Source organism: Pseudomonas sp. NPDC086251 (assembly GCF_044746405.1).
Taxonomy (GTDB): Bacteria; Pseudomonadota; Gammaproteobacteria; order Pseudomonadales; family Pseudomonadaceae; genus Aquipseudomonas.
The window spans coordinates 610-46,036 of sequence record NZ_JBIVBY010000045.1 but is presented as its reverse complement, the minus strand read 5'-3'; the positions used below and the strand labels follow the sequence as shown (position 1 = coordinate 46,036).

The 45,427-nt window shown below is 60.8% G+C and carries 42 protein-coding genes and 1 pseudogene; 20 read left to right on the top strand and 23 right to left on the bottom strand.

Annotation, left to right across the window (positions count from 1 at the left end; genetic code table 11):
• Positions 1 to 102 precede the first annotated feature (102 nt).
• The 5 genes from ACIPL2_RS32030 to ACIPL2_RS32010 form a co-directional block, all read right to left on the bottom strand.
• A complete protein-coding gene (locus ACIPL2_RS32030; protein ID WP_401363928.1) occupies positions 103 to 546 on the bottom strand; it encodes a hotdog fold thioesterase in 444 nt (147 codons plus the stop codon).
• Between the two features lie 32 nt (positions 547 to 578).
• Positions 579 to 2,246, bottom strand: a complete 1,668-nt coding sequence (locus ACIPL2_RS32025) for an AMP-binding protein (protein ID WP_401363925.1) — start codon at positions 2,244 to 2,246, stop codon at positions 579 to 581.
• A 176-nt stretch (positions 2,247 to 2,422) separates the two neighbouring features.
• The gene (sixA, locus tag ACIPL2_RS32020; RefSeq protein ID WP_401363922.1) at positions 2,423 to 2,875 is read right to left on the bottom strand and encodes a phosphohistidine phosphatase SixA; all 453 of its coding nucleotides are present in this window, start codon (positions 2,873 to 2,875) and stop codon (positions 2,423 to 2,425) included.
• Positions 2,872 to 3,219: a DUF4389 domain-containing protein gene (locus tag ACIPL2_RS32015; protein ID WP_401363920.1), complete on the bottom strand. Its 348-nt coding sequence runs from the start codon at positions 3,217 to 3,219 to the stop codon at positions 2,872 to 2,874. The genes sixA and ACIPL2_RS32015 overlap by 4 nt, the downstream gene beginning before the upstream one ends.
• 43 nt (positions 3,220 to 3,262) lie before the next feature.
• A complete protein-coding gene (locus ACIPL2_RS32010) occupies positions 3,263 to 4,288 on the bottom strand; it encodes an NAD(P)H-dependent glycerol-3-phosphate dehydrogenase (RefSeq protein WP_401363917.1) in 1,026 nt (341 codons plus the stop codon).
• A 197-nt stretch (positions 4,289 to 4,485) separates the two neighbouring features.
• Between ACIPL2_RS32010 and ACIPL2_RS32005 the strand changes: the two genes are divergently transcribed.
• From ACIPL2_RS32005 to ACIPL2_RS31975, 7 genes are all read left to right on the top strand, one after another.
• Positions 4,486 to 6,609 carry a TonB-dependent receptor plug domain-containing protein gene (locus ACIPL2_RS32005; RefSeq protein WP_401363914.1) on the top strand — a complete coding sequence of 708 codons (2,124 nt, stop codon included), beginning with the start codon at positions 4,486 to 4,488 and terminating at the stop codon, positions 6,607 to 6,609.
• Between the two features lies 1 nt (position 6,610).
• The gene (locus ACIPL2_RS32000; RefSeq protein ID WP_401363911.1) at positions 6,611 to 7,543 is read left to right on the top strand and encodes an ABC transporter substrate-binding protein; all 933 of its coding nucleotides are present in this window, start codon (positions 6,611 to 6,613) and stop codon (positions 7,541 to 7,543) included.
• The gene (locus ACIPL2_RS31995) at positions 7,540 to 9,447 is read left to right on the top strand and encodes an ATP-binding protein (protein ID WP_401363908.1); all 1,908 of its coding nucleotides are present in this window, start codon (positions 7,540 to 7,542) and stop codon (positions 9,445 to 9,447) included. The genes ACIPL2_RS32000 and ACIPL2_RS31995 overlap by 4 nt, the downstream gene beginning before the upstream one ends.
• 247 nt (positions 9,448 to 9,694) lie before the next feature.
• Entirely contained in the window at positions 9,695 to 10,210 is a 516-nt protein-coding gene (gene fabA / locus ACIPL2_RS31990) for a 3-hydroxyacyl-[acyl-carrier-protein] dehydratase FabA (RefSeq protein WP_042560484.1), read from the top strand.
• Between the two features lie 11 nt (positions 10,211 to 10,221).
• On the top strand, positions 10,222 to 11,442 hold the full coding sequence (fabB, locus tag ACIPL2_RS31985; protein WP_033056872.1) for a beta-ketoacyl-ACP synthase I: 1,221 nt from the start codon (positions 10,222 to 10,224) through the stop codon (positions 11,440 to 11,442).
• 68 nt (positions 11,443 to 11,510) lie between these two features.
• Positions 11,511 to 11,792, top strand: a complete 282-nt coding sequence (locus tag ACIPL2_RS31980; RefSeq protein ID WP_401363904.1) for a hypothetical protein — start codon at positions 11,511 to 11,513, stop codon at positions 11,790 to 11,792.
• Positions 11,793 to 11,862: 70 nt separating this feature from the next.
• The gene (locus ACIPL2_RS31975; protein WP_059406918.1) at positions 11,863 to 12,051 is read left to right on the top strand and encodes a hypothetical protein; all 189 of its coding nucleotides are present in this window, start codon (positions 11,863 to 11,865) and stop codon (positions 12,049 to 12,051) included.
• A gap of 70 nt (positions 12,052 to 12,121) precedes the next feature.
• Here the strand turns inward: ACIPL2_RS31975 and ACIPL2_RS31970 are convergent, their stop codons facing one another.
• From ACIPL2_RS31970 to ACIPL2_RS31940, 7 genes are all read right to left on the bottom strand, one after another.
• Complete coding sequence (locus tag ACIPL2_RS31970; RefSeq protein WP_282375653.1) at positions 12,122 to 12,664, bottom strand: DUF2058 domain-containing protein; 543 nt, start codon at positions 12,662 to 12,664, stop codon at positions 12,122 to 12,124.
• A gap of 28 nt (positions 12,665 to 12,692) precedes the next feature.
• Entirely contained in the window at positions 12,693 to 13,526 is an 834-nt protein-coding gene (mazG, locus tag ACIPL2_RS31965; RefSeq protein ID WP_059406920.1) for a nucleoside triphosphate pyrophosphohydrolase, read from the bottom strand.
• A gap of 111 nt (positions 13,527 to 13,637) precedes the next feature.
• A complete protein-coding gene (gene relA / locus ACIPL2_RS31960) occupies positions 13,638 to 15,881 on the bottom strand; it encodes a GTP diphosphokinase (protein WP_401363899.1) in 2,244 nt (747 codons plus the stop codon).
• Positions 15,882 to 16,004: 123 nt separating this feature from the next.
• Positions 16,005 to 17,357: a 23S rRNA (uracil(1939)-C(5))-methyltransferase RlmD gene (rlmD, locus tag ACIPL2_RS31955; protein WP_401363897.1), complete on the bottom strand. Its 1,353-nt coding sequence runs from the start codon at positions 17,355 to 17,357 to the stop codon at positions 16,005 to 16,007.
• The gene (cysM, locus tag ACIPL2_RS31950) at positions 17,357 to 18,259 is read right to left on the bottom strand and encodes a cysteine synthase CysM (RefSeq protein ID WP_401363894.1); all 903 of its coding nucleotides are present in this window, start codon (positions 18,257 to 18,259) and stop codon (positions 17,357 to 17,359) included. The genes rlmD and cysM overlap by 1 nt, the downstream gene beginning before the upstream one ends.
• Positions 18,260 to 18,628: 369 nt before the next feature.
• Positions 18,629 to 20,035 carry a histidine kinase sensor domain-containing protein gene (locus ACIPL2_RS31945; RefSeq protein WP_401363891.1) on the bottom strand — a complete coding sequence of 469 codons (1,407 nt, stop codon included), beginning with the start codon at positions 20,033 to 20,035 and terminating at the stop codon, positions 18,629 to 18,631.
• Entirely contained in the window at positions 20,022 to 20,750 is a 729-nt protein-coding gene (locus ACIPL2_RS31940; RefSeq protein WP_401363889.1) for a response regulator transcription factor, read from the bottom strand. Before ACIPL2_RS31940 ends, ACIPL2_RS31945 begins: the two co-directional genes overlap by 14 nt.
• 214 nt (positions 20,751 to 20,964) lie before the next feature.
• Between ACIPL2_RS31940 and ACIPL2_RS31935 the strand changes: the two genes are divergently transcribed.
• Together ACIPL2_RS31935 and ACIPL2_RS31930 are read left to right on the top strand one after the other, a co-directional pair.
• Positions 20,965 to 23,718, top strand: coding sequence for a response regulator (locus tag ACIPL2_RS31935; protein ID WP_401363886.1), 2,754 nt, complete (start codon positions 20,965 to 20,967; stop codon positions 23,716 to 23,718).
• A 211-nt stretch (positions 23,719 to 23,929) separates the two neighbouring features.
• Positions 23,930 to 24,919 (top strand): 2-hydroxyacid dehydrogenase, encoded by a 990-nt coding sequence (locus tag ACIPL2_RS31930; RefSeq protein ID WP_401363884.1) that lies wholly within the window; start codon positions 23,930 to 23,932, stop codon positions 24,917 to 24,919.
• 5 nt (positions 24,920 to 24,924) lie between these two features.
• Here ACIPL2_RS31930 and ACIPL2_RS31925 read toward each other — a convergent pair whose 3' ends face one another.
• Positions 24,925 to 25,326: a hypothetical protein gene (locus tag ACIPL2_RS31925; RefSeq protein WP_401363881.1), complete on the bottom strand. Its 402-nt coding sequence runs from the start codon at positions 25,324 to 25,326 to the stop codon at positions 24,925 to 24,927.
• A 134-nt stretch (positions 25,327 to 25,460) separates the two neighbouring features.
• On the opposite strand from ACIPL2_RS31925, the gene ACIPL2_RS31920 reads away from it, so the two are divergent.
• Entirely contained in the window at positions 25,461 to 25,895 is a 435-nt protein-coding gene (locus ACIPL2_RS31920) for a hypothetical protein (protein ID WP_401363878.1), read from the top strand.
• Entirely contained in the window at positions 25,895 to 26,299 is a 405-nt protein-coding gene (locus tag ACIPL2_RS31915) for an META domain-containing protein (RefSeq protein WP_401363875.1), read from the top strand. Before ACIPL2_RS31920 ends, ACIPL2_RS31915 begins: the two co-directional genes overlap by 1 nt.
• A gap of 111 nt (positions 26,300 to 26,410) precedes the next feature.
• Here the strand turns inward: ACIPL2_RS31915 and ACIPL2_RS31910 are convergent, their stop codons facing one another.
• Entirely contained in the window at positions 26,411 to 26,878 is a 468-nt protein-coding gene (locus ACIPL2_RS31910; protein ID WP_059406930.1) for a TlpA disulfide reductase family protein, read from the bottom strand.
• 114 nt (positions 26,879 to 26,992) lie between these two features.
• On the opposite strand from ACIPL2_RS31910, the gene arsC reads away from it, so the two are divergent.
• From arsC to ACIPL2_RS31895, 3 genes are read left to right on the top strand one after another with little or no spacing between them, the layout of a single operon-like run.
• The gene (gene arsC, locus ACIPL2_RS31905) at positions 26,993 to 27,346 is read left to right on the top strand and encodes an arsenate reductase (glutaredoxin) (RefSeq protein ID WP_401363872.1); all 354 of its coding nucleotides are present in this window, start codon (positions 26,993 to 26,995) and stop codon (positions 27,344 to 27,346) included.
• On the top strand, positions 27,343 to 27,939 hold the full coding sequence (gene wrbA, locus ACIPL2_RS31900) for an NAD(P)H:quinone oxidoreductase (protein WP_401363869.1): 597 nt from the start codon (positions 27,343 to 27,345) through the stop codon (positions 27,937 to 27,939). The genes arsC and wrbA overlap by 4 nt, the downstream gene beginning before the upstream one ends.
• 1 nt (position 27,940) lies before the next feature.
• Positions 27,941 to 28,366: a DUF2069 domain-containing protein gene (locus ACIPL2_RS31895; RefSeq protein ID WP_401363866.1), complete on the top strand. Its 426-nt coding sequence runs from the start codon at positions 27,941 to 27,943 to the stop codon at positions 28,364 to 28,366.
• 107 nt (positions 28,367 to 28,473) lie between these two features.
• Here the strand turns inward: ACIPL2_RS31895 and ACIPL2_RS31890 are convergent, their stop codons facing one another.
• On the bottom strand, positions 28,474 to 29,148 hold the full coding sequence (locus ACIPL2_RS31890) for a DNA-3-methyladenine glycosylase I (protein WP_401363864.1): 675 nt from the start codon (positions 29,146 to 29,148) through the stop codon (positions 28,474 to 28,476).
• A 130-nt stretch (positions 29,149 to 29,278) separates the two neighbouring features.
• The gene (ttcA, locus tag ACIPL2_RS31885; protein WP_401363861.1) at positions 29,279 to 30,103 is read right to left on the bottom strand and encodes a tRNA 2-thiocytidine(32) synthetase TtcA; all 825 of its coding nucleotides are present in this window, start codon (positions 30,101 to 30,103) and stop codon (positions 29,279 to 29,281) included.
• A 279-nt stretch (positions 30,104 to 30,382) separates the two neighbouring features.
• Here ttcA and ACIPL2_RS31880 point away from each other — a divergent pair, with 279 nt between their 5' ends.
• A complete protein-coding gene (locus ACIPL2_RS31880) occupies positions 30,383 to 30,985 on the top strand; it encodes a Yip1 family protein (RefSeq protein ID WP_401363858.1) in 603 nt (200 codons plus the stop codon).
• A gap of 146 nt (positions 30,986 to 31,131) precedes the next feature.
• Positions 31,132 to 31,626, top strand: a complete 495-nt coding sequence (locus ACIPL2_RS31875; RefSeq protein WP_123509976.1) for a SprT family zinc-dependent metalloprotease — start codon at positions 31,132 to 31,134, stop codon at positions 31,624 to 31,626.
• A gap of 120 nt (positions 31,627 to 31,746) precedes the next feature.
• Here ACIPL2_RS31875 and ACIPL2_RS31870 read toward each other — a convergent pair whose 3' ends face one another.
• Positions 31,747 to 32,928, bottom strand: a complete 1,182-nt coding sequence (locus ACIPL2_RS31870; RefSeq protein ID WP_401363854.1) for a CaiB/BaiF CoA transferase family protein — start codon at positions 32,926 to 32,928, stop codon at positions 31,747 to 31,749.
• A 144-nt stretch (positions 32,929 to 33,072) separates the two neighbouring features.
• Positions 33,073 to 34,407: a dicarboxylate/amino acid:cation symporter gene (locus ACIPL2_RS31865; RefSeq protein ID WP_401363851.1), complete on the bottom strand. Its 1,335-nt coding sequence runs from the start codon at positions 34,405 to 34,407 to the stop codon at positions 33,073 to 33,075.
• Positions 34,408 to 34,745: 338 nt separating this feature from the next.
• Here ACIPL2_RS31865 and ACIPL2_RS31860 point away from each other — a divergent pair, with 338 nt between their 5' ends.
• The gene (locus ACIPL2_RS31860) at positions 34,746 to 35,744 is read left to right on the top strand and encodes an AraC family transcriptional regulator (protein WP_401363848.1); all 999 of its coding nucleotides are present in this window, start codon (positions 34,746 to 34,748) and stop codon (positions 35,742 to 35,744) included.
• A 138-nt stretch (positions 35,745 to 35,882) separates the two neighbouring features.
• Here ACIPL2_RS31860 and ACIPL2_RS31855 read toward each other — a convergent pair whose 3' ends face one another.
• The 3 genes from ACIPL2_RS31855 to ACIPL2_RS31845 all read right to left on the bottom strand — a co-directional run bounded on the left by ACIPL2_RS31855 (position 35,883) and on the right by ACIPL2_RS31845 (position 38,674).
• Positions 35,883 to 37,229 carry an ATP-binding protein gene (locus tag ACIPL2_RS31855; protein ID WP_401363845.1) on the bottom strand — a complete coding sequence of 449 codons (1,347 nt, stop codon included), beginning with the start codon at positions 37,227 to 37,229 and terminating at the stop codon, positions 35,883 to 35,885.
• Positions 37,226 to 37,903, bottom strand: coding sequence for a response regulator (locus tag ACIPL2_RS31850; protein WP_401363842.1), 678 nt, complete (start codon positions 37,901 to 37,903; stop codon positions 37,226 to 37,228). The genes ACIPL2_RS31855 and ACIPL2_RS31850 overlap by 4 nt, the downstream gene beginning before the upstream one ends.
• Positions 37,904 to 38,071: 168 nt before the next feature.
• On the bottom strand, positions 38,072 to 38,674 hold the full coding sequence (locus tag ACIPL2_RS31845) for a hypothetical protein (RefSeq protein ID WP_401363839.1): 603 nt from the start codon (positions 38,672 to 38,674) through the stop codon (positions 38,072 to 38,074).
• Positions 38,675 to 38,820: 146 nt separating this feature from the next.
• Between ACIPL2_RS31845 and ACIPL2_RS31840 the strand changes: the two genes are divergently transcribed.
• Both ACIPL2_RS31840 and ACIPL2_RS31835 read left to right on the top strand, forming a co-directional pair.
• Entirely contained in the window at positions 38,821 to 39,612 is a 792-nt protein-coding gene (locus tag ACIPL2_RS31840; RefSeq protein WP_401363837.1) for a dienelactone hydrolase family protein, read from the top strand.
• Between the two features lie 172 nt (positions 39,613 to 39,784).
• Positions 39,785 to 40,510 carry a 4'-phosphopantetheinyl transferase gene (locus ACIPL2_RS31835; RefSeq protein ID WP_401363834.1) on the top strand — a complete coding sequence of 242 codons (726 nt, stop codon included), beginning with the start codon at positions 39,785 to 39,787 and terminating at the stop codon, positions 40,508 to 40,510.
• Between the two features lie 117 nt (positions 40,511 to 40,627).
• On the opposite strand, the gene ACIPL2_RS31830 is transcribed toward ACIPL2_RS31835, so the two are convergent.
• Positions 40,628 to 42,238 carry an ATP-binding protein gene (locus tag ACIPL2_RS31830; protein ID WP_401363831.1) on the bottom strand — a complete coding sequence of 537 codons (1,611 nt, stop codon included), beginning with the start codon at positions 42,236 to 42,238 and terminating at the stop codon, positions 40,628 to 40,630.
• Complete coding sequence (locus ACIPL2_RS31825; RefSeq protein ID WP_401363828.1) at positions 42,235 to 42,957, bottom strand: response regulator; 723 nt, start codon at positions 42,955 to 42,957, stop codon at positions 42,235 to 42,237. The genes ACIPL2_RS31830 and ACIPL2_RS31825 overlap by 4 nt, the downstream gene beginning before the upstream one ends.
• A 735-nt stretch (positions 42,958 to 43,692) precedes the next feature.
• Between ACIPL2_RS31825 and ACIPL2_RS31820 the strand changes: the two are divergent.
• Positions 43,693 to 45,423, top strand: a pseudogene (locus ACIPL2_RS31820) (ribonucleoside-diphosphate reductase subunit alpha); the annotation flags it as partial.
• Between the last annotated feature and the right edge of the window lie 4 nt (positions 45,424 to 45,427).

Genomic DNA, 45,427 nt, shown 5'->3' with positions numbered 1-45,427 from the left:
GCTACTTTGTTCATGGCAACAATCTCCGATGAGCCCCCGGTGAAAGCTTAGTGGGCGATCACAGGGGGCGGCGGGGGTAGCCATTTCATTAGGGGATTGTGTTTAGCGGGTGGGAGGAGTTTCACCCAGCGGCACCACCGCCATGGTCAGCCTCGATACACAACTGGCCTTGCCCTCGTCGCTGGTCAAACGGATATCCCAGACGTGCGTCGTGCGGCCAATGTGAATCGGCTTGGCCACCGCCGTCACCCGGCCACTGCGCAAGCCGCGCAAATGGTTGGCATTGATTTCCAGGCCCACGCAGTAGAACTTGCTGGCGTCGATGCACAGGTAGCTGGCCATGGAACCGACGGACTCGGCCAGCACCACCGAGGCGCCGCCGTGCAGCAAACCGTACGGTTGGTGCGTGCGGTGGTCGATGACCATGCTCGCGGTCAGGGACGCTTCGTCGAAGGCTTCAAAGCGAATATCCAGCACTTCGCCGATGGTGTTTTTCTGGATTGCGTTCAACTGCTCGATGTTGGGAGTGGTACGCCACAGACTCATCGTTGCTTTCCTATGTCGGTTTTATTCGTGACTCAATCCTGCCACAGCACCGCTTCACTGCGCTCGCTCCATTCTTCGAAGCGGGCGCCGTAAGCGGCTTCGATCACGTTACGTTTGATTTTCAAGGTCGGGGTCAGGAAGCCGTTTTCCACCGCCCAACTGTCCTTGACCACCACCAGTCGCCGCAAGCGCTCGTGTTTGTCGAGCACGCCGTTGACCTCCTCCAGCAATTTTTCCAGGCTCGAATGCAAACTCGCGCGAGCCGTCCCGCCCGCGTCCTGCTGACCGACCGCCGAGAGCACGCACAACCCCAGCGGCGCGCTCAAGCCATCGCCGACCACGCACACCTGCTCGATCCGCGAATGCACCGCCAGACGATTTTCGATCGGGGCCGGGGCCACGTACTTGCCTTTGCTGGTCTTGAAGATTTCCTTCAGGCGCCCGGTCAGGCGCAGGTTGCCTTCGGCGTCTTCCTCGCCCTTGTCACCGGTGCGCAGGAAGCCGTCCTCGGTGATGGTTTCAGCGGTTTTCCCGGGTTCCTTGAAATACCCGAGCATGGTCGCGCCGCTGCGCACCAGCACCTCGCCCGTCTCGGCAATTCGCACCTCGACCTCCGGGCAAGGCTTGCCGATCCAGCCGGGTTTGTTCTGGCCCGGCAGGCAAATGTGCGAATAGCCGCAGCTTTCGGTCATGCCATACACCTCCAGCACATCCAGCCCCAATTTGCGGTACCACAGCAGCAAGGTCTGCGGCACTGGCGCCGCACCGGACAGGGCGATGCGCAAGGCATCGAGCCCAAGACCGGCAAGGACTTTGTGCCCGACCCGCTTGCCGATGAAGGGCAGGCCGAGCAGGAAGTCGAGGCGTTTTGCCGGGATCTTGCTGTAGACGCCCATCTGGAATTTGGTCCAGATGCGCGGTACGCCGAACAGTGCGGTCGGTCGCGCACGGCGCAAATCGGTGAGAAAGGTATCGAGGCTCTCGGCGAAGAATACCGTTTGGCCGGTGTAGATCGAGGCCAGTTCGACGAACATCCGCTCGGCGACGTGGCACAGCGGCAGGTAGGACAGCAATCGATCCGACTCATTGAGGCCAAACAACTGGGTGCCGCGCGTGGTGGCAAACCCCAGATTACCGAAACTGTGCATCACGCCTTTGGGCAGGCCGGTGGTGCCGGAGGTGTAGATGATGGTCGCCAACTGATCGGCGCCGGGTTTGGGGTCGTCCTGGATCGGTGAGCTGCGTTGCAGGTCGGCCCAGCTGTAATTGAAAGCACCTTGCGGGTGCAGCGGCAGGCTGATGGTCGGCAGGTCCGGATTGACCCCGCGCGACATACCCGGCCAGTCGTCGAGTTTGCCGATGAACGCCAGCGCCGCTTCGGAGTGTTCCAGCACCTGGGCCACGGACTCGGCGGTGAGGTTCGGGTAGAGCGGCACCGAGACATGCCCGGCCATCCAGATCGCCAGGTCGGCGATGATCCAGTGGGCGCAGTTTTTCGAGATCAGGGCGATATGGCTGCCTTGCGGCAATTCCCGGGCCCGCAGCCAGTGCGCAGCGCAGCGGGCCTGATGGCCGACGTCGCCCCAGGTCAGGGTCTCGACCTGTCCACCGCCCATCGGCTGGACCAGAAAGCGCTGGCGCGGATGACGGGCCTCACGCTCGTAGAAGACGTCCAGCGGCAAACGAAAAGCAGCAGGCATGCGACTCGCTCCTTTGTTTTTGGTCTGGAGCAAGCGTAGTCAACCAAGCGGTTGCTTGGTTAAATATTTTGGGGGTGTCACCGGACACGTGTAGGAGCGAGGCTTGCCCGCGAAGCTGTTGGCGCCCTCAAGGACGCCTTCGCGGGCAAGCCTCGCTCCTACATGAGCACAAGCAATTAAGGGTGTTTGATGCCGTTGAGCTTCATCGCCCCGGCCAGCGGCAAATCGCCTTCCAGCTCCGCCAGGCCGGCGGTTTCCACCTTTTCCGGATCCTGCACATGGCCGTGCTGCAGGTAACCCAGCAGATTGCCCACCAGCGGGTTATGACTGACCAGCAAGGCGCGGTCCACCGACACCAACTGCTCCGAGACCACTTGCGGGCTGTAATCCGGGGTCAGCCATTCAACCGTGCGGATCTCCGGCGCAAACCCCAGCGCCTCACGCACCAGCTGTGCGGTCTGCTGCGCTCGTCGGTAAGGGCTGGCATAGATCGCCGTAATCGGTTTACCGATCAGTTCGGCGGCGGTGCGCAGCACTTCTTCACGACCGTGTGCAGTCAGTTCCCGTTCGGAGTCTGCGCGTGTGCCGTGTGGCTCGGCTTCACCATGACGTAATACCCAGAGTTTCATAGTTTCGGTTCCTCATCTCGGGCCGGATGCGGGGCTGGCGCCACCACATGCGGCGCTTCGCCTTCCGGTGTACGCGGCGTCGGCCAGTCGGCGAACGGCCAGGGTTTCTGGTCGCTGTGAAACGTGCCGAAACGACCGATCTGTGCCAGAAACTGGCTCAGGCTGTCGCCGAAGTTCATCAGGCTGGCGCTCGGGGCGCCATAGAACAAACGATAGATCAACTGCACCAGCACCACCGCGCCGAGGATGAATTGCGCCACTTGCCAGACCAGCAAGAAGACGATCATCCACAACACCCGTAGCAGGATGGATTCGTATTTGGCTTCTACTTTCGGATCGTTCATGTCTCGCTCCCTGCCTCTGTAGATCGGTCGGCTGTCGATAAATTCAGTTGAAACCGCTGGTGGAAATAAAGTCGACGTCGGTTTTCGGTTCGCCGCGCATCAACAACTCGATCACCTGATTAAGCGTGCGCCCTTCGAACAGGATCGCGTGCAGTCCGGCGACCAGCGGCATATACACGCCCGCCTCCTGGGCCTTGGCCTTGAGCACCTTGAGGGTGTTGACCCCTTCAGCGACTTCACCCAGGCGCGTCACCGCATCGTCCAGGCTCAAGCCCTGGCCAAGGGCGAACCCGACCTGGTAATTGCGGCTTTTCGGTGACGAACAGGTGACGATCAGGTCGCCGACGCCCGCGAGGCCGAGGAAGGTCATCGGGTTGGCGCCCTGATTCACCGCGAAGCGCGTCATTTCCGCCAAGGCCCGGGTGATCAGCATGCTCTTGGTGTTTTCGCCCATGCCCAGGGCCACCGCCATGCCGGCGATGATCGCGTAGACGTTTTTCAACGCCCCGCCCAACTCCACGCCGTAGCGGTCGGCGCTGGCGTAGACGCGAAAGGTCCGACCGTGCAGCGCTTCCTGCACGCGCACGCAGAGTTCTTCGTCTTCGCTGGCGACGACGGTGGCGGTCAGCGCGTGTTCGGCGATTTCACGGGCCAGGTTCGGCCCGGACAGCACGCCAATGCGCGCTTGCGGGGCGATCTCTTCGAGGATCTCGCTCATCAGCTTGAACGTATGCGCTTCGATGCCTTTGGTCAGGCTCACCAGCAATTTGCCGCTCAAACGTTCGGCGTGCGGCACCAGTACCGAACGCAGCGCGCTGGACGGCAGTGCGACAAAGCACAGGTCGCAGGCGTCCAGGGTCGCCTGCAGGTCTGTGACCGGCTCCACGGCCGGCAGAATCTTGATGCCTTTGAGGTAACGCGGGTTCTCGCGATTGACCCGAATGGACTCGGCCTGTTCGGGGTCACGCATCCACTGTCGGACCTGATGCCCGTTCTCGGCCAGCAGATTAGCCACGGCGGTACCAAAACTTCCGCCTCCCAGGACCGCAATTGGGCGCTGTTCAGTCATATGCAATCCGTTAATCCATACCAGTGGCGATGTCGGCATTATACGGAGCGGCCCAGTGGCGGCCAGCCCCCGCATCAATTACCGGCACTTGTATGAAGAAGACCAATAAATCCGAGGAAAATGCCGGCATCGTGACTGGAAAAGTCCATCAGCTCGGTTAACATGCGCGCCAGTTAAAACGCTATCAAGGATGTGTTGTGTCTTTTGGGTCTCCCTCACCTCGCTCGCCGCTGGTATTGGCGCTGGTCTTCAGCCCGCCGTTACTGGCCGACGACTTGTTCCTCGACAGTGAGCCCGTGCCGCAAGTGCTGACCGCGACCCGCTTGAAGCAGTCGCCAGCCGCGGTGCCGGGGAGCATGACGGTGATCGACAGCGCACTGATCAACGCCAGTGGCGCCCGGGACATCAGTGAATTGTTGCGCCTGGTGCCGGGAATGATGGTCGGCAATATCAATGGCAATCAGCCGGCAGTGAACTACCACGGCACCAACGCCAGCGAAGCGCGACGCCTGCAAGTGTTGATCGACGGCCGCTCGGTGTACCGTGCCGGCCTGGCCACGGTGGACTGGAGTGATATTCCGGTGGCCATGGAAGACATTGAGCGCATCGAAGTGTTCCGCGGCCCGAACACTGTCAGCTATGGCGCCAACGCGCTGATGGCGGTGGTCAACATCATCACGCGCAACCCGGCCGACAGTCATGGCACGCGGATGAAAATTACCCATGGGCAGCGCGGCATCGACGACTTTTATGCCAGCCAGGGCATGGGTTGGGACGGCGGTGATCTGCGCCTGTCGCTGTCCGGTCAACAAGACGATGGCTTTGACTCGGATCGCAAGGGTGACGATTATCACGACAGTCGCCGCTTGAACCGCTTCAACCTGGCCGTCAGCCAGGCGCTCGACGAACAACAGAGTATCGATTGGCAATTGAATGCCAAGGACGGGACCAACCAGCGGCCATACACCTACCGACCGGTGTTCTCGGGGATTACCGAAGCGGGGAAAAATTCCGACGTGGTCGCCAAGGACTACGCCGGCTCCTTGCGCTGGAACCTCGACATCAATCCAGATCACAGCCTGTACATCCAGGGTTCGGCCCAGCATTGGGATCGCCAGCAAACCTGGCGCGCCTGCGACGCCGAGGTCTCGTTCAGTCCGGAGCTGACCGAACTCTGGCAGCTCAACCCGAACTACACCGAACGCCTGGCCCGCAATATCGAACGCTTCACCGGCACTGGCGCCCCGGCCGGTACGCCGGCCGAACAAGCGCTGGCCAATCGGGTGCTGAGCCAATGGACCAACGGCGCCCGGCAAACCCTCTGTGGCGACATCGACCAGAGCAGCCGGGAAACGCGCTACGACCTGGAAGTGCAAGACACCCTCAGCCTGTCCGACAGTCTGCGATTGGTCAGCGGTATGAACTATCGTTACGACCGGGCAGATTCCGAGACCTACTTCAATGGCACCCTCGACGACACCACCTGGCGGACGTTCGGCCAACTCGAGTGGCGCGCCACCGAGCACTGGCTGCTGCAGGGCGGTGCGATGTTCGAAGACTCGCAATTGATCGGCAGTTCGCTGACCCCGCGGGTGGCGGTCAATTACCTGATCAATCCGCGCCACGGTTTGCGCGCGGTGTACTCGGAAGCCATCCGCTCGCCGGACATGTTCGAAAACAACGTCAATTGGAGCTACCAGGTGACCAACCTGCGGCCCAGTGCCTACGGTCAGTCCAGTGCCCGCTACTTCGTCAAGACCCGCGGGCCCGGCAATCTCGAACAGGAACACATGCGTTCCCGGGAACTGGGCTACAACGGCTACTTCGCCGAGTGGGGACTGTCGGTGGATGTGAAGCTGTTCTACGACGAAATCACCGGCATGATCAGCGAACCGCTGCGCAACAATCAGTACATCGCCAGCAACTCGAACAAAGCGCGATTCTCCGGGGCGGAAACCCAGCTGGACTGGAGAATCGGCAGCGTCGACCGCCTGCGCCTGAGCTACGCCTACGTCGATGCCGAGGCGAGCAACCCGCTGGACGCGCAACAGACCGCCCGCAATAGCGGCTCCGCCGGTTGGCTGCGTGAATGGGGCCACGGCTGGAACAGCGCCCTTTTCTACTATGGCGACGACGCCCTCAACGGCTACCGCTTTGAACGGGTCGACACCCGCATTGCCAAACGCATCGGCCTGGGCAAGGCCAACCTGGAACTGGCCGGGGTACTCCAGCAACGTCTCGACCATCAGCCCACCACCTTTGTCGACAACAACTACGACGAGCGGCGGGTGCTTTACTTCAGCGCGGAGCTGGCGTTCTAAGATGCCTCAGCGCCCGTCACGCAAGACGCCAATCCTTGGCCGCCTGCTGGCCGGGTTGTGCCTGCTGTTTGCCGGTTTGCTGTCCAGCCTGCCGGCACGGGCCGCGGACATTTTGCTGGTCGGTGCCGAAGACAGCCCGGCCGTGCAATCTTTTGCCCAAGCCCTGCGCGAAATGCGCCTCGACGACAGCGTACGCTTTCAGCCACTGGCCAATTTACCCGCGCCGAACCAACTGCCTGACAGCACCCGCTTGATTCTCCTCGACTTGCCAAGCCTCGACTGGCGCCTGCAAGACCCCCAAGGCCCGGCGACGCTGGTGCTGCGCATCAGCCGCCTGCAAGCCCGCCAGCGCCTGGGCACTGCACGGCCCTCACGGTTGACCCTGCTCTGGAGCGATCAGCCGCTGGACCGGCAATTGCGCCTGACCCAAATCCTCCTGCCCCAGGCCAAACGCGTGGGTGTGCTCTACGACGATCACAGCGAATTTCTTTTGAAGGAGTTGGCCCAGGCCGCCCTGTCCCTGGGACTTGAGGTTATCGCCGAGCGCTGGGACAACACCAATGACAGCCGGCCATTGCAAACGCTGCTGAAAAACAGCGACGTGCTGCTGGGCCTCGACGATCCCGACCTGTACAACCCGAAAACCGCGAAGAACCTGCTGCTCAGCAGTTACGCGCGACAAATGGCGCTGATCGGCCCCAATCCCGGGTTCGTCAAGGCTGGCAGCCTGGCCAGCACCTACAGCGATCAGAGTGATTGGCTGGAGATTCTCAACGAACTGCTCGACCGGCCTCCAGCGACATGGCCACGTGCGCACTACCCGCAACATTTCAAAGTCTTGAGTAACCCGCAAGTGGCGCGTTCATTAGGGATAGAACAGATGCCTGATGCGTTTGTCGCAACACAGTTGGCCGCAGGAGAACGCCACCCATGACCTTCCGTCGTCGTTGGGACATCAACACCCGCACGCAGATCATCAGCCTCGGCCCTGCCCTGTTGCTGACGCTGCTGTTGATCAGCTTCTTCACGTTCGTGCGAATCCAGGACTTGCGCCAGGAGCTCAACCACACCGGCCAACTGATCGCCAACCAACTGGCCCCGGCCACGGAATACGGGGTGATCTCGGGCAACAACGAGGTGCTCGAAAGTTTGCTCAAGGCCACCCTGGCCACGCCCAATGTACGGTTTCTGGAAGTGCAGGACAGCGCCAACCGGATTCTGGTGTACGTCGAGCAACCGTCGGAAACCCACACCCGCTCGCACCAGGTCGAAGTGTTCCAGGCGCCCGTGCGCTTGCAGCGAATCCCGCTGCACAATGATTTTTTCCAGGGCAGTAAAGTCGCCAGCGCGGCCCCCGCCGAGGATTATCTGGGGCGGGTGATCGTCGGGCTGTCGAATGATGCGTTCAGCCAGCGCCAGCAGGAAATCCTGTTGAAGGCCGGGATCCTCGCGTTGTTCGCCCTGCTGTTCACTTTTCTGGTGGCCCGGCGTTTGGCAGGGAGCCTGTCGCAACCGATCCGCGACATCGGCAACGCGGTCAAGGCAATTCAGGACGGCGACTACAAAACGCCGCTGCCGATTGTCGACGACGCCGAACTCGGCGCGCTGTCGCAACACATCAACAACCTCGCCAGCGGCCTCGAACAGGCCAGCCGCGAACAGCATCAGGCGATGGCGCAGCTGATCCAGATGCGCGAAGAAGCGGAAAAGGCCAATAACGCCAAATCCGATTTCCTCGCGATGATGAGCCACGAACTACGCACGCCGATGAATGGCGTGCTGGGCATGCTGCAACTGCTGGAAACCACCGAGATGACGGAGGAGCAGGTTGAGTATGCGGCGCTCGCCTCGGAGTCCACCGAACACCTGCTCAAAGTGATCAACGACATTCTCGATTTCTCACGCATCGAACGCTCGGAACTGGAGCTGGAGCACATTCCGTTCAACCTTGCCGACTTGATCAGCAGTTGCGCCCAGTCGTTCCAGCACAGCGCCGTGCAACGCAAGCTTGACCTGGCACTGGTGATTCCCGACGACATGCACGCGCTGCAAGTCCAGGGCGATCCGACGCGGATCCGGCAGATCCTGGTGAACCTGATCGGCAATGCGCTGAAGTTCACCGAGCAGGGCCGCGTCAGCATCGAACCGCAGTGGCAGTCGCTGGACCACGAACTGTTGTGGTTCACCTGCACCGTGCGTGACAGCGGGATCGGGATCTCGGCCGAAAGCCTGGAATCGATGTTCAACGCGTTCCAGCAGGCCGACAGTTCTATTTCAAGACGTTACGGCGGCACCGGGCTGGGCCTGCCGATCGCCCGCACGCTGGCTGAACGCATGGGCGGCACCTTGCGCGCGCAGAGCGAGGAAGGTCACGGCTCGGTGTTCACCCTGGAAATTCCGCTGGCGCTGTATAAACAGACGCTGCCGGTGCTGGTGCCGCGTGCCCAGGCTGGCAACGGTAACGACGAAGGTGCGGGACGCAACGTGCTGCTGGTGGAGGATAATCCGGTCAACCAGACGGTCATCGAGGCAATGTTGCGCAGTCTGGGCTTTACTGTCAGCGTCGCCACCGATGGCGCGCAGGCGGTGCGCAGTGCCGAGAGTCTGATTTTCGAAGCGATTCTGATGGATTGCCGACTGCCGATCATCGACGGCTACGAGGCCACCCGACAGATCCGCCAATTGCCCGGCTGCACGGACTTGCCGATCATCGCTTTGACTGCCAATGCCTTGCAGGGCGACCGCGAAGCCTGTTTATCGGCCGGGATGAACGATTACCTGGCCAAGCCCTTCAAACGGACTGATCTGCAGCAAATTCTGCAGCGCTGGGTGCAGTAGTACAGGCCTTTCGGCTATCTGTGACTGGCGTGAAAGGCGAAAGTGCGGCAGTCTTAGGCACCCGAACAGGCCCGAAAAGGGGCTTGAATAATAATTTCAGTGCACAAGTGTACATTCATGTCCTTGGTGCTGTGACTTTCACCACAACGCAATAGTCTATGAGTAGGCTGCTGACTCGAGGCATGAACGCTTCGATCGGCCGGGAAGATTTGCCCCACCTGCCGCATGGGACTATTGAGGAGCTCGCATGACCAAACAAAACGCCTTTACTCGGGAAGACCTGCTGCGCTGCAGTCGCGGTGAGCTGTTCGGCCCAGGTAACGCGCAACTGCCCGCCCCCAACATGCTGATGGTTGATCGCATCACCCACATCAGTGAAGAGGGTGGCAAGTACGGCAAAGGTGAATTGGTCGCCGAGCTGGATATCACTCCGGACCTGTGGTTCTTCGCCTGCCACTTCGAAGGTGATCCGGTGATGCCGGGCTGCCTGGGCCTCGATGCCATGTGGCAACTGGTCGGCTTCTTCCTCGGCTGGCAAGGTCTGCCGGGCCGCGGTCGCGCCCTGGGTTCGGGCGAAGTGAAGTTCTTTGGTCAGGTCCTGCCGACCGCCAAGAAAGTTACGTATAACATTCAGATCAAGCGCGTCCTGAAAGGCAAGCTGAACCTCGCTATCGCCGATGGTTCGGTCAGTGTCGACGGCCGCGAAATCTACACCGCCGAAGGCCTTCGGGTCGGCGTGTTCACCTCCACTGAAAACTTCTAAGGGTTATCCGCATGCGCCGCGTCGTTATCACTGGTCTGGGCATCGTATCGTGCCTGGGCAATGACAAAGAGACCGTCTCCGCTAACCTGCGTGCAAGCCGCCCTGGCATCCGGTTCAACCCGGAATATGCTGAAATGGGTCTGCGTAGCCAGGTTTCCGGCTCCATTGACCTGCCACTCGAAGAGCTGATCGATCGCAAGATCTTTCGCTTCGTCGGCCACGCGGCGGCTTACGCCTACCTGGCCATGAAAGACGCCATCGCTGACTCCGGTCTGACCGATGAGCAAGTCTCCAACCCGCGTACCGGCCTGATCGCCGGTTCCGGTGGCGCCTCCACGCTGAACCAGATGGAAGCGCTGGACATCCTGCGCGAGAAAGGCGTGAAACGCGTCGGCCCATACCGCGTCACGCGGACCATGAGCAGCACTGTTTCCGCTTGCCTGGCCACCCCGTTCAAGATCAAGGGCCTGAACTACTCCATCGCTTCTGCCTGCGCCACCAGTGCTCACTGCATCGGTACCGCCATGGAACAGATCCAGATGGGCAAGCAGGACATCGTGTTCGCCGGCGGCGGTGAAGAAGAGCATTGGAGCCAATCGTTCCTGTTCGACGCCATGGGCGCACTGTCCAGCCAGTACAACGAAACCCCGGAAAAAGCTTCCCGTGCCTACGACGCCAAGCGTGACGGTTTCGTCATTGCTGGCGGTGGCGGCATGGTCGTGGTCGAAGAGCTGGAACACGCTCTGGCTCGCGGCGCGAAGATCTACGCCGAAATCGTCGGCTACGGCGCGACCTCCGACGGCTACGACATGGTCGCGCCAAGCGGCGAAGGCGCCATCCGCTGCATGCAGATGGCCATGTCCACCGTTGATGCCCCGATCGACTACCTGAACACCCACGGCACCTCGACTCCGGTCGGCGACGTCATGGAAATGAAAGGTGTGCGTGAAGTGTTCGGCGACAAGGCGCCGGCCATCAGCTCCACCAAGAGCCTGTCGGGTCACTCCCTGGGCGCCGCCGGCGTTCACGAAGCGATCTACTGCATGCTGATGATGGAAGGCAACTTCATGGCGGGTTCCGCCAACATCGACGAACTGGACCCGGAAGTGGCTGACATGCCAATCCTGACCAAGACTCGCGAAGACGCCACCATCAACACCGTGATGAGCAACAGCTTCGGTTTCGGTGGCACTAACGCCACGCTGGTACTGAAGCGCTGGGCCGGTAAGTAATACCCGCCCCGCTACGCTGCACACAAAAACGCCCCGACTGGTTCGGGGCGTTTTTTTGTGCCTCTGGTTTGGCTTTTGCTTTTGCTTTTGCTTTTGCTTTTGCTTTTGCTTTTGCTTTTGCTTTTGCTTTTGTAGGAGCCAGGCTTGCCGGCGAAGGCGCACTCAAGGACGTCTTCGCCGGCAAGCCTGGCTCCTACAAGTGGTACGCCCGCCGCGCTTTTCCACCTCGTGAACATGAAGCTTTTGTCATGAAACTCAGGGGCCTGCGACCAAATGCCGCGTGTTTGGCGGGCTGCAGGACTTTTTCTGATTTTGCAAAAGTCCGTTTCCAAACTCAGTCGTTTACATAGCAAGCTAACAAAACATATAACAGAGGCCTGCACACGCCTTGCTGCAGATAACAGAGATTGGAGCTAGCAGATGACTGTAAAAGTAACTGAACGCGACGATTCACATAAGTCCCACGAAGGCGTAGCCGCCGGTATCCGGATCTGGGACGTGCACCAACAAGGCATGTTGGTAGGGATGTTTCACTCCGAGACCGACGCCCACAGCTACAAGGCTGAACTGGAAAAACTGGAACAGCAACGAGAGCTGCAATCCGCCTGAGCAATGACAGCATTGAAAACGACAAACCCCGCCATGAGCGGGGTTTGTCGTTGTAGCGAGCGCTAAACGCTTACCACATCAGATCGTCAGGGATCTGATAGGCCGCGTACGGATCGTCTTCAGTCGCGACTTCTTCAGTCTTCACATTCAGCTGCACGATGCGCTGCGGATCGCGCTCCTGGATCTTCAGGGCGGCCTCACGGGGGATGACTTCGTAGCCGCCGGCGTGGTGCACGATCGCCAGCGAACCGCTGCTGAGCTTGTTGCGCATCAGCGTGTTGACCGAGATGCGCTTGACCTTCTTGTCGTCGACGAAGTTGTAGTAATCCTCGGTGGTCAGCTTCGGCAGGCGCGAGACTTCGATCAATTGCTTGACCTGTGCCGCACGCGCCTTCGCCTCGGCCTTCTCCTGTTGCTGACGGTTCAGCTCCTGGTCGCGCTTGACCTTCTCGGCCATGGCTTCCTGAGCGGCACGCTGCTGGGAGTCATCGAGTTCGATCTGGCCTTTGTGGGCCAAGCGTTGCTGTTTCTGTTTCTCTTTGCCGACCTGTTTGGCCTGCTTTTGGTTGACCAGCCCTGCTTTGAGCAACTGGTCGCGAAGGGAAATGCTCATGGTGCTTATTTCTCACTTAGGCAACTGCTCAACCGCAGCTGGGCAAATTCTTTTCCTGACGTTTGGCTTCGCCCCACAGGGCGTCCAACTCTTCGAGGGTGCAATCTTCTATGGGACGGTGGGTGTCGCGCAATGCCTGTTCGATAAAACGGAAGCGTCTTTCGAACTTGCTGTTGGCGCCACGCAATGCCGTTTCCGGGTCGACCTTCAGATGCCGCGCCAGATTGACCACGGAAAACAGCAGGTCACCGACTTCATCGGCAATCGCTGCCGAGTCATTATCGGCCATGGCTTCGAGCACTTCATCGAGTTCTTCGCGGACCTTGTCCAGCACCGGCAACGCGTCCGGCCAGTCGAAACCGACCTGCCCTGCGCGCTTCTGCAACTTCGCCGAACGGGACAATGCCGGCAATGCGGCGGGTACGTCGTCGAGCAAGGACAGCTGTTCAGGCGCCGAGGATTTCTCGGCGCGCTCTTCGGCCTTGATCTCTTCCCAGCGCTGCTTGACCTGCTCTTCACTCAGTCGCGGGATATCCAGCGGCGCGTACAGATCGCCGGTGGGGAACACGTGAGGATGACGGCGAATCAACTTGCGGGTGATGCTGTCGACGACGCCATCGAATTCGAAGCGCCCTTCTTCCCGCGCCAGCTGGCTGTAATAAACCACCTGGAACAGCAAATCGCCCAACTCGCCCTGCAAGTGATCAAAGTCGCCACGCTCGATGGCATCGGCGACTTCGTAGGCTTCCTCAAGGGTGTGCGGGACGATGGTTTCGTAGGTTTGCTTGATGTCCCACGGGCAACCGAATTGCGGGTCGCGCAGACGGTTCATCAGGTGCAGCAAGTCTTCAAGGCTGTACATCAAATATCTCGTTCTGCATCGTTGCCCTTGTAGGAGCGAGGCTTGCCCGCGAAGACGGTGTGTCAGGTATATCGCCTTCGCGGGCAAGCCTCGCTCCTACAGGGGTCGGGATCATGGTGTGCGGTTACGCCGGGTTTCGATGATGTTCGGCAACTGGGAAATCCGTCCCAGCAACCGACCCAGTGCATCCAGCCCCGGAATCTCGATGGTCAGGGACATCAACGCAGTGTTGTCCTCTTTGTTCGAGCGGGTGTTGACCGCCAGCACGTTGATCCGCTCGTTGAGTAGCACCTGGGACACGTCACGCAGCAGACCGGAACGGTCGTAGGCGCGGATGATGATGTCCACCGGATAGGTGAGCACCGGCACCGGCCCCCAGCTGACCTGAATGATCCGCTCCGGCTCGCGCCCGCCCAGTTGCAGCACCGAGGCGCAGTCCTGGCGGTGAATGCTCACGCCACGGCCCTGGGTGATGTAACCGACGATGGCATCCCCCGGCAACGGCTGGCAGCAGCCGGCCATCTGGGTCATCAGGTTGCCGACGCCCTGGATCTGAATGTCGCCGCGCTTGCCCGGTTTGTAGCCGGTGGCCTTGCGCGGGATCAGTTCCAGCTGCTCGTTGCCGCGTTCCGGCTCGACCAGTTGCTGCGCCAGGTTCACCAGTTGCGCCAGGCGCAAATCGCCGGCACCGAGTGCGGCGAACATGTCCTCGGCGGTCTTCATGTTGGCCTTTTCGGCCAACTTGTCGAAATCGACGGCTGGCAGACCGAGGCGAGTCAGTTCGCGTTCTAGCAGGGTTTTACCGGCCGCGACGTTTTGATCGCGGGCCTGCAACTTGAACCAGTGAACGATCTTCGCCCGCGCTCGCGACGTGGTGACGTAACCCAGGTTCGAGTTCAGCCAGTCGCGGCTCGGCGTGCCGTGCTTGCTGGTGATGATCTCGACCTGCTCACCGGTTTGCAGGCTGTAGTTGAGCGGCACAATGCGCCCGTTGATCTTCGCGCCACGGCAGTTGTGACCGATTTCGGTGTGTACGCGGTAGGCGAAGTCCAGCGGCGTCGCGCCCTTCGGTAAGTCGATGGCGTGACCGTCCGGAGTAAAGATGTACACCCGATCCGGTTCGATATCGACCCGCAATTGTTCGGCCAGGCCGCCAATGTCGCCCAGCTCCTCGTGCCACTCGAGCACCTGACGCAGCCAGGAGATTTTCTCTTCGTAGTGGTTGGAACCGGATTTGACGTCGGTGCCCTTGTACTTCCAGTGCGCGCACACGCCCAGCTCGGCTTCTTCGTGCATGGCGTGGGTGCGGATCTGCACTTCCAGCACCTTGCCCTCGGGGCCGATCACCGCGGTGTGCAGCGAGCGGTAGCCGTTCTCTTTCGGGTTGGCGATGTAGTCGTCGAACTCTTTCGGGATGTGCCGCCACAGGGTGTGGACGATACCGAGCGCGGTGTAGCAGTCGCGCATTTCCGGCACCAGCACGCGAACGGCGCGCACGTCGTAGATCTGGCTGAACTCCAGACCCTTGCGCTGCATTTTGCGCCAGATCGAATAGATGTGTTTGGCCCGGCCGCTGATGTCGGCATCGACGCCAGTAGCGGTCAGCTCATTTTTCAGCTGGCTCATCACATCGGCGATGAAACGCTCGCGATCCAGCCGCCGCTCATGGAGCAACTTGGCGATCTGCTTGTACTGATCGGGTTCCAGGTAACGGAAGGACAAGTCCTCCAGTTCCCACTTGATGTGACCGATCCCGAGACGGTGAGCCAGCGGCGCGTAGATGTCGAAGACTTCACGGGCGACGCGGTTGCGTTTCTCGTCGTCGGCGGTTTTCACCGCACGGATCGCGCAGGTGCGTTCGGCCAGTTTGATCAGCGCGACGCGCACGTCGTCGACCATGGCCACGAGCATCTTGCGCAGGTTTTCCACCTGGCCCTGAGTGCCCAGCACCAGGGATTGACGGGGGCTCAGGCTGGCGCTGATCGCCGCCATGCGCAACACGCCGTCGATGAGTTTGGCGACCACCGGACCGAAGCGCTGGCTGACCGCCGGCAGTTCGATCTGGCCTTCGCGCACGCCACGGTACAAGACCGCCGCGACCAACGAATCCTGATCGAGTTTGAGGTCGGCGAGAATCTCGGCGATCTCAAGGCCCGTGCGGAAACTCGAGGTCCCTTCGGACCATAGATTCTTCGCCGCATTGGCCTGTTGTTCAGACACACGAGCGAACTCGCATGCTTCCTTCAAGGCTTCGCGATCCAGTGCCAGATCGACACTGACCGCGTGATCGAGCCAAGCCTCGAGATTGATACTGCCGTCGGTGTTGATCGGCTGGTGTGCTCTCACCTGTACCATCTTGCTTACCTTCCCTACGACGCAGATTCAATGCGTCAAAATCGCTGACCTTCGTTGCCCATGAGCCCACGTCGGGCTGGTACGCGGCTGCATGGGCGGGCCAGTCGGACCAGACGAGCCTTCCTAGCTCGCTTCAAATAACGCCATGGCTTCGACATGCGCCGTTTGAGGAAACATATCGAGAATCCCGGCACGTTTTAACCGGTAGCCCTGCTTGATCAATTCAACCGTATCGCGCGCCAGCGTTGCCGGATTGCACGAGACATACACCAACCGTTTGGCGCCCAGGGACTTAAGCTTGCGCACGACCTCGAAAGCACCGTCACGCGGTGGGTCCAAGAGTACCGCACAAAAGCCTTCGCCGGCCCATTCGGCATCCGTCAAAGGCTGGGATAAATCGGCCTGAAAAAACTTCGCATTATGAAGATTGTTGCTAGCTGCGTTTTCCGCTGCCCGCTCGACCATCGCCTGCACGCCTTCCACCGCCACCACTTCGCGAACAGCCTTGGCCAGCGGCAACGCGAAGTTGCCCAACCCACAGAATAGATCGAGAACGCGTTCCTCGGCTTTCGGCTTCAGCCAGTCCAGCGCCTGGGCAACCATGGCTTCGTTGACCCCGGCGTTGACCTGAATGAAATCTCCCGGCCGGTACGCCAGGTTCAAATCCCACTGTTCAAGACGATAACGCAACGACTGATCGGCTTCGACCGGTTGCGGCTCGCCGTCGCCCTGCAGCCACAACTGGGCTTCATGGAATGCGCAGAAATCCTTGAGGATTGTCATGTCGGCGTCGGACAACGGCGCCATGTGCCGCAGCAACACGGCCAGCGATGAACCGCTGAACAATTCCACATGCCCCAACGCCTGAGGTTTGCTCAAGCGCCGGAGCATTTCCGGCAAGCGGGTCATGATCGGTTGCAAGGGCTGTACCAGCACCGGGCATTCGTTGATGGCCACGATGTCCTGACTGCCCGCCGCGCGAAAACCGACGTCGAGTTTTTTCGCTTTCATGTCCCAGCGCACCGCTACCCGGGCACGACGGCGGTAACCGAATTCCGGACCGCTCAACGGCGCTGCCCACTCTTCGGGTTCGACACCGGCGACACGCGATAATTGCTCCGCGAGCATGCGCTGTTTCAGGGCAAGTTGTTCGGTGTGCGGCAGATGTTGCACGCTGCAGCCGCCACAGCGACCGGCATGCGGGCACGGTGCCGGTCGGCGCAGTTCGCTGGCCTTAAACACTCGTTCGGTGCGCGCCTCGACCACTTTGCCGTGGGCTCCGAGCACGCGCGCCTCGATGTCTTCACCGGCCAGGGCACCGATGACGAACCAGGTACGGCCTTCGAAAAACGCGATACCGCGACCGTCATTGGCCAGGCGCTCGATGGTCAGGCGCTGCTTTTTGCCGGTCGGGACTTGCGGGGCCTTGCTGCCGCCCGTGGGCTGGAAGCGCAGGCCTCTCTCTTGCTTGGCCATCAGTTGGGCGCGTCGAAAATGCCGGTCGACAAGTAACGGTCGCCACGGTCGCAGATGATCGCGACGATCACCGCGTTTTCAACTTCCCGGGACAGACGTAGCATCGCTGCCACTGCACCACCCGAGGACACACCACAGAAAATGCCTTCTTCACGGGCCAGACGACGGGTCACGTCCTCGGCTTCGCTTTGGGCCATGTCGACAATCCGGTCCACGCGATCGGCCTGATAAATTTTCGGCAGGTACTCTTGCGGCCAGCGACGAATGCCCGGAATCGCCGAGCCTTCCATCGGTTGCAGACCGATGATCTGCACGTTCTCGTTCTGTTCTTTCAAGTAGCGCGAGACGCCCATGATGGTACCGGTGGTGCCCATGGAGCTGACGAAATGGGTAATGGTGCCTTCGGTCTGGCGCCAGATTTCCGGGCCGGTGGTGGTGTAGTGCGCCTCCGGGTTGTCCCCGTTGGCGAACTGGTCCAGCACCTTGCCACGGCCTTCGGCTTCCATTCGCTGGGCGAGGTCGCGGGCGCCTTCCATGCCCTCTTCCTGGGTGACCAGAATCAGCTCGGCGCCATAGGCCGTCATCGCGGCCTTGCGCTCGGCGCTGGAGTTGTCCGGCATGATCAGGATCATCTTGTAACCCTTGATCGCGGCGGCCATGGCCAGCGCAATCCCGGTGTTACCCGAGGTCGCTTCGATCAGCGTATCGCCGACGTGGATCTGCCCGCGCAGTTCGGCGCGAGTGATCATCGACAGCGCCGGCCGGTCCTTGACCGAACCCGCCGGGTTATTCCCTTCGAGCTTGAGCAAAAGGGTATTGCTGGTGGCGCCGGGCAGGCGCTGCAAACGAACCAGCGGAGTGTTGCCGACGCAATCGGCGATGGTTGGGTACTGCAAGGTCATGGCGTATTCGCAATCCAGACTGCGGGGGCGCCTATCATACCGGCAAACCTTCGCAGGCCATATCACGCAAAGTGTGGTGCTTATGGCTTATGGGAATAAGCGGCTAAATCAGTACTCTCTCCTCTCAACAGATCGGTTTCGACTTTGCCGCTGGGCAGGTCTGGAAACTCGACCAAGCAGGCATCGTGGAATCTCTCAAACGCAGATTGAATGTGTGTCAGCACTGCTGACACTGTTACCGAGTGAATAGCACGAGGCAATTGTCTCACCAGTGGTGCGACTTTCTCCTCGCCCCAGAGAAATCAGAGCGGCGATGGCTATTAGGGCCCCTTCACGGGCAAGCCCGCTCCCACATTTTATCTTTGTCGGTCACACATTCTGTGTTCGCAGCAGATCCACTGTGGGAGCGGGCTTGCCCGCGAAAGCGTCATCAGCCAACAAATGCATATTCAACCGCAACCCCACACTGGTGTTTTCAGCCCAAAGCCTCCCACCCTGACGCTGCACCGCATTCCGGGCAATGCTCAACCCCAGGCCAAACCCACCATCCCCCGGCCGCGAACCGTCGAGACGAATGAACGGACAAAAAATCCGCTCCAGATCGGTGTCAGCCACCCCGCCGCCCTGATCCTCCAGCCACAGGTGCCAGTAGTCGCCATCGCGCCGTCCACCGAGATGCACAACACCGCCGCTCGGCGAATGACGAATGGCATTGCGCAGGATATTTTCCAAGGCCTGGGCCAGGGTGTTGAGGTTGCCGCGCACCCAACAGGAGGAGTCCACGCCGCATTGCAACTGCGTCACTGGCCAGCAACTTTCATAGCAGGCGTTTTCCGTGAGCATTTCCCACAGGGCCTGAATCTGGATCGCCTCGTCGGGCAACGGCGCGCGCTCGGTGTCGAGCCAGGCCAGTTGCAACGTGTCCTCCACCAGTCGCTGCATGCCATCGACTTCGCGACCAATGCGTTCGCGCAACTGCAGCAGATCTTGCTCGCTTTCGCTGGCCACCCGCAGTCGACTCAGGGGTGTACGCAGTTCGTGGGACAAATCGCGCAGCAATTGTTGTTGCAGGGCCACCGTGCTTTGCAGGCGCTCGGACATGTGATCGAAGGCTCGGCCCAGCTCACCCAACTCATCGGCACGGTTGGTGGTGCGGCTCGACAGGCGAACGCCCAACTGATCGGCGCGCCAGGCATTGGCCTGCTCGCGCAGGTTATTGAGCGGCACAACCAGCAGCCGATACAGCCCGACGCACAGCAGCAATGTGAACATCCCGGGAATCACCCCGTTGGTGATCACGCGCCAGAACACCCGGTAGCGCCCGGGCATGAATCGCTGGGGCAGCTCGATCACCAGGCTGCCGGCGGACGCGTCGCTGGGAAACGGTATCCGCAGCCACGGCAGGCGTTTGCGGTGGATGGGCCAGTCCAGGCCGCGCAGAAAGGTCAGGTGCTCGATTTCCGGGTCGGTCAGCGACTGGCTGCTCAGCGACTGTAAATCACCGCCAATGACGCCCACCCAGCCCGCTTCACGCTGACGCATGCTTTGCAGCCAGGCATCGACGCCTTCATGCTGTTGCTGCTGCCACGCCTGCTCGGCCTCGGCGGCGTAGCGCGTCAGGGTACTTCGGGCGTCATCCGACAGGAACTGGTTCCGCTCCTCCATGTAGCGCCCCCAGGACCAGCTGAGCCAGATCATCAGCAGGCAGAACGCTACCAACAAACAGGCCAGCTTCCAGAACAGCGAATGCCGGCCCGGCAGATCAGACCACTTCATCGACAGCACTCAAGACGTAACCCTTGCCCCAGACCGTGCGCACTTCGCGCTCGGTGTAACCGATGGCCTTGAGCTTGCGGCGGATCTGACTGATGTGCATGTCCAGGCTGCGGTCATGGGCGGCGTAACCCCGCTGCAACACATGCTGATAAAGGAAAGCCTTGCTCAGCACTTCATCGCCGTTGCGGTTCAGCGTTTCCAGGAGTCGATACTCGCTGCGGGTCAGGCCAGCAGCGTGCTCGGCATAAAAGACATCACCGCGTTCATCATCGAAACGCAGGCTGTCCGCCGACGGGGCGATCGCTGCCGGTGCAGGTGCGGGTCGGCGGTCGAGCGCCACGCGCCGCAGGATCGCTTCGATACGCACCCCCAACTCAACCATGCTGAAGGGTTTGGGCAGGTAATCATCCGCGCCCAGGCGAAAACCACTGATGCGGTCCGCCTCGGCCCCGAGCGCCGACATCAGCACCACCGGCGTGGAATGGCTCTGGCGCAATTGGGTCAACACGCTCAAGCCGTCCAGGCCCGGCAGCAGAATATCCATCAGCACCACATCGAACGCTTGCTCGCGGGCAATGGCCAGGCCTTCCTGACCGTTCTGGCACCAGGTCACCTGAAAGCCGCTGCGGCCCAGATGCTCGTGTACATACGCACCCAGTACGAGGTCGTCTTCGATGGACAGGATGCGGGGATGGCCTACAGCGATGGGAGTCATGACTATCTGCAAATAATTCTCAGTTGGCGATTATTCAAGATTGCTTCGCCTGGGGCAACCCAAGCTTTGTCGACGCTGCAAAAGCGCCGGCCTGAGCGACGAATGACGACATCAATTTTACGAAGATTGCCCGCCTGCAAATCGCTACACTGCGCAAGTGGTGCGTGCGGGACGTACGTGCAGGTTATTCAATAGCTGGATGCAGGAGAGATGCGTGCTCAAGAAACTGGGAATTAAAGGCCGCGTGCTGTTGCTGACCCTGTTGCCGACCACCCTGATGGCGCTGGTCCTGGGCGGCTATTTCACCTGGATGCAGCAGTCCGACCTGCAAGCCCAACTCATGCAGCGTGGCGAGATGATCGCCGAACAACTGGCGCCCCTGGTGGCCCCGGCCATGGGTCACAAGAACACCCCACTGCTGGAACGCGTCGCCACCCAATACCTCGAAGAACCGGACGTACGCGCCGTGACGTTCCTCGGCCCCGACCGCACCCTGCTGGCCCATGCCGGCCCGACCATGCTCAATCAGGCCCCAACCGGTGACAGCTCGCAAATGCTGCGCCGCAGCGGCAACGACGCCACTCGCTACCTGCTGCCGGTGTTCGGCAAACACCGCAACCTGGCCGGCGACCTGATTCCCGATGAAGCCGACCGCCTGCTGGGCTGGGTCGAACTCGAACTGTCCCACAACGGCATGCTGCTACGCGGTTACCGCAGCCTGTTCGCCAGCCTGTTGCTGATCGGCGCGGGCCTGGCCGGTGCGGCGCTGCTGGCGTTGCGCATGGGCCGGACCATCAATCGGCCGATCAGTCAGATAAAGCTGGCGGTGGCGCAACTCAAGGACGGTCATCTGGAAACCCGTTTGCCGCCCCTCGGCAGCCAGGAACTGGATGAACTGGCGTCCGGCATCAACCGCATGGCCAGCACCTTGCAGAATGCTCAGGAAGAACTGCAGCACAGCGTCGACCAGGCCACCGAAGATGTACGCCAGAACCTGGAGACCATCGAAATCCAGAACATCGAACTGGACCTGGCCCGCAAGGAAGCCCTGGAGGCGAGCCGGATCAAATCCGAGTTCCTGGCCAACATGAGCCATGAAATCCGCACCCCGCTCAACGGCATTCTCGGTTTTACCCATCTGCTGCAAAAAAGCGAACTGACCCCGCGCCAGCTCGATTATCTGGGCACCATCGAAAAGTCCGCCGACAGCCTGTTGGGCATCATTAACGAGATTCTCGACTTCTCGAAAATCGAGGCCGGCAAACTGGTGCTCGATCATATCCCGTTCAACCTGCGCGATTTGCTGCAGGACACCCTGACCATCCTCGCGCCGGCCGCCCACGCCAAACAGCTGGAGCTGGTGAGCCTGGTGTATCGCGACACTCCGCTGTCACTGGTGGGCGATCCGTTGCGACTCAAGCAGATCCTCACCAACCTGGTCAGCAACGCCATCAAGTTCACCCGCGAGGGCACCATCGTCGCCCGTGCCATGCTCGAAGAAGAACACGAAGACAGCGTGCAACTGCGCATCAGCATTCAGGACACCGGCATCGGGCTGTCGAGCCAGGACGTGCGCGCCCTGTTCCAGGCCTTCAGCCAGGCCGACAATTCGCTGTCGCGCCAACCCGGTGGCACCGGCCTCGGTCTGGTGATTTCCAAGCGCTTGATCGAACAAATGGGTGGCGAGATCGGCGTCGACAGCACGCCGGGCGAAGGCTCGGAATTCTGGATCAGCCTGAGCCTGCCCAAGACCCGCGACGATGCCGAAGACTTGCCGGGGCCGCCGCTGCTCGGACGCCGGGTGGCGGTACTGGAAAACCACGAACTGGCGCGTCAGGCATTGCAGCATCAACTGGAAGATTGCGGCCTCGACGTCACGCCGTTCAATACCCTGGAAAGCCTGACCAACGGCGTGACCGGCGCCCATCAAACCGATCAGGCGATCGACCTTGCCGTGCTCGGCATCACCAGCAACGACATGCCACCGGAGCGCCTCAACCAGCACATCTGGGACCTCGAACACCTGGGTTGCAAAGTGCTGGTGCTGTGCCCGACCACCGAACAGACGCTGTTCCACCTCTCGGTGCCCAATCCCCACAGCCAGCTCCAGGCCAAACCGGCGTGCACGCGCAAGTTGCGGCGGGCGTTGTCCGATCTGGTCAACCCGCGCCAGCAGCGCAGCGACCCCGGCGAACCGGTGTCCAGCCGTGCGCCGAAGGTCCTGTGCGTCGACGACAACCCGGCCAACCTGCTGCTGGTGCAAACCCTGCTTGAAGACATGGGCGCCAAGGTGCTCGCGGTGGAAAGTGGTTACGCCGCGGTCAAAGCGGTGCAGAACGAGACGTTCGACCTGGTGTTGATGGACGTGCAGATGCCCGGCATGGACGGGCGCCAGAGCACCGAAACCATCCGTCAGTGGGAAAGCGAGCGGCATTGCACGCCTCTGCCGATCGTCGCCCTCACCGCCCACGCCATGGCCAACGAAAAACGCGCCTTGCTGCAAAGCGGCATGGACGACTACCTGACCAAACCGATCAGCGAACGGCAACTGGCGCAGGTGGTGTTGAAGTGGACCGGCCTGGCGCTGCGCAATCATGGGCCGGAGCGTTCCAGCGACAGTCACGGCGGCGGCCATGAGTTGCAAGTGCTCGATCATGAAGAAGGTTTGCGCCTGGCCGCCGGCAAGGCCGATCTGGCGGCGGACATGCTGGCGATGTTGCTGGCCTCGCTAGAGGCCGACCGCGAGGCGATTCGCTCGGCGCGCGAAAGCAACGACCAGAATGCCTTGATCGAACGCGTCCATCGCCTGCACGGTGCAACCCGCTATTGCGGCGTCCCGCAACTGCGCGCCGCCTGCCAGCGCAGTGAAACCCTGCTCAAGCAGCAGGACGCCAAAGCCTACGGCGCACTCGACGAGCTCGACCGGGCAATCAATCGCCTGGCCGCCCAGGCACGTATTAATGCTTGATGCAGGGCAATGGTGCCGAAACCATAACCGCTAAGCTCATGACACGCTTCCGAAGGCGCCCCACTCCCCTGTAGGAGCTGTCGAGTAAAACGAGGCTGCGATCTTTTGATTTAAGAATCAAAGTCAAAAGATCGCAGCCTCGTTTCACTCGACAGCTCCTACATAAAGCGTGATCGAGATAAAGCGTGATCAAGTTTTTCAGGAGGACCGCATGCGCACGATTCTTTTCAGCAGCCAGACCTACGACCGCGACAGTTTCCTCGGGGCCGAGCTACCCGCCGGCATCGAGCTGCAGTTTCAATCGGCCCGACTGAGCCTCGACACGGTCGCGCTGGCGGAGCACCACGAGGTGGTGTGCGCCTTCATCAATGACGACCTCAGCGCCCCGGTGCTCGAACAATTGGCGGCGGGCGGCACACGCCTGATCGCCCTGCGCTCGGCGGGTTACAACCATGTCGACCTGGCGGTGGCGAAACGCTTGGGACTGGCGATAGTGCGGGTCCCGGCCTATTCGCCACATGCGGTGGCCGAACACGCGGTGGCGCTGATCCTGGCGCTCAACCGGCGCTTGCACCGCGCCTACAACCGCACCCGCGAAGGGGATTTCAGCCTGCACGGGCTGACCGGCTTCGACCTGGTGGGCAAGACGGTCGGTGTGGTCGGCACCGGGCAGATCGGCGCGACCTTCGCGAAAATCATGAACGGCTTTGGCTGCCAGTTGCTGGCCTACGATCCCTACCCCAACCCACAAGTCGAAGCCCTCGGCGCACGTTACCTGAGTTTGCCCGAACTGTTGGCCGAGTCGCAGATCATCAGCCTGCACTGCCCGCTCAACGAGCAGAGCAAACACCTGATCAACCGCGAATCGCTGGCGCACCTGCAACCCGGCGCGATGTTGATCAACACCGGGCGTGGCGGTCTGGTGGACACGCCCGCGTTGATCGACGCATTGAAGGACGGCCAACTGGGCTATCTGGGGCTGGATGTGTATGAAGAAGAGGCGCAGCTGTTTTTCGAAGACCGCTCCGACCTGCCGCTGCAGGACGATGTGCTGGCGCGATTACTGACCTTTCCTAACGTGATCATCACCGCGCACCAGGCCTTCCTGACCCGCGAAGCCTTGAGTGCGATTGCCACGACGACCCTGCAAAACATCGCAGCCTGGGCCGCCGGTGCGCCGCTTAATCGGGTCGAGGGCTGACGCCCTCAGGCCTTGGACAACAGGATCATCAGTGCCAGCCAGCCGAAACCGATCAAGCGCTGGCCGAGGGAATGTCCGCGACGCAGCAAGAACCAGACAAAGAACGGCGGTAGCAGAAAAATCATGATCTTCAGCCAGAGTTCTACCGGTCGCGACCCGGCAGGGGCCATTGCCGGTGCAGGGAGCTCGGCGGCGACTTCGGCTTTACGTCTGCGCCCGAACGCCGCGGGGGTGACCCTGGCGACTTTCTCATCCGCTGGCAAACGCCCGAAAGAAAGCGGCGCCTCCTGACGCGTCGGCTTCGAAGCGGCCGCTTGCACCGTCCCCGCAGGTGCACCGCAATGAATGCAAACAGGCGCCACAGAACTGATGCTTTGTTTGCACTCATAACATTCGATCAACGCCATGTCCGTTCCTTAGCACTGCAAAAGCGGCAGTGTGCCATGAGTCGGCAGGTAATTTGAACCAGATCGAAGGTCACATGCCCGCGCCATACTGCGCCGATGTCCGTGCTAGCATGCCGCGCATATTTGGAGGACCCATGGTCGAACACGATTTCCGCTATAGCCTGATGAACCCGCAACACACCCTCACCGAATGCCGCGCCCTTGTGCCGGGGCGTTATCAAGTCACCGGCAACGGCGGCTCGATTCGTAACAACGACGTGTTGATCGTGACCCTTAAAGGCAGCAAAGACTTGTCCATGCGCCTGTCTGTCGAAACCGTTCGCCACCTGATCAACCCGCCCGGCCAATGGGTCGCGGTGGCCAGTGGTCCGGTGTTCGGCGAATTGGCGATCCACACCTGGAAAGTCAATTGCGACAGCTGCGCCAAAGAGTTGAGCTTCGAGTTCGCGGTCGACGCCAAGCTGGGCAACAAGGCTGAAAAGCCTGCGGCCACGGCACGGATCAGCGAGTTGGGCTGGACCACTGTTGGCGAGAAACACCTGTGCCCGACATGCCAGGAGCCCGTGTGATGAAACGCCTCGCTTTGGCCGCGATGGCTGGCGCCAGCCTGCTGGGCTGCGCCGCCGACCCGGTGCAATTGCAACAGAACCGCAGCTACATTCTGGAGTGGATCGGCGAACGTCCGTTGATGGACTACAGCCACCTGACCATCACCCTCGGTGAAGACGGTCGGGCCTACGGCAACGGCGGCTGCAACCACTGGTTCGCGCCGTACACCCTGGAAGGCGACAAGCTGAGTTTCGGCAAGGTCGGCAGCACCCGCAAACTCTGCGCACCGGCGCTGATGGAACAGGAAAAGCGTTTCCTTCAGGCCCTGGAAAACGTGCAACGCTGGGACGTGTCGCCGATCGACCAGATGCGCTTTTGGCCAGCCGAAGGCAAGCCGCTGCGTTGGTGGCTTGAAGAGGGTTGATCATCAGCCCCGAAAAGATCGCAGCCTCGCCAAGGCTCGACAGCTCCTACATGGATTGCCGAACATCTTGTAGGAGCTGTCGAGCCTCGGCGAGGCTGCGATCTTTTGCTCTTAGTTCTTCGCCTGCAACGCCTCAAGCTTGGCCATCACCCCCGCCGCCGTCTGCTCGCCCATCAGCTGTTCACGCACTTTGCCCTTGTTGTCGATGATGTAGGTCACCGGCAGCGCCTCACTGCGCGGCAATTCGAACAGTTCCGCCGGATCCTGCGCCAGCACGGTGAACTTGATCCCCAGCTTCTCGCTGGCGCTCTTCAGCTCTTCACCCTGCACATTGTCGAAGTTGACCCCGAACACACCGATCTTCTTGTCCTTGAGTTGCTCGGCCAGGGTGTTCAGTTCAGGGATTTCGGTACGGCAAGGGCCGCACCATTCGGCCCAGTAATTGAGCACCAGCCATTGTTTGTCCAGACGCTCGGCGGCGACTTTGTGGCCGTTCTGGTCGATGCCATAGTCGTTACCGCAGCCCCCCAGCATCAACGCGCCCATGATCGCCAATGCCGCTGCCAGTCGTCTTGTCATGTAGTTATCCTTGTCAAAAAAAGAATACTGCCGCGACCCATTGCCTCCCAAGGTTCTGGAATACGCGCCGCACAGTTAGAATAGCCGCCACCTTACGCAAGATGCGACCCGCACATGACCGATCTGACGCTTTATCACAACCCGCGCTGCTCGAAATCCCGCGGTGCGCTCGAACTGCTTGAAGCCCGTGGCCTGGCCCCGACCGTGGTCCGCTACCTGGAAACCCCGCTGGACGCCGTGCAAATCAAGAGTCTGCTGAGCAAACTCGGCCTCAGCGCCCGGCAACTGCTGCGCACCGGCGAGGATGAGTACAAAACCCTCAACCTGGCCGACAGCAGCTTGAGCGAGGCGCAATTGATCGCGGCCATCGCGGCGCACCCGAAACTCATGGAGCGACCGATTCTCGAAGTCGGCGACAAAGCCATCATCGGCCGTCCGCCGGAGCAGATCCTGGAGTTGCTGCCGTGAGTGCCCCGTACATTCTGGTTCTGTATTACAGCCGCAGCGGCTCGACCAATGAGATGGCCCGGCAGATTGCCCGCGGCGTCGAGCAGGCCGGCCTGGAAGCCCGGTTGCGCACGGTCCCGGCGATCTCGACCGAATGCGAAGCCGTGTCCCCGGACATTCCGGACGAAGGCGCGCTGTACGCCAGCCTCGACGACCTGAAGAATTGCGCGGGCCTGGCCATGGGCAGCCCGACCCGTTTCGGCAACATGGCGGCACCGCTCAAGTACTTCCTCGATGGCACCAGCAACCTGTGGCTGACCGGCGCCCTCGTCGGTAAACCGGCTGGCGTGTTCACTTCCACCGCGAGCCTGCACGGCGGCCAGGAAACCACGCTGCTGTCGATGATGTTGCCGTTGCTGCACCACGGCATGCTGATCACCGGCCTGCCGTACAGCGAATCGGCGTTACTGGAAACCCAGGGCGGCGGTACACCGTACGGCGCCAGCCACCACGCCGGTGCCGACGGCAAAAGTGGACTCGATTCCCACGAAGTGGCGCTGTGCCGCGCGTTGGGCCTGCGCCTGGCCAAGACTGCACTGAAACTGGAGAGCTAAGGTGGCCAAGAAGCCAAAGATTCTGCCCTCCATCGAATGGCTGGAGCCTCGGGTACGGGCGATGCGCGTCATCAGCCTGATCTGTTTTTTGGGCCTGGTGGGGCTGCTCTGCGCCTACTATCTGCTGGTCGCCGACCTGCATGGCGCGCGGCCGTGGGTGATTCTGCTGATCGAACTGGTGCCGCTGCTGTTGCTGGCGCCGGGGATGATTGTCGGCAGCGCACGCGGGCATTCGTGGATGTGTTTTGTGGTGAACCTATATTTCATCAAAGGTGCATTGGCCGCGTATGACCCCAATCGGCAGCTGTTCGGTTTGCTGGAGATGGGCGCGAGCCTGGCGGTGTTTTGTTCGGCGTTGCTGTATGTGCGGTGGCGGTTTCAGTTGAATCGCAAGTTGGCGGGTGAGGGGGAAATCTCGGTCGCCTGATCTGGCGCCTTCGCGAGCAAGCCCGCTCCCACATTTGACCGCATTTCTTCAGGGAGAACTCGGTCGAATGTGGGAGCGGGCTTGCTCGCGAATGGGGCGACGCGGTCTTAATGGTTGACTGTGTAAGCCAGCATCATCGAAATCTGGCTCATCGGCCGCCCGCCACTCTGTTCATGCCACTGATTGAACACATCCTGTACCAACGCCAAATCCCTCTGGCTGGTCGGCACCTTGTCGACGATCTTCTGTGCATTCAACCCCGCCACCACGTCGTAGCTCGGCACAAACGTGTCCTTGCCCACCATGCGCAAGAAGCGCGGCGCTGACAGTCCACCCAATTGATGGCCGCGCTTTTTCAGGTAGGTCCACAACCCGACGATGTCGGTCACCGGCCAATCGGCAATCAGTGCACCGAAGCTGCCCTTCTCATGGGCAACGTCCAGCACGAACTGCGCATTGCGCGGCACGCTCTTGAGCTTGCCCAGGTGGCGGATGATCCGTGCGTCCTGCATCAGGCGTTCAAGGTGTTCGGCGCTCATCAGCACGACTTTTTCCGGCTCGAACTTGAAAAACACCTCTTCGAACGACGGCCACTTGGCATCTACCAGGCTGTGCTTGAGCCCGGCGCGGAATACCCGCAGGGCCATGGTCGAGAGGTAGCGATCGTCGCTGATCTTGCGCAATTGCGCCGGGGTCTTGGGAACGGGCAGATGGGCTTCCAGTTCAGCCGCCGAACCGAAGCGGTTCAGACAGTATTCGTGCAGCCACTTGTAATCGCGCATGCCCTCTCCTGAGGAGTCAGTGAATAGACCCTGTGGGAGCCAGCCTGCTGGCGATGGCGGCGGGTCAGTCAACAATGAGGTGTCTGACCCACCGCCATCGCCAGCAGGCTGGCTCCCACAGTGATGGTGTTTAGAGGTTGACGATATTGACGAACCGCGACGCGGCGGTTTCGTCGATACGCAGGTTGGTGAAGTCGAACAGGTTGCGGTCCGCCAGTTGCGACGGGATGACATTCTGCAAGCTGCGGAAAATGCTCTCGGTGCGGCCAGGGGTTTTGCGTTCCCAGTCCTGCAGCATGTCCTTGACCACCTGGCGTTGCAGGTTTTCCTGCGAACCACAGAGGTTGCACGGGATGATCGGGAATTGCTTGAAGTCCGAGTAGGCCTGGATGTCTTTTTCGTTGCAGTAGGCCAGCGGGCGGATCACCACGTTGCGGCCATCGTCGGCGCGCAGTTTTGGCGGCATGGCCTTGAGCGAACCGTTGAAGAACATGTTCAGGAAGAACGTCTCGACGATGTCGTCGCGGTGATGACCGAGGGCCATCTTGGTCGCACCGATTTCGTCGGCAAAGGTGTAGAGCGTACCGCGACGCAGGCGCGAGCACAGTGAACACGTGGTCTTGCCTTCCGGAATCAGCTCCTTGACCACCGAATAGGTGTCTTTCTCGACAATGTGGTACTCGATGCCCAGGGTTTTCAGGTAGGCCGGCAGCACCTCTTCCGGGAAACCCGGCTGCTTCTGGTCCATGTTCACGGCCACGATCTCGAACTTGATCGGGGCAACCTTCTGCAAATGCATCAGCACATCGAGCATCGTGTAGCTGTCCTTGCCACCGGACAGGCAGACCATGACCTTGTCGCCGTCTTCAATCATGTTGAAATCGGCAACAGCCTCGCCGGCCTGGCGGCGCAGGCGCTTTTGCAGTTTGTTCTGGTTGACCGTAAGAGTGCCCATGACGCGAAATCCGTGAGGTGTGACGAAAGGCCGGCATTTTACGCAAAAACGCTTCGTGGGCGAAGTGCTCCCACACCGATGGTTGATGACAGACCCTGCGGCGATTAACAGAAGTGTTTACAGCGCGATTTGCTCTAACGCCCCGCAACCTGTGCCGTTCAGACCTTTCTATACTGCGACATAAGGTCACACACAGATCCAGACCTTTCCTTACTTGGCCAATTTGGCCTGTAGGCGCTCCACTGGGGGGCGACGGTAAAAACAAGAGGAGTGACTGGCATGATCCATCACGTAGTGGGGCTCTTCACCCACCCTGATCAAGAATGGCGAGAAATCCGTGGCGACCAGGAGGAAAGCATCAGCCACATGTACCTCACACACACTCTGATTCTGGCGGCGATCCCCGCAGTGTCGGCGTTTATCGGCACCACACAGGTCGGCTGGGTCATCGGCAATCGAGCGCCGGTGATGCTGACCCAGGAAAGTGCGCTATGGATGACGATCATGTCGTACCTGGCGATGCTCGGCGGTGTTGCCGTCATGGGCGCGTTCATCCACTGGATGGCCCGCACGTATGACGCCAACCCAAGTCTGGCACGCTGCGTAGCCTTTGCGACCTACACCGCGACTCCGCTGTTCATTGGCGGTCTGGCGGCGCTGTACCCCCACATGTGGCTCGGGATGATCGTCGGCACCGCGGCCATTTGCTACACGGTCTACCTGTTGTACGTGGGGCTACCGACGTTCATGAACATTCCATCTGACGAGGGGTTTCTGTTTTCAAGTTCGGTACTGGCCGTCGGTTTGGTGGTGCTGGTGGCCATCATGGCGTTCACGGTCATTGTCTGGGGACTCGGCGTGGGGCCGGTCTACACTAATTAGCAACACTCCACCCAAAAACTAGATCTGCCAACACAGGCCGCCGCAAGGCGGCCTTCTAATGCAGGGGCGACGACCATTCGGCGCCCAGGCGATTCGCAAGTCCCGAGGGTTGCGGCATACTCGACGTCTCTGGAGATCCATCAAGCATGCCCGAGCAACTCAATACCCGCGTCGAAGACTGTTTCCAACAAGCTGAATCCTTTTTCAAACGACCTTTCAAACGCCCCGTGGTGAGCCTCAAGCTGCGCGGGCAAAAAGCCGGTGTCGCGCATTTGCACGAAAACCTGCTGCGCTTCAACCCGCAGCTGTACCGGGAAAACGCCGAGGACTTCCTCAAGCAAACCGTGGCCCACGAGGTCGCGCACCTGATCGCCCATCAACTGTTCGGCGACCGTATCCAGCCCCACGGTGAAGAGTGGCAACTGATCATGCGCGGCGTGTACGAACTGCCGCCCAATCGTTGCCACACCTACGACGTCAAGCGTCGCAGCGTGACCCGCTACATCTACAAATGCCCCTGCGCCGACAGCGATTTCCCGTTCTCGGCCCAGCGCCATAGCCTGGTGCGGCAGGGGCGACGGTATTTGTGCCGGCGGTGCCGGAGCACATTGGTGTTTAGTGGGGAGATGCGGGTCGAGTAGCCGGATTTGTGGTGTTTGGGCCGGCCCCTTCGCGAGCAAGCCCGCTCCCACATTTGATCTTCGCCGTGACACAAATCCAATGTGGGAGCGGGCTTGCTCGCGAAGGCGGCCGATCAGGCGCTACACAACCACCTTGGCAAGCCGCAACTCTGCGATCCGCTGTGCACTAAACCCCAACTCCCCCAACACCTGATCCGTGTGCTGCCCCAGCGCCGCACCAATGTGTTTAGGCTCAGGCAACCCGTCTGAAAACTTCAACGGACACGCCATCTGCGCCTGATACGTGCCATCCCCGCGCGGTACTTCGGTCACCAGCGCCCGAGCCCGTAGCTGCGGATGCCGCACCGCTTCGCTCACACTCAACACCGGCTCCACGCACGCATCAACCCCGGCAAACAGCTCGCACAGTTCCGCAAAATCATGTTTCTCGAATTCAGCCTTCAACTCATTCTTCAATGCCTGTTGCTCGGCGGGTTTCGGTGACAGGCCCTTGGCCGCCAGTTCCGGGCGTCCAAGCGCCGTACACAGTTGTTGCATGAACACCGGCTCCAGACTGCCCACCGATAGCCAACGCCCATCCCGCGAACGGTAGTAGTCGTAGAAACTGCCGCCATTGAGCACCTGCGCCTCCCGGCCCGGCTCCTCGCCACACGCCAAGTACCCGGCACCGGCCATGGCGTTCAGGCTAAAGGCGCAGTCGGTCATGCTCACGTCCAGATGTTGCCCCTGCCCCGTTTGCTGCCGAGCGATCACCGCTGCTAACAAACCAATCACCCCATGCAACGAACCACCGGCGATATCCGCCACCTGCATGCCCAACGGCAACGGCCCGCTGTCGGCGCGGCCGGTGTAACTCGACAGTCCTGCCAGGGCCAGGTAATTGATGTCGTGGCCAGCGCGATCCTTGTACGGACCGGTCTGGCCGTAACCGGTGATCGACACATAGATCAGTTTCGGATTGATCGCCTTCAACGCCTCATAACCCAATCCCAGTCGCTCCATCACGCCGGGACGGAATTGCTCCAGCACGATGTCGTAGTCCTTGAGCAGTTGCTTGACCACGTCCAGCGCCGCCGGTTGCTTGAGGTCCAGGGCCAGGCTGCGCTTGTTGCGATTGAGGTAGGCATGGCTGGCGGAGACGCCCCGGTCGTGCGGCGGCAGCACCCGCAGCAGGTCCATGCGGCTGGGCGATTCGATGCGCAGAACCTCGGCCCCCATGTCCGCCAGCAACAATGAGGCGAACGGCCCCGGCAGCAGTGTCGAGAAATCCAGAACCTTGAGTGATGCCAGTGGACCGAGCATGAGCGTTCTCCGTAATCGATGCCCCCAGCCTAGGCAGGCATTGGCGTTGCGGCAATCACCTTATGCACCAGATGCGCTGACCGTTGCGCTCAAATCCCGGGCATTAAAAAACCCGCCGAAGCGGGTTTTTCATTGCAACGAGGCTTACTTGACGTTCTGCGGGGTTGGGCCTTCGGCCACGCCCAGGTCGTCTTCCACACGCTCGTCAGCGATACCGCGACCGCCAGACGCCAGTTCGGCGTGCATCACGTCCACGTCCAGTTCCTTGACCCACTTGGCCACGACCAGAGTCGCCACCGCGTTACCGACCAGGTTGGTCAGGGCACGGGCTTCGGACATGAAACGGTCGATACCGAGGATCAGCGCCAGACCGGCAACCGGCAGATGGCCAACAGCCGACAGGGTGGCGGCCAGCACGATGAAGCCGCTACCGGTCACGCCAGCAGCGCCTTTCGAGGACAGCAGCAACACCACCAACAGGGTGATCTGGTGCGTGATGTCCATGTGGGTGTCGGTTGCCTGAGCAATGAACACTGCGGCCATGGTCAGGTAGATCGCGGTACCGTCGAGGTTGAACGAGTAACCGGTCGGGATCACCAGGCCAACGACAGATTTCTGCGCGCCCAGACGTTCCATTTTGATCAGCATGCGTGGCAGTACCGACTCCGAGGAGGAAGTACCCAGCACAATCAGCAGCTCTTCACGGATGTAACGGATCACTTTCAACACGCTGAAACCGTGAGCGCGCGCGATACCGCCCAGCACCACCAGGATGAACAGCAGGCAAGTGATGTAGAAGCAGGCCATCAGCTGACCCAGTTGCACCAGCGAACCGACGCCGTAGGCACCAATGGTGAACGCCATGGCACCGAAGGCACCCAGTGGCGCGAGCTTCATGATCATGTTGATGATGTTGAACATCACGTGGGCAAAGCGATCGATGAAGTCGAGGATCGGCTTGCCGTAGGCACCCAGGCGATGCAGGGCGAAACCGAAGATCACCGAGAACATCAGTACTTGCAGGATATCGCCCGTGGCGAACGCACCGACGATGGTCGACGGGATCACGTTCAGCAGGAAGCCAACGACGCTTTGATCCGCACCGGCCGCTACATAAGCCGCTACTTTAGAGGCATCCAGGGTAGTGACGTCGATGTGCATGCCGGCACCCGGCTGCACGATGTTGACCACCACCAGACCGACCAGCAAGGCGATGGTCGAAACGATTTCGAAGTACAGCAGCGCGTAGCCGCCCGTCTTGCCGACCGACTTCATGTTCTGCATGCCCGCGATACCGCTGACGACGGTGCAGAAGATGATCGGGGCAATGATCATTTTGATCAGTTTGATGAACCCGTCACCCAGCGGCTTGAGGGCCACACCGGTCTGCGGGTAGAAGTGACCGAGCAGGATGCCGATGGCGATAGCAACGATCACCTGAAAATACAGGGATTTATACAGTGGCTGACGAGTCGTCATTGCAAAGTTCCTCAAGAGTGCCCGGTGACAACATCCACCTGTTGCCCTGAACACTTCGATTGCGAACCCTCCTGCACTGGAGGGATTTGTTTTGTCGAGCTGCGCAACGGCAGGCATCTGCTCGTTGTATCGCAAGGCCCGTGCCACCTTCGCCAAATTGCCTGCAAGCCTTTTGACATCAAGGGTTGCAGCTTTTTCGTTGTCACCGAGCGGCGACAGCAAGTGGCGGATTTCCGCCCATCCGCCAAATCGCATCCTGCAATTTGGCGGATATCCGCCTTGTTAGTCGTCAGGCTCCCCGGCTACCATCCGTCGCTCAATGGCCGGACCTGCCTTGCATGAGAGAACGCAACATCGCCAGTCATTTCGCCCGTGCCGCGCTCGGTGGCGCGCGTCGGCTGGGTTACGACTGTTCAAACCTGCTGCAGCAATTGGGGATCAGCCCCGAGTTGCTCGACGAGCCACGTGCGCGTATTGCGCCGGAGCAGTTCACTCGGTTGATCCAGGGGTTGTGGCAGGCACTCGACGACGAATACCTTGGCTTCGGGCCTGCACCGAGCAAAACCGGCACCTTCGCCATGATGTGCCACGCGGTGATTCACTGCCGCACGCTGGAGAAAGCACTCCATCGCGGCTTATTGTTTTATAGCCTATTCCCCGAGGGTCCGCGCCTGACCCTGACCCGCGAAGGCGAAATGATCCGCTTGAGCCTGGATGATTCGAGCTTCCACGACCCGGACCATTTCCTCAGCGAAAGCCAGTTGATGGTCTGGCATCGGCTCGGCAGTTGGCTGATCGGCCAGCGCATTCGTCTGGAGCAGGTGACGTTCAGTTATCCGAAACCCGAGCATGGCGCCGAATACGATTTGCTGTTTCCCTGCCCCATGGAGTTTTCCACGGCTCAAAGCAGCCTGCTGTTTCACTGTCGCTACCTGAACATGCCGCTGTTGCAGGACGAACGGACCCTCAAGCATTTTCTCGAACATTCCCCCGCCGACCTGTTGTCGCGCCCGGACGATGGCGACAGTTTGAGCAGCCAGCTGCGACGTTTGCTCAGCCGCGACAGTTCACGCTGGCCGGACCTGGAAGCGGTGGCTGCGCACCTGCACATCAGCCCGCAGACCTTGCGCCGGCATCTGCGTGAAGAGGGTTCGAGTTTTCAGGAATTGAAGGACCAGTTGCGCCGCGACATCGCGATTTATCACCTGAGCCGCGCGGACCTGTCGTTGCAACAGATCGCCGAGCAGCTGGGGTTTTCCGAGCCTTCGGCGTTTCATCGGGCGTTCAAGAAGTGGACCGGGTTGACGCCTGGGGCTTATCGGGCGCAGGAGAATTGAGTTTCAGTGCTGAGTTTTGTGCTGAAGTTTCTGGCCTCTTCGCGAGCAAGCCCGCTCCCACACTTGACCGAGTTCTTCCTGGAGAAACGCGATCAATGTGGGAGCGGGCTTGCTCGCGAAGAGGCCAGCAAAGCCACCCTAAACCGCAGGAAAATGAATCCGGAACGCCGCCCCGCCCATGGGTGAATCCCCCAGCGTCAGTTTGGCGCTGTAGCTCTCGATAATGTCCTTGACCACCGCCAACCCGATCCCCTGCCCCGGATGCTGGCGGTCCAGCCGTTCCCCACGCTGCAAAATCCGCGCACGCTGATCCGTTGGTACGCCGGGCCCATCGTCCTCGACGCACAACTCGATCCCGCTCAAGCTCTCGCGCACGCTGATGCGTACTTCGCCGAGGCACAGGCGATAGGCGTTTTCCAACAGGTTGCCCATCATCTCCAGCAAGGCGCCCTGCTCGATCGGCACATAACACTGCTCCGGCAGATCGAAGGCGACCCGCACGCGCTTGTCGCGGTAGACCTTGTCCAGCGTGTCGCACAGGCTTTGCAGCACTGGGCGCAGGCGCACCTGATGGCGTACAAGGCCGCTTTTACGCAGGCTGGCGCGCTGCAATTGATAGCTGATCTGCTGGCTCATGCGTTCGATCTGGGTTTGCAGCACCCAGGCCTGATCGCGATCCGCCGGGCGCTGGGCCAGGTCTTCGCTGACGCCTTGCAACACCGCCAGCGGGGTTTTCAGGCTGTGGGCCAGGTCGTCGAGGGAGTCACGGTAACGGCTACGCTGTTCGCGTTCGCTGTGCAGCAAACGGTTGAGGGAACCGGTCAGGCGCAGCAGCTCGCGCGGGTGTTGTTCGCTGAGGCTTTCACGGGTGCCGCTTTCGATCTCGTCGAGTTCCTGACTCAGCCGGCGCAACGCCTGCAAGCCCCAGGTCAGACCGATCCACAGCAACGCGAGCAGCACCAGCAAGGCCGCGCCGAAGCCCAGGTAGAGGTTTTCGCGCAGGCCTTCGAGGGTGGTTTCGTACTCACGCACCGGTTGCAGCGCAACGATGCTGAACGCCGCGCTTTTGCCGCCCAGCAGTTTGACCTCGACGTCATAGACGAAGAATTCCTGACCGTTGGCTTCGCTGATCCGCGCGAACTCGTTGCCGCGTCCGTCGTAACGCGGCTTGTAGTTGATGTGCTCTTCCTGGGTGCCTTTCGAACGCCAGACCAGGTGGCCTTCACGGTCGTAGATGTAGCCGAGCAAACGGCTGTCGGTGAGGTTGAAGCGCTCGTCGGGCAATTGCGCCGGCATCTGCAAGCGATTGCCGTCCACCCGGGCGGCGGAGATCAGCGTGGTGACGTCCGACGCCAAACGCTGCTCGATCGAATCCTGCAACGCCAGGCTGAACGCGCCCTGCATCGCTGGCAACAAGGCCAGCATGAATAACACCGCCAGGATCGTGGCGGCGAGCATCAACCGGACACGAAGCGAGCGAATCAAGTGCAGCGCTCATTAAACAGGTAGCCGAGGCCACGCACGGTGTCGATCGGCTTGAAGCCGTTCGGGCCCTCAAGTTTGCGGCGCAGGCGACCGACCAGCACTTCGATCACATTCGGATCGCGCTCGTCATCGTCCGGGTAGAGCTGTTCCATCAAACGGTCCTTGGCCACCACCTGCTGGTGATGGCGCATCAGGTACTCGAGGATCCGGTACTCGTACGCGGTCAGCGCCAGCGGTTGTTCATCGAGCGAGGCCTGTTTGCGATTGAGGTCCAGCAACAGCGGCCCGGCGACGATCGTCGACTGGGTGAAACCGCTGGAGCGGCGCAGCAGCGCGTTCAGCCGCGCGTCCAGCTCTTCGAACTGGAACGGCTTGACCACGTAGTCGTCGGCACCGGCGGCCAGGCCTTCGACCTTGTCCTGCCAGTTGCCGCGCGCGGTGAGAATCAGGATCGGAAAGGTCTTGCCCCGCGCGCGCAGCTGACGGATCAGGTCGAGCCCGCCCATCCCCGGCAAACCGAGGTCGATCACCGCCAGGTCATGGTTGAACTGCTCGGTCTGGTACAACGCCTCTTCGGCGTTGGCCACGGACTCGACCACATGGCCGCTGTCCGTCAGGCGGGTTTGCAGGTGATGGCGCAACAGCGCTTCATCTTCGACGACCAGCAGTTTCATAACGCTCTCCAGGGCAAAATCATCATCTCCAGCGGCAATGCCACGGTCACTGTAGGAGCAAGCTTGCCCGCGAAGACGGCGGCACAGTCAACATTGTTGTTGCCTGACACACTGCTTTCGCGAGCAAGCTTTGCTCCTACACAGGTTTCGCGTTGGCGCATGCCCCTGTCAGAAAGCGTAGTTGGCGGACAGGTACGTCTGGGCGCTGCTGGTCAGCTCCAGCGAGCCCTGTTTGCTGCCGCCGCGCTCGCTCATCTCGGTGCGGGCGTTACTGCGCAGGTAACGGTAACCCAGTTCAACCGAGGTGTTTTGCGAAACCTGTTGCAGGACACCCAACTGGCCGCCGATGGCGTAACCGATGTCGCTGTCGCGGCTGAAGCCTGGGGAGTCCTGGGTCAGTTTGGTCAAGCCGGCCGTGGCGCCGCCAAACAGCTTGGTGCTGCCGCCCACCGGGTAGAACAGATCGTAGCTGCCCAGGAGGTTTTCCTGACGCAGTTTAATGCCATTGTGCGAGCCCGACACGTTGTCGTACGTGGCGTAGTAGCGGCCCTGGCTGTTTTGCTGGCCCAGACGTACACCCCAGGTGTTGTCCTTGCCGATCACGCCGGCGGCGTCCGGGCTGTTGAGGTTGTTGTTCAGTGCGTGGGACTTTTTGACCTTGTCGCTGGTCTGTCCAAAAGTAAGGCTGGCAAAGTTGTCGTCAGAGGCGAACGCGGCGGTACTTGCGCCCAGGACGGTGAAAGCCAGAAGCAGATTTTTGAAACCAGTCATAGGGGAGTTTCCTTATGCGCTATGTGCTTTTTGGGTACGGGGCAAGGTTACGCACCCGGCCCTGAACTCCCCCTGAACGCACTCTGAACCAGAGCTGAATCAAAACGACTCGGCGGGTTTAACGACTTTGATCAGGAGATTCGACCATGCGCGTGTTTCTCGCTGTCCTGTTACTGACCCTGAGCGGGCTGACCCAGGCCGCCATCAAGACTCAGGAAATTCCCTACCAAAGCGCCGACGGCACCCAGCTGATCGGCTATTACGCCTACGACGACGCCATCAAAGGCCAACGCCCCGGTGTGGTGGTGGTGCATGAATGGTGGGGGCTCAACGACTACACCAAGCGCCGCGCCCGTGACCTCGCCGGTCTGGGCTACAGCGCGCTGGCCATCGATATGTATGGCGACGGCAAGAACACCGAGCACCCAAAAGACGCCATGGCCTTCATGCAAGCGGCGTTGAAAGACAGCACGGCCTCCAGCGCGCGGTTCCAGGCCGGGCTCGACCTGTTGAAGAAACAGGCGCAAACCGATCCGAATAAACTCGCGGCCATCGGTTACTGCTTCGGCGGCGGAGTGGTGCTGAATGCGGCGCGTCAAGGTGTGCCGTTGGCAGGCGTGGTGAGTTTTCACGGTGCGCTGGCGACCAAAACGCCGGCGACACCGGGCAGCGTGAAAGCCAAAATCCTCGTCGAGCATGGCGCGCTGGACAGCATGGTGACGGCGGATAACGTGGCGGCGTTCAAGTCCGAAATGGACAAGGCCGGCGCCGACTACCAGTTCGTCAGCCTTGAGGGCGCCAAGCATGGCTTCAGTAATCCTGATGCCGACCGCCTGAGCCATGGCGATCACGCCGGGCCGGACATTGGTTACAACAAGGCGGCGGATGACAAGTCGTGGGCGGACATGCAGGCGTTTTTCAAGAAGATATTTGGTTGATCAGGTAGACCCGAGGTGCGGCCATTCGCGAGCAAGCCCGCTCCCACATTTGACCGGTTTCTTCCTGGGGAAATGCGATCAAATGTGGGAGCGGGCTTGCTCGCGAAAGCCGCGCCGCCGATCTGAGCCTTTGCACTACCCAGTTCCTGAGCAACCCGGCAAAATGCCCACCATGAATCCCGCCCCCGCCCTTCCCGCCTGCTGCACCCCACTCGATGCCCATTGGCCGCTGCCGTTTGTGCTGGCCGATACGGTGCTGTTGAGTACTCACTTCGATACCTCGCAACTGGCCAGCGATGACTTTCAACGCAGCGCCATCGAGCCACCCGCGAGTATCCAGCGCTCGGTCGCCAAGCGGCAGGCGGAGTTTCTCGCCGGGCGGGTCTGCGCCCGGGCGGCGTTGCAGCAGCTGGAAGGGCTGAGTTTCATCCCGGCGATTGGCGAAGACCGTGCGCCAGTGTGGCCCAGCCATATCACCGGTTCGATCACCCACAGCACCGGCCGGGCGGCGGCGATTGTCGCGAATAAACGCCACTGGCGTGGCCTGGGCATGGATTTGGAAAACCTGCTCAATGTGGAACGGGCCGAACGCCTGGCCGGGGAAATCCTCACTCCACCCGAATTGCAGCGCATGGCCGCCGGCCGTCGCGATCAACTGGCGATGTTAGTGACCCTGACGTTTTCGGTGAAAGAGAGCCTTTTCAAGGCGCTCTACCCGATCGTTCAGCAGCGCTTTTATTTTGAACACGCCGAAGTGCTGGAGTGGACCGAGGCTGGCGAGGTGCGGGTGCGATTGTTGACCGACCTGTCCGGCGAATGGCGAAACGGGACGGAGCTGGAGGCGCAGTTTGCCGTGATAGATGGGCAGTTGTTGAGTTTGGTCAGTATCCAGGCTTGAGGATTTTCGGTGGGTTGGATGGCCTCTTCGCGGGCAAGCCTCGCTCCTACAGGTAGTGTGTCTGACCTGTAGGAGCGAGGCTTGCCCGCGAAGGCGATGGGCCAGGCAACAACGATTTCAGCGCTTCTCCTGATTCCTCGGCCAGCTCAAACTGAAACACGCCCCGCCCAGGCTTTTGCTCTTGCTGATCAGCGCGCGCCCGTCATGCCAATGGATGATCCGCCGCACAATCGACAACCCCAACCCATGCCCACCCGAGGCGCGGGTGCGGCTGTCGTCGAGGCGCAGGAACGGGGTGAAGATCTTCTCCCACGCCGTTTCCGGCACGCCCGGCCCGTCATCCTCGACATCCACCCGACAGCGCTGCTGCCCCACCTGATAACTGACCGTCACCTTCGACGAGGCGTGGCGCATGGCGTTGCTCACCAGATTCTGCAACGCCCGGTGCAGGTAGCGCGGCTCGGCCTCGACCCAGGCGTCGTCGCAATCGGCGGCCGACAGGCACAAACCGCGCTGCACCGTGACCTCGGCCCGTAGCGGCGCCAACTCTTCGATCACTTGATTGACCAGCGCATCCAGATCGATCCGCTGGAAATTCAGCGCCGGCGAACCCTGCTCAAGTCGCGCATAGGTGAGCATCTCGTCCACCAGCCGATCGAGGTCCTCGATGTCGTGGTCCATGCCTTCGCAGTATTTCTCCAGGGCCTGAGGCGTGGTGGCCGAGCCGATCATCTCCAGGCCAAACCGCAGGCGCGCCACCGGGGTACGCAGTTCGTGAGACACGGCGCGCACCAATTCGCGCTGGATCGCCAGCAACTGCTGCAAGTGCTCGGCCATGCGGTTGAACGCCGAGGCCAGTCGCCCCACCGAGTCCGCGCCGCGCGCCGGCACACGGGTTTCCAGGCTGCCCTTGGCGATGCGCGTGGCAGCGGCTTCGAGGCCACGCAAGCGACGCTCCAATTGCCGCACCAACAGGTAAACGATCAGACCGATCAGGCTCAAACCGAGGGCTGCGATCAGCACCAGCCACTCCGGCGGGTAAGGGTTCATCTGATACAGCGGACCGATTTCCAGCACCCACGGTGTACCGACCATACCGGCAAACACCCGGATCGAATCGCCGCCCTTGCCCAGCGCCATCACCGTGTCGCCCTCGGACACTCGACGTCTCTGGTCCTCGTCCATGTCGGCCTCGTCGACCGACACCAGTCGCAGATCGAAGCCGAAGCCCTTCTCTTCCTTTATCTGCGCCAGGCGCTTGGGCTGCTCGGCCACCGGGAAGCGCACCAACTCATCCGCCAGCAAATAAATCGTCGCGCGCGCCAGTTGTTCGCTGATCTGCTGGACTTCGCCGGTGATCACCAGCTGTTCCTTGTCACTGACCAGTCGATAGACCTTCGCCGCATGCGGGCCGGTCTGCTCCACCAGCGCCTGGCCGCGCAATACGCGGGTACGCTGGGTCAGGTCGAGGTCGGTCTGGGCAAAGGTTTTCAGCGCCAGGGGAATCCCGAGCAAACGCTCCCACACCAGCAACGCACGATGGCGCTCGGTCTCGTTCATCGGTTGCAGGTTGTCGGCCATCAGCGAGAACGTGCCGTGGGCCAGGCGTTCGCGGTATTGCTCGCTGCGCACCTGGTTGAGCAGGTGCAACGCCAGCACCCCGAGCACCGCCACCAGAATCAGCGCGGCGCACATGCCGCCATAAATGCGCAGGAAGATCGAGTTCACGGGGACAAGTCTGCGCAGGCCTCGGGAACGAACAGATAACCTTTGCTGCGGATGGTCTTGATCAGCCGCGGATGCTCCGGGTCATCGCCGATCTTGGGGCGAATTCGCGAGATGCGCACGTCGATGGAGCGGTCCTGGCCGTCGTAGCCAATGCCGCGTAGCGCGGTGAAGATTTCTTCCCGCGAGAGGATACGCCCGGCGTTGGCCACCAACAGCCAGAGCAAATCGAACTCGGCGCTGGTCAGTTCGATGCCGTTGTCGTGCAGCCAGGCTTCGCGCAACGCGTTGTCCACCACCAGCGGGCCGAACTGCAGACGGCGTTGTTTTTCCGGGACTGCTTCAGGTGCTTCACTGCGTCGCAGCAGGGCCTGGATGCGCGCCAGCAGCAGACGTGGGCGAACCGGTTTGCACACGTAGTCGTCGGCGCCCAGGTCCAGGCCCAGAATCTGATCGGTGTCGTCGGTGCGCGCGGTGAGCATCAGGATCGGCCCGTCATATTTGTCGCGCACCTTGCGGCAAATGCTCAGGCCATCTTCGCCGGGGAGCATCAGGTCGAGGATCACCAGGTCCGGTTTCTCATTGATGATGCGCGCCGCGGCCAGCGCGCCATTGCCCTCGATCGACACGCGCAGACCGTTGGCTTCAAGGTAATCGCGGGTCAGTTCGGCCAGACGCTGGTCGTCCTCGACAATCAATACCTGCCAGGCTTCTTGCTCCACGGTGACCTCTGCTTGCCAACACCACTTATAAGGAAGGATCCACCCGTCTTTTTGTAATGATTGGGGAGGATAAGAATGCGTACGCATCAAGCGATTGTATAAACGCCGCTCGCCGAGAACACAAGCCGCTAAATGCGTTCGGACAAGCCGATTTTTTGTGATAGGGTTCGCGCCCTTAAAAATCCGAATGACTGTTTTTATTCCGCGAAAATCGATGAAAAACGGTCCGGTCCAGCAGCGTCGCGGCTTACACGCGCATTCCGACTTTCACACACAATTTACGCACAGGTTTATCCACAGGTAGTACGTTGCAACACCCCCCAAAACGCATTATCTTGTAGCACGGCGCTAAAAAAACCCTACATGTAGGGTTTTGACCCAAAAGCCCAACCACATTTCAGACCCTGAATTCAAGCGCTTTATTGCCTGTTCAGGGTTGAACCAAGCGTGATTTTACAAGCCCAAACCGCATGCGCGGATGGCACCGTTTTTTAAAGGCCAGAACAGCCAGAACGGTACGGGTGTTGCAGTCATTTACTGCCACCCTGAATGGAATCCGGTTTCGAGCCCAGGCTTGTTTCCAAAGACTTCGGCAAGGAAGCGGCATCATTAGCCTTTTTCCTACTGTCCCGAAGTTGTTATACCCGACGCCCGTCGGTTGTAGTGCTTCAGGACAGAACGGTGGGCACCGTGAGGGTGCCCAAACAAACATAGAGAATGTGGAGACAACCCCCCATGCAAACCGACACAACTCGCGAGAACCCGCAGGGCACCTTGCCGCAGGCCGCAGATTCGACTTCGGATCTGTCCGCCACCGCGCCTGGCCAACTGCGCGTGATCAAGCGTAACGGCACTGTCGTTCCTTACACCGATGACAAAATCACCGTCGCGATCACCAAAGCGTTTCTCGCAGTTGAAGGCGGCACCGCTGCCGCTTCGTCGCGAATCCACGACACCGTTGCGCGCCTGACCGAACAAGTCACCGCGACCTTCAAGCGTCGCATGCCTTCGGGCGGCACCATCCACATCGAAGAAATCCAGGACCAGGTCGAACTGGCCCTGATGCGTGCCGGCGAGCAGAAAGTAGCCCGCGACTACGTGATCTACCGTGACGGCCGTTCGAAAGAACGCGCTGCCCACGCACCGGCTGAAGAAGCGGTCAACGCTCACCCGTCGATCCGCATCACCCGCGCCGATGGCAGCTTTGCGCCGCTGGACATGGGTCGCCTGAACACCATCGTCACCGAAGCGTGCGAAGGCCTGGAAGAAGTCGACGGCGACCTGATCCAGCGCGAAACCCTGAAGAACCTGTACGACGGCGTGGCCCTGACCGACGTCAACACCGCACTGGTGATGACCGCGCGTACCCTGGTCGAGCGTGAGCCGAACTACTCGTTCGTCACCGCCCGCCTGCTGATGGACACCCTGCGTGCCGAAGGCCTGAGCTTCCTGGAAGTTGCCGAGAGCGCGACCCACCACGAAATGGTCGACCTGTACGCCAAGGCCCTGCCTTCGTACATCGCCAAGGGTATCGAATTCGAATTGCTGAACCCGATCCTGGCCACCTTCGACCTGGAAAAACTCGGCAAGGCGATCAACCACGAGCGCGACCAGCAGTTCACCTACCTGGGCCTGCAAACCCTGTACGACCGTTATTTCATCCACAAGGATGGCGTGCGTTTCGAACTGCCGCAGATCTTCTTCATGCGCGTGGCCATGGGCCTGGCGATCGAAGAGAAGAACAAGGAAGACCGTGCGATCGAGTTCTACAACCTGTTGTCGTCCTTCGACTACATGTCCTCGACCCCGACCCTGTTCAACGCCGGTACCCTGCGTCCACAGCTGTCGAGCTGCTACCTGACCACCGTGCCGGATGACCTGTCGGGCATCTACCACGCGATCCACGACAATGCCATGTTGTCGAAATTCGCCGGTGGCCTGGGCAACGACTGGACGCCGGTTCGTGCACTGGGTTCGTACATCAAGGGCACCAACGGCAAATCCCAGGGCGTTGTACCGTTCCTGAAAGTGGTGAACGACACCGCCGTCGCCGTTAACCAGGGTGGCAAGCGCAAAGGCGCTGTCTGTGCCTACCTGGAAACCTGGCACATGGACAGCGAAGAGTTCATCGAGCTGCGCAAGAACACCGGCGATGATCGTCGTCGCACCCACGACATGAACACCGCCAACTGGATCCCTGACCTGTTCATGAAGCGCGTCTTCGATGACGGCAAGTGGACCCTGTTCTCGCCGTCCGAAGTACCGGACCTGCACGACCTGACCGGCAAGGCCTTCGAAGAGCGTTACGAGTACTACGAAGCCCTGTCTGAGTACCCGGGCAAGATCAAGCTGTTCAAGACCATCCAGGCCAAAGACCTGTGGCGCAAAATGCTCTCCATGCTGTTTGAAACCGGCCACCCTTGGCTGACCTTCAAAGACCCATGCAACCTGCGCAGCCCGCAGCAGCACG

Excerpts from the sequence above, each read along its gene's own strand:
- ACIPL2_RS31850 (WP_401363842.1), bottom strand. The coding sequence starts at position 37,903 with ATGAAACTGCTGGTCGTCGAAGATGAAGCGCTGTTGCGCCATCACCTG.
- ACIPL2_RS31915 (WP_401363875.1), top strand. The coding sequence starts at position 25,895 with ATGAAACGCCTCGCTTTGGCCGCGATGGCTGGCGCCAGCCTGCTGGGC.
- rlmD (WP_401363897.1), bottom strand. The coding sequence starts at position 17,357 with ATGGCCAAGCAAGAGAGAGGCCTGCGCTTCCAGCCCACGGGCGGCAGC.
- ACIPL2_RS31995 (WP_401363908.1), top strand. The coding sequence starts at position 7,540 with ATGACCTTCCGTCGTCGTTGGGACATCAACACCCGCACGCAGATCATC.
- ACIPL2_RS31835 (WP_401363834.1), top strand. The coding sequence starts at position 39,785 with ATGAATCCCGCCCCCGCCCTTCCCGCCTGCTGCACCCCACTCGATGCC.
- ACIPL2_RS31970 (WP_282375653.1), bottom strand. The coding sequence starts at position 12,664 with ATGAGCATTTCCCTTCGCGACCAGTTGCTCAAAGCAGGGCTGGTCAAC.
- cysM (WP_401363894.1), bottom strand. The coding sequence starts at position 18,259 with ATGACCTTGCAGTACCCAACCATCGCCGATTGCGTCGGCAACACTCCG.
- ttcA (WP_401363861.1), bottom strand. The coding sequence starts at position 30,103 with ATGGGCACTCTTACGGTCAACCAGAACAAACTGCAAAAGCGCCTGCGC.
- sixA (WP_401363922.1), bottom strand. The coding sequence starts at position 2,875 with ATGAAACTCTGGGTATTACGTCATGGTGAAGCCGAGCCACACGGCACA.
- ACIPL2_RS32030 (WP_401363928.1), bottom strand. The coding sequence starts at position 546 with ATGAGTCTGTGGCGTACCACTCCCAACATCGAGCAGTTGAACGCAATC.
- ACIPL2_RS31925 (WP_401363881.1), bottom strand. The coding sequence starts at position 25,326 with ATGGCGTTGATCGAATGTTATGAGTGCAAACAAAGCATCAGTTCTGTG.
- ACIPL2_RS31945 (WP_401363891.1), bottom strand. The coding sequence starts at position 20,035 with ATGAAGTGGTCTGATCTGCCGGGCCGGCATTCGCTGTTCTGGAAGCTG.
- ACIPL2_RS31880 (WP_401363858.1), top strand. The coding sequence starts at position 30,383 with ATGATCCATCACGTAGTGGGGCTCTTCACCCACCCTGATCAAGAATGG.
- ACIPL2_RS31890 (WP_401363864.1), bottom strand. The coding sequence starts at position 29,148 with ATGCGCGATTACAAGTGGCTGCACGAATACTGTCTGAACCGCTTCGGT.
- ACIPL2_RS32010 (WP_401363917.1), bottom strand. The coding sequence starts at position 4,288 with ATGACTGAACAGCGCCCAATTGCGGTCCTGGGAGGCGGAAGTTTTGGT.
- ACIPL2_RS31840 (WP_401363837.1), top strand. The coding sequence starts at position 38,821 with ATGCGCGTGTTTCTCGCTGTCCTGTTACTGACCCTGAGCGGGCTGACC.
- ACIPL2_RS31875 (WP_123509976.1), top strand. The coding sequence starts at position 31,132 with ATGCCCGAGCAACTCAATACCCGCGTCGAAGACTGTTTCCAACAAGCT.
- ACIPL2_RS31910 (WP_059406930.1), bottom strand. The coding sequence starts at position 26,878 with ATGACAAGACGACTGGCAGCGGCATTGGCGATCATGGGCGCGTTGATG.
- relA (WP_401363899.1), bottom strand. The coding sequence starts at position 15,881 with ATGGTACAGGTGAGAGCACACCAGCCGATCAACACCGACGGCAGTATC.
- fabB (WP_033056872.1), top strand. The coding sequence starts at position 10,222 with ATGCGCCGCGTCGTTATCACTGGTCTGGGCATCGTATCGTGCCTGGGC.
- ACIPL2_RS32025 (WP_401363925.1), bottom strand. The coding sequence starts at position 2,246 with ATGCCTGCTGCTTTTCGTTTGCCGCTGGACGTCTTCTACGAGCGTGAG.
- ACIPL2_RS31865 (WP_401363851.1), bottom strand. The coding sequence starts at position 34,407 with ATGACGACTCGTCAGCCACTGTATAAATCCCTGTATTTTCAGGTGATC.
- ACIPL2_RS31845 (WP_401363839.1), bottom strand. The coding sequence starts at position 38,674 with ATGACTGGTTTCAAAAATCTGCTTCTGGCTTTCACCGTCCTGGGCGCA.
- ACIPL2_RS31930 (WP_401363884.1), top strand. The coding sequence starts at position 23,930 with ATGCGCACGATTCTTTTCAGCAGCCAGACCTACGACCGCGACAGTTTC.
- fabA (WP_042560484.1), top strand. The coding sequence starts at position 9,695 with ATGACCAAACAAAACGCCTTTACTCGGGAAGACCTGCTGCGCTGCAGT.
- ACIPL2_RS31975 (WP_059406918.1), top strand. The coding sequence starts at position 11,863 with ATGACTGTAAAAGTAACTGAACGCGACGATTCACATAAGTCCCACGAA.
- ACIPL2_RS32000 (WP_401363911.1), top strand. The coding sequence starts at position 6,611 with ATGCCTCAGCGCCCGTCACGCAAGACGCCAATCCTTGGCCGCCTGCTG.
- arsC (WP_401363872.1), top strand. The coding sequence starts at position 26,993 with ATGACCGATCTGACGCTTTATCACAACCCGCGCTGCTCGAAATCCCGC.
- ACIPL2_RS32015 (WP_401363920.1), bottom strand. The coding sequence starts at position 3,219 with ATGAACGATCCGAAAGTAGAAGCCAAATACGAATCCATCCTGCTACGG.
- mazG (WP_059406920.1), bottom strand. The coding sequence starts at position 13,526 with ATGTACAGCCTTGAAGACTTGCTGCACCTGATGAACCGTCTGCGCGAC.
- ACIPL2_RS31940 (WP_401363889.1), bottom strand. The coding sequence starts at position 20,750 with ATGACTCCCATCGCTGTAGGCCATCCCCGCATCCTGTCCATCGAAGAC.
- ACIPL2_RS31860 (WP_401363848.1), top strand. The coding sequence starts at position 34,746 with ATGAGAGAACGCAACATCGCCAGTCATTTCGCCCGTGCCGCGCTCGGT.
- ACIPL2_RS31870 (WP_401363854.1), bottom strand. The coding sequence starts at position 32,928 with ATGCTCGGTCCACTGGCATCACTCAAGGTTCTGGATTTCTCGACACTG.
- ACIPL2_RS31920 (WP_401363878.1), top strand. The coding sequence starts at position 25,461 with ATGGTCGAACACGATTTCCGCTATAGCCTGATGAACCCGCAACACACC.